The 57,056-nt window shown below is 59.0% G+C and carries 50 protein-coding genes, 5 tRNA genes and 5 pseudogenes (2 of these 60 only partly in view); 21 read left to right on the forward strand and 39 right to left on the reverse strand.

Translation table 11 applies throughout. The annotated features are described in order from the left end of the window. From ACA060_RS19045 to leuC, 7 genes are all read right to left on the reverse strand, one after another. A protein-coding gene (locus tag ACA060_RS19045; RefSeq protein WP_497312491.1) for a FimV/HubP family polar landmark protein crosses the window boundary here: on the reverse strand, positions 1–2,352 show its 5' portion. 285 nt of this gene lie to the left of the window's left edge; the window shows 2,352 of its 2,637 coding nt (coding positions 1–2,352); its start codon is at positions 2,350–2,352; the stop codon falls past the left edge of the window. 208 nt (positions 2,353–2,560) lie between these two features. Next, on the reverse strand, positions 2,561–3,571 hold the full coding sequence (locus tag ACA060_RS19050) for an aspartate-semialdehyde dehydrogenase (protein ID WP_497312493.1): 1,011 nt from the start codon (positions 3,569–3,571) through the stop codon (positions 2,561–2,563). A gap of 282 nt (positions 3,572–3,853) precedes the next feature. Continuing rightward, positions 3,854–4,966, reverse strand: a complete 1,113-nt coding sequence (gene asd, locus ACA060_RS19055; RefSeq protein WP_109633208.1) for an aspartate-semialdehyde dehydrogenase — start codon at positions 4,964–4,966, stop codon at positions 3,854–3,856. A 66-nt stretch (positions 4,967–5,032) separates the two neighbouring features. Then, positions 5,033–6,115, reverse strand: coding sequence for a 3-isopropylmalate dehydrogenase (gene leuB / locus ACA060_RS19060; protein WP_497312496.1), 1,083 nt, complete (start codon positions 6,113–6,115; stop codon positions 5,033–5,035). Between the two features lie 65 nt (positions 6,116–6,180). Further along, a complete protein-coding gene (locus tag ACA060_RS19065) occupies positions 6,181–6,948 on the reverse strand; it encodes a class I SAM-dependent methyltransferase (RefSeq protein ID WP_109633211.1) in 768 nt (255 codons plus the stop codon). A 147-nt stretch (positions 6,949–7,095) separates the two neighbouring features. Continuing rightward, positions 7,096–7,740, reverse strand: a complete 645-nt coding sequence (gene leuD / locus ACA060_RS19070) for a 3-isopropylmalate dehydratase small subunit (protein WP_497312498.1) — start codon at positions 7,738–7,740, stop codon at positions 7,096–7,098. Positions 7,741–7,750: 10 nt separating this feature from the next. Continuing rightward, positions 7,751–9,169 carry a 3-isopropylmalate dehydratase large subunit gene (leuC, locus tag ACA060_RS19075; protein ID WP_497312500.1) on the reverse strand — a complete coding sequence of 473 codons (1,419 nt, stop codon included), beginning with the start codon at positions 9,167–9,169 and terminating at the stop codon, positions 7,751–7,753. 148 nt (positions 9,170–9,317) lie between these two features. On the opposite strand from leuC, the gene ACA060_RS19080 reads away from it, so the two are divergent. Next, the gene (locus tag ACA060_RS19080) at positions 9,318–10,208 is read left to right on the forward strand and encodes a LysR family transcriptional regulator (protein ID WP_109633217.1); all 891 of its coding nucleotides are present in this window, start codon (positions 9,318–9,320) and stop codon (positions 10,206–10,208) included. Positions 10,209–10,274: 66 nt separating this feature from the next. Continuing rightward, complete coding sequence (locus ACA060_RS19085) at positions 10,275–13,553, forward strand: PAS domain S-box protein (protein ID WP_497312502.1); 3,279 nt, start codon at positions 10,275–10,277, stop codon at positions 13,551–13,553. A gap of 224 nt (positions 13,554–13,777) precedes the next feature. On the opposite strand, the gene ACA060_RS19090 is transcribed toward ACA060_RS19085, so the two are convergent. The 10 genes from ACA060_RS19090 to gltX all read right to left on the reverse strand — a co-directional run bounded on the left by ACA060_RS19090 (position 13,778) and on the right by gltX (position 19,746). Continuing rightward, on the reverse strand, positions 13,778–14,221 hold the full coding sequence (locus ACA060_RS19090) for an Hsp20 family protein (RefSeq protein ID WP_461980763.1): 444 nt from the start codon (positions 14,219–14,221) through the stop codon (positions 13,778–13,780). 132 nt (positions 14,222–14,353) lie between these two features. Continuing rightward, positions 14,354–15,313, reverse strand: a complete 960-nt coding sequence (locus ACA060_RS19095; RefSeq protein WP_497312504.1) for a tRNA dihydrouridine synthase — start codon at positions 15,311–15,313, stop codon at positions 14,354–14,356. Between the two features lie 172 nt (positions 15,314–15,485). Continuing rightward, positions 15,486–15,923 (reverse strand): acyl-CoA thioesterase, encoded by a 438-nt coding sequence (locus ACA060_RS19100; protein WP_109633224.1) that lies wholly within the window; start codon positions 15,921–15,923, stop codon positions 15,486–15,488. A 48-nt stretch (positions 15,924–15,971) separates the two neighbouring features. Further along, on the reverse strand, positions 15,972–16,805 hold the full coding sequence (locus ACA060_RS19105; protein ID WP_497312506.1) for an alpha/beta fold hydrolase: 834 nt from the start codon (positions 16,803–16,805) through the stop codon (positions 15,972–15,974). Between the two features lie 31 nt (positions 16,806–16,836). Beyond that, the gene (locus tag ACA060_RS19110; RefSeq protein ID WP_214382064.1) at positions 16,837–17,376 is read right to left on the reverse strand and encodes a TetR/AcrR family transcriptional regulator; all 540 of its coding nucleotides are present in this window, start codon (positions 17,374–17,376) and stop codon (positions 16,837–16,839) included. A 183-nt stretch (positions 17,377–17,559) separates the two neighbouring features. After that, positions 17,560–17,635, reverse strand: a tRNA-Glu gene (locus tag ACA060_RS19115). Positions 17,636–17,715: 80 nt separating this feature from the next. Next, positions 17,716–17,791: transfer RNA gene (locus ACA060_RS19120), tRNA-Ala, on the reverse strand. Between the two features lie 53 nt (positions 17,792–17,844). After that, positions 17,845–17,920, reverse strand: a tRNA-Glu gene (locus ACA060_RS19125). Positions 17,921–17,999: 79 nt separating this feature from the next. Beyond that, positions 18,000–18,075, reverse strand: a tRNA-Ala gene (locus ACA060_RS19130). Positions 18,076–18,264: 189 nt separating this feature from the next. Further along, positions 18,265–19,746 carry a glutamate--tRNA ligase gene (gltX, locus tag ACA060_RS19135; protein ID WP_109633228.1) on the reverse strand — a complete coding sequence of 494 codons (1,482 nt, stop codon included), beginning with the start codon at positions 19,744–19,746 and terminating at the stop codon, positions 18,265–18,267. 220 nt (positions 19,747–19,966) lie between these two features. Between gltX and ACA060_RS19140 the strand changes: the two genes are divergently transcribed. Continuing rightward, positions 19,967–21,016, forward strand: coding sequence for an HlyD family secretion protein (locus ACA060_RS19140; protein ID WP_497312509.1), 1,050 nt, complete (start codon positions 19,967–19,969; stop codon positions 21,014–21,016). Further along, positions 21,006–22,556 carry an MDR family MFS transporter gene (locus ACA060_RS19145; RefSeq protein WP_497312511.1) on the forward strand — a complete coding sequence of 517 codons (1,551 nt, stop codon included), beginning with the start codon at positions 21,006–21,008 and terminating at the stop codon, positions 22,554–22,556. The genes ACA060_RS19140 and ACA060_RS19145 overlap by 11 nt, the downstream gene beginning before the upstream one ends. 130 nt (positions 22,557–22,686) lie before the next feature. On the opposite strand, the gene uvrB is transcribed toward ACA060_RS19145, so the two are convergent. Next, positions 22,687–24,702 (reverse strand): excinuclease ABC subunit UvrB, encoded by a 2,016-nt coding sequence (uvrB, locus tag ACA060_RS19150; protein ID WP_109633233.1) that lies wholly within the window; start codon positions 24,700–24,702, stop codon positions 22,687–22,689. 351 nt (positions 24,703–25,053) lie between these two features. Between uvrB and ACA060_RS19155 the strand changes: the two genes are divergently transcribed. Together ACA060_RS19155 and ACA060_RS19160 are read left to right on the forward strand one after the other, a co-directional pair. Further along, positions 25,054–26,250 (forward strand): amino acid aminotransferase, encoded by a 1,197-nt coding sequence (locus ACA060_RS19155; RefSeq protein WP_109633237.1) that lies wholly within the window; start codon positions 25,054–25,056, stop codon positions 26,248–26,250. A 236-nt stretch (positions 26,251–26,486) separates the two neighbouring features. Continuing rightward, complete coding sequence (locus tag ACA060_RS19160) at positions 26,487–26,696, forward strand: hypothetical protein (protein WP_109633239.1); 210 nt, start codon at positions 26,487–26,489, stop codon at positions 26,694–26,696. Here ACA060_RS19160 and ACA060_RS19165 read toward each other — a convergent pair. Further along, complete coding sequence (locus tag ACA060_RS19165; RefSeq protein ID WP_497312514.1) at positions 26,693–26,923, reverse strand: hypothetical protein; 231 nt, start codon at positions 26,921–26,923, stop codon at positions 26,693–26,695. The two genes, ACA060_RS19160 and ACA060_RS19165, sit on opposite strands and share 4 nt — an antisense overlap. 227 nt (positions 26,924–27,150) lie before the next feature. On the opposite strand from ACA060_RS19165, the gene ACA060_RS19170 reads away from it, so the two are divergent. The 8 genes and pseudogenes from ACA060_RS19170 to ACA060_RS19205 form a co-directional block, all read left to right on the forward strand. Next, positions 27,151–27,226, forward strand: a tRNA-Asn gene (locus ACA060_RS19170). Between the two features lie 163 nt (positions 27,227–27,389). Then, positions 27,390–28,711 (forward strand): annotated as a pseudogene (locus ACA060_RS19175) (tyrosine-type recombinase/integrase). Between the two features lie 914 nt (positions 28,712–29,625). Continuing rightward, positions 29,626–29,968, forward strand: a pseudogene (locus ACA060_RS19180) (integrase domain-containing protein); the annotation flags it as partial. 218 nt (positions 29,969–30,186) lie between these two features. Continuing rightward, positions 30,187–30,519, forward strand: a complete 333-nt coding sequence (locus tag ACA060_RS19185; RefSeq protein WP_014860758.1) for a carboxymuconolactone decarboxylase family protein — start codon at positions 30,187–30,189, stop codon at positions 30,517–30,519. A 44-nt stretch (positions 30,520–30,563) separates the two neighbouring features. Beyond that, the gene (locus ACA060_RS19190) at positions 30,564–31,670 is read left to right on the forward strand and encodes an alkene reductase (protein WP_457290496.1); all 1,107 of its coding nucleotides are present in this window, start codon (positions 30,564–30,566) and stop codon (positions 31,668–31,670) included. 48 nt (positions 31,671–31,718) lie between these two features. Beyond that, positions 31,719–31,937, forward strand: coding sequence for a tautomerase family protein (locus ACA060_RS19195; protein ID WP_071550870.1), 219 nt, complete (start codon positions 31,719–31,721; stop codon positions 31,935–31,937). Between the two features lie 166 nt (positions 31,938–32,103). After that, positions 32,104–32,506, forward strand: a pseudogene (locus ACA060_RS19200) (NAD(P)H-dependent oxidoreductase); the annotation flags it as partial. Between the two features lie 13 nt (positions 32,507–32,519). After that, positions 32,520–32,804, forward strand: a pseudogene (locus tag ACA060_RS19205) (glutathione-regulated potassium-efflux system protein KefC); the annotation flags it as partial. 14 nt (positions 32,805–32,818) lie between these two features. On the opposite strand, the gene ACA060_RS19210 reads toward ACA060_RS19205, so the two are convergent. The 9 genes from ACA060_RS19210 to ACA060_RS19250 form a co-directional block, all read right to left on the reverse strand. Continuing rightward, positions 32,819–33,148 (reverse strand): thioredoxin family protein, encoded by a 330-nt coding sequence (locus ACA060_RS19210; protein WP_497312517.1) that lies wholly within the window; start codon positions 33,146–33,148, stop codon positions 32,819–32,821. A 63-nt stretch (positions 33,149–33,211) separates the two neighbouring features. Continuing rightward, entirely contained in the window at positions 33,212–33,910 is a 699-nt protein-coding gene (locus tag ACA060_RS19215) for a DsbA family oxidoreductase (RefSeq protein ID WP_497312519.1), read from the reverse strand. Between the two features lie 23 nt (positions 33,911–33,933). Continuing rightward, entirely contained in the window at positions 33,934–34,506 is a 573-nt protein-coding gene (locus tag ACA060_RS19220) for a TetR/AcrR family transcriptional regulator (RefSeq protein ID WP_497312521.1), read from the reverse strand. A 105-nt stretch (positions 34,507–34,611) separates the two neighbouring features. Continuing rightward, positions 34,612–35,385, reverse strand: coding sequence for an SDR family NAD(P)-dependent oxidoreductase (locus ACA060_RS19225; protein ID WP_071550874.1), 774 nt, complete (start codon positions 35,383–35,385; stop codon positions 34,612–34,614). Positions 35,386–35,483: 98 nt separating this feature from the next. Further along, positions 35,484–36,038 (reverse strand): OsmC family protein, encoded by a 555-nt coding sequence (locus tag ACA060_RS19230; protein WP_104910643.1) that lies wholly within the window; start codon positions 36,036–36,038, stop codon positions 35,484–35,486. A gap of 396 nt (positions 36,039–36,434) precedes the next feature. Continuing rightward, the gene (locus tag ACA060_RS19235; protein WP_497312524.1) at positions 36,435–37,010 is read right to left on the reverse strand and encodes a TetR/AcrR family transcriptional regulator; all 576 of its coding nucleotides are present in this window, start codon (positions 37,008–37,010) and stop codon (positions 36,435–36,437) included. A gap of 323 nt (positions 37,011–37,333) precedes the next feature. Then, positions 37,334–40,420, reverse strand: a complete 3,087-nt coding sequence (locus ACA060_RS19240) for an efflux RND transporter permease subunit (protein ID WP_497312526.1) — start codon at positions 40,418–40,420, stop codon at positions 37,334–37,336. Further along, entirely contained in the window at positions 40,417–41,538 is a 1,122-nt protein-coding gene (locus ACA060_RS19245; RefSeq protein ID WP_497312528.1) for an efflux RND transporter periplasmic adaptor subunit, read from the reverse strand. The genes ACA060_RS19240 and ACA060_RS19245 overlap by 4 nt, the downstream gene beginning before the upstream one ends. 177 nt (positions 41,539–41,715) lie before the next feature. Further along, entirely contained in the window at positions 41,716–42,336 is a 621-nt protein-coding gene (locus ACA060_RS19250; RefSeq protein WP_109633246.1) for a TetR/AcrR family transcriptional regulator, read from the reverse strand. A gap of 87 nt (positions 42,337–42,423) precedes the next feature. Here ACA060_RS19250 and ACA060_RS19255 point away from each other — a divergent pair, with 87 nt between their 5' ends. Further along, on the forward strand, positions 42,424–43,941 hold the full coding sequence (locus tag ACA060_RS19255) for an efflux transporter outer membrane subunit (RefSeq protein WP_497312530.1): 1,518 nt from the start codon (positions 42,424–42,426) through the stop codon (positions 43,939–43,941). A 32-nt stretch (positions 43,942–43,973) separates the two neighbouring features. Beyond that, on the forward strand, positions 43,974–44,162 hold the full coding sequence (locus ACA060_RS19260) for a hypothetical protein (RefSeq protein ID WP_497312532.1): 189 nt from the start codon (positions 43,974–43,976) through the stop codon (positions 44,160–44,162). Between the two features lie 5 nt (positions 44,163–44,167). On the opposite strand, the gene ACA060_RS19265 is transcribed toward ACA060_RS19260, so the two are convergent. Next, entirely contained in the window at positions 44,168–45,685 is a 1,518-nt protein-coding gene (locus tag ACA060_RS19265; RefSeq protein ID WP_497312534.1) for a nucleobase:cation symporter-2 family protein, read from the reverse strand. 228 nt (positions 45,686–45,913) lie between these two features. Here ACA060_RS19265 and ACA060_RS19270 point away from each other — a divergent pair, with 228 nt between their 5' ends. Continuing rightward, the gene (locus ACA060_RS19270) at positions 45,914–46,225 is read left to right on the forward strand and encodes a BrnA antitoxin family protein (protein ID WP_497312536.1); all 312 of its coding nucleotides are present in this window, start codon (positions 45,914–45,916) and stop codon (positions 46,223–46,225) included. Positions 46,226–46,328: 103 nt separating this feature from the next. Continuing rightward, complete coding sequence (locus tag ACA060_RS19275) at positions 46,329–46,787, forward strand: hypothetical protein (RefSeq protein ID WP_497312537.1); 459 nt, start codon at positions 46,329–46,331, stop codon at positions 46,785–46,787. 68 nt (positions 46,788–46,855) lie between these two features. On the opposite strand, the gene ACA060_RS19280 is transcribed toward ACA060_RS19275, so the two are convergent. The 3 genes from ACA060_RS19280 to ACA060_RS19290 all read right to left on the reverse strand — a co-directional run bounded on the left by ACA060_RS19280 (position 46,856) and on the right by ACA060_RS19290 (position 51,260). Next, positions 46,856–47,683 (reverse strand): arylamine N-acetyltransferase family protein, encoded by an 828-nt coding sequence (locus tag ACA060_RS19280; protein WP_497312539.1) that lies wholly within the window; start codon positions 47,681–47,683, stop codon positions 46,856–46,858. Between the two features lie 112 nt (positions 47,684–47,795). Continuing rightward, positions 47,796–48,590 carry an exodeoxyribonuclease III gene (locus ACA060_RS19285; RefSeq protein WP_497312541.1) on the reverse strand — a complete coding sequence of 265 codons (795 nt, stop codon included), beginning with the start codon at positions 48,588–48,590 and terminating at the stop codon, positions 47,796–47,798. A gap of 99 nt (positions 48,591–48,689) precedes the next feature. After that, a complete protein-coding gene (locus tag ACA060_RS19290) occupies positions 48,690–51,260 on the reverse strand; it encodes a bifunctional diguanylate cyclase/phosphodiesterase (protein WP_497312543.1) in 2,571 nt (856 codons plus the stop codon). Between the two features lie 155 nt (positions 51,261–51,415). On the opposite strand from ACA060_RS19290, the pseudogene ACA060_RS19295 reads away from it, so the two are divergent. Beyond that, a pseudogene (locus ACA060_RS19295) lies at positions 51,416–51,736 on the forward strand (GNAT family N-acetyltransferase); the annotation flags it as partial. Between the two features lie 62 nt (positions 51,737–51,798). Here ACA060_RS19295 and ACA060_RS19300 read toward each other — a convergent pair. From ACA060_RS19300 to ACA060_RS19310, 3 genes are all read right to left on the reverse strand, one after another. After that, complete coding sequence (locus ACA060_RS19300; RefSeq protein ID WP_497312545.1) at positions 51,799–52,755, reverse strand: quinone oxidoreductase family protein; 957 nt, start codon at positions 52,753–52,755, stop codon at positions 51,799–51,801. Positions 52,756–52,785: 30 nt separating this feature from the next. Then, positions 52,786–52,959, reverse strand: a complete 174-nt coding sequence (locus ACA060_RS19305) for a DUF1427 family protein (RefSeq protein WP_497312547.1) — start codon at positions 52,957–52,959, stop codon at positions 52,786–52,788. A 159-nt stretch (positions 52,960–53,118) separates the two neighbouring features. Further along, the gene (locus ACA060_RS19310; protein ID WP_497312549.1) at positions 53,119–53,904 is read right to left on the reverse strand and encodes an AraC family transcriptional regulator; all 786 of its coding nucleotides are present in this window, start codon (positions 53,902–53,904) and stop codon (positions 53,119–53,121) included. A gap of 145 nt (positions 53,905–54,049) precedes the next feature. Between ACA060_RS19310 and ACA060_RS19315 the strand changes: the two genes are divergently transcribed. Continuing rightward, positions 54,050–54,277: a DUF6555 family protein gene (locus ACA060_RS19315; protein ID WP_010458578.1), complete on the forward strand. Its 228-nt coding sequence runs from the start codon at positions 54,050–54,052 to the stop codon at positions 54,275–54,277. Positions 54,278–54,345: 68 nt separating this feature from the next. Here the strand turns inward: ACA060_RS19315 and ACA060_RS19320 are convergent, their stop codons facing one another. The 3 genes from ACA060_RS19320 to ACA060_RS19330 form a co-directional block, all read right to left on the reverse strand. Next, positions 54,346–54,513, reverse strand: coding sequence for a metallothionein (locus ACA060_RS19320; RefSeq protein ID WP_109633268.1), 168 nt, complete (start codon positions 54,511–54,513; stop codon positions 54,346–54,348). An 82-nt stretch (positions 54,514–54,595) separates the two neighbouring features. After that, positions 54,596–55,051, reverse strand: a complete 456-nt coding sequence (locus ACA060_RS19325; RefSeq protein WP_497312551.1) for a DMT family transporter — start codon at positions 55,049–55,051, stop codon at positions 54,596–54,598. Then, complete coding sequence (locus ACA060_RS19330) at positions 55,051–55,536, reverse strand: DMT family transporter (protein WP_497312553.1); 486 nt, start codon at positions 55,534–55,536, stop codon at positions 55,051–55,053. The genes ACA060_RS19325 and ACA060_RS19330 overlap by 1 nt, the downstream gene beginning before the upstream one ends. Positions 55,537–55,671: 135 nt before the next feature. On the opposite strand from ACA060_RS19330, the gene ACA060_RS19335 reads away from it, so the two are divergent. Further along, positions 55,672–56,607: a LysR family transcriptional regulator gene (locus ACA060_RS19335; RefSeq protein WP_497312555.1), complete on the forward strand. Its 936-nt coding sequence runs from the start codon at positions 55,672–55,674 to the stop codon at positions 56,605–56,607. A 58-nt stretch (positions 56,608–56,665) separates the two neighbouring features. Here ACA060_RS19335 and ctpM read toward each other — a convergent pair whose 3' ends face one another. Continuing rightward, positions 56,666–57,056 carry the final stretch of a methyl-accepting chemotaxis protein CtpM gene (gene ctpM, locus ACA060_RS19340; protein WP_497312557.1) on the reverse strand. Its footprint extends 1,292 nt past the window's final position, so only the last 391 of its 1,683 coding nucleotides appear in the window; its start codon lies beyond the right edge, outside the window; it ends in the stop codon at positions 56,666–56,668.

Genomic DNA, 57,056 nt, shown 5'->3' on the forward strand with positions numbered 1-57,056 from the left:
AGCGTCCGGTTCGGCCGGAGTGTCTGCGGCGCTGTCCATTTCATCGGCCAGCGACAAGTCGAAATCGGCTGGCAACTCCAGATCATCCTGCGGAACTTCAGTTTTCACAGGCTCAACAGGCAGGTCCTTCACGCCCTCGTCCAGATCCAGCAGGAAGTCGTCTTCCGCAAGCATCGCCGGCGACGGGTCTGCCCCCAGATCCATGTCCAGATCGAAGTCCGACAGGTCGTCGAGGTTTTCCTTGATTTCGGTCTGTTCCTTCAATACCGATTCAAAGCTCAGGTCATCGTCCAGCGGAAACTCGTCAAGGTCAGCCGCAGCTTCCGGCTCTGGCGTGACCACTGCTGGTGACGCGGCTTCCAGGTCATCCAGGCTCAGGTCGAAGGCACTGTCCAGGTCATCGGCCGGTGCTTGCGGCTCGTCCAGCAGCAGGTCCTTGACGTACTGCGCGTCCAGCTCGGCAGCGATGGCGGCGGCAGCAAGACCACCGGCAGCCGCGATAGCCATTGCCGGGAAGCGGCTTTTAAGCTGCTCGACCTGGGCGAAGTTGTCACCGTTGGCGACCAACTGACGCTCCTGGGCAACAAATGCATCGCGATCGCCCTGCTGACCGTAGACTTCCATCAGTTTCAGACGCAGGTCGCTGCGCTGTGGCTCTTGCTTGATGCCGTCTTCGAGCAACGCAGCGGCCTGGTTCAAACGACCGGCGGCAATGTGCGACTGGGCCTTGGTCAGCACGTCGTCATCGCGCTCGGCTGCTGGCGATACCAGTGGCGCGGCGATCGGCGTGGTCATTACGTCTGGGACTGGCGCTGGGGTTGGAGCTGGCGCAGGTGGTGGCGTTGGTATCGGCGCGGGAGCGAGCGTCACACTCGGCGGCGGAACTTCCAAACCTTCGAAGCTGCTTTCCGGCAGTTCCTGTTCGACAGAGAATTCCTTCTCTTCTTCCAGGGCACGCGCCATGCGCAGGTGTTTCTCGGCTTCTTGCTGGGCTTTGCGGCGACGTGCCAGCAACAGCAGCAAAAGCAATAGAACCACTGCACCGCCGCCCACCAGACCCAGCAGGACCGGATTGGTCAGCAGCTCGTTGAATTTCTGGTCATCGGAGGCCACTGGCGTCGGCTCGACTGCCGGTTCAGCAGGCACTGGCGCCGGAGCAGCTTCAGGTGCCGCCGCCTCTGGAGCAGGTGCAGCCGGAGCAGGAGCCACTTCCATCGGCGCTGCCGCAGGATCAGCGGCCAACTCGGCAGACATCGCTGGAGCGGTCGCCGCTGCAGCCGGCGCATCAGCAGCGCCTTCAGCCTGCAACTTGGCCAGTTGATTGTTCTTCAGTTCGATCAGGCGTTGCAGCTTGTCCAGCTGACTTTGCAGATCGGCCATGCGGCTTTTCAGTTCGGCGTTGTCACGACGGGTGGTGTCGAGGCTTTCCTGGGTCACCGCCAGTTTGTTGCCCAAGGCCTTGGCATCGCCTGCCGGACCTTTGCCACGGCCTTTGCCAGTTTCGGCAGAGACCAGGCTCAGGTTGTCTTTCGCCGCTTGCGACGGAGCAGCATCAGCGCGGCCACGCTTGGTGGCATCGAGTTGCTGCTGCCCGGTGCCGGGCTTCGCGACATAACGACGCCCCTGGCGCCATGCGGTGTTCTGTGCAGCGACTTCAGCGATTGCCTTGGATTGCGGCAGACTGGTGCTTTGCGCCTGATCGGGCATGCGCAGCACCTGGCCGATTTTCAACCGGTTGATGTTGCCGTCGATGAAGGCATCCGGGTTCAGCGCCTGGATGGCCAACATGGTTTGCTGGACCGACCCGCCATTACGCGCCTTCTCGGCGATCTCCCAGAGGGTATCGCGCGCCGTGGTGGTGTATTGGGTCGGCTGGGTTGCACCGGTCACCGGCGCAGTGACTGCTTGGGTCGGCGCAGGCTGCGCAGCCGCTTCAGCGGTCTGCGGGGAGAATTTCGACGGGTCGAGCAACACGCTGTAATCGCGCAGCAGACGACCGTTGGGCCACATCACCTGAACCAGGAATTTCACCATCGGTTCGGACAGGGGCTTGCTGGACGTTACACGCAGGATGCTTTTACCGCTGGCGTTGAGCACGGGGGTGAACGTCAGGTCGTTGAGAAACGCCTGGCGATCGACACCGGCCTTGGCGAAATCTTCCGGCGAAGCGAGGCTCGGCACCACTTCCGCGGCGGTGAGTTCCTTGACGTCGAGCAGCTCGATTTCCGCCACCAGAGGTTGGTTCAGCGTCGACTTCAGGGTCAATTCCCCGAGCCCGAGGGCATGCGCCATACCGGAGGACAGCGCCGAGGCGGCCGCTATTGCTAACACCAGTTTGCGAACTTGAACCATAGCCTCATCCTTTGTTTGAACATTCCTCGGCCAGCGAGAAGGTGTTGATAGCCGCTGCCGTAAGGCATTGCGCGCGACGACGAAGGGTCGTCACGCGCGATCGTTTCATTAATGCCCCGGAAAGCCCCACAGGGTGGCTCGCCATCAGCGATCCGGCCAAGCATAGCGCTCGGCAGGACTCATTCGAAAAATTGTTGCCAAGTATCTTTTACAGCAGGTCTTTTATCAACAATTCAGCCACCTGCACAGCATTGAGCGCGGCGCCTTTGCGTACGTTATCTGACGTCAGCCACAAATTAAGTTCCGACGGGTCGTCGATTCCCGCGCGAACCCGACCGACGTAGACCACGTCCTGCCCTACCGCATCGCCCACCGCTGTCGGGTAATCGCCGGCTTCCACCAGTTCGATACCCGGCGCGTCTTCCAGCGCCGCGTTGACTTTCGCCAGGTCCACAGCGCTCGCTGACTGCAAGGTCACGCTAAAGCTATCGCCAAAAAACACCGGGGCTTGAATGCAAGTGACGGAAATCTTTAATAAAGGCAGCGCCATGACCTGACGCAGCTCACGCACCAGGCGTTTTTCCAGCAACGTATGGCCTTGCTCATCGGGCTTGCCGACCTGGGCCAACAGGTTAAAGGCCATTTGCCGATCGAAAAAAGTGGGCTCCAGCGGACGCACGTTGAGCAGCTCGGCGGTTTGCCGGGCCAGCTCGGTCACGGCTTCGCGGCCCTGGGCGGAGACGGCCAGGCTGGCGGTCAGGTTGATGCGTTGCAGGTCAAGCAAACCGAGCAACGGCGCCATCACCACGGCCAGCGTAGTGGCCGACGGGCTTGGGCTGCTGACCTGGAACGGTTTTTTCAAACCGGCGAGTACTTGGGCGTTGGCTTCCGGCACGATTTGCGGCGCCTCATCCGCCGGCAACGCGCCGGACAGGTCGATCAGCGAGCAACCGGCTGCACGGGCGCGCGAGGCGAAACTCAGGGTGACCGCCGGGCCGGCGGCGAAGAATACGAGCTGGACTTTGCTGAAATCGAATTCGTCGACTTCGCGCACCCGCACGTTCTTGCCGCGAAACGGCACCGAATGCCCGGCGGATTCGCTGCTGGCCAGCAGGTGCAGGTTGCCGACCGGGAAGTCGCGTTCTTCGAGAATCTGCACGAGCGTTTCGCCGACAGTACCGGTGGCGCCGATCACGGCAATATCAAAGGACTGGCTCATGGTTCTACCTCTGGCGAAACGGGGGGAGCGGCACTTTACCGGGTGGTGGGCATGCAGGCAATTCGGTCAAGGATTTGCGGTGGCTGTTCTGGCCTCTTCGCGGGCAAGCCCGCTCCCACAGTGGTTGGTGTCATACACAAGATTTGTGTACACCACTGAAACCTGTGGGAGCGGGCTTGCCCGCGAAGAGGCCAGAACAGGCAACAGATCAACATCAGCCTGCCGGGAATAAAAAAACCCGCACCTCTTTCAAGGCACGGGTTCTTTGTTTACTTCAGTCGATCAACGCTCAAGCAGGATCCGCAGCATGCGGCGCAGCGGTTCGGCCGCGCCCCACAGCAGTTGGTCGCCGACGGTGAACGCGCCGACGTACTGCGTGCCCATGTTCAGCTTGCGCAGACGGCCAACCGGTACGTTCAGGGTGCCGGTGACTTTCGTCGGGCTCAGTTCCTGGATGCTGGCTTCGCGGTTGTTCGGCACCAGTTTGACCCAAGGGTTGTGCTGGCTGATCAGCCCTTCGATGTCGGCGATCGGCACGTCTTTGTTCAGCTTGATGGTCAGCGCCTGGCTGTGGCAGCGCATGGCGCCGATGCGTACGCAGATGCCATCGACCGGGATCGGGCTCTTGAAGCGACCGAGGATCTTGTTGGTCTCGGCCTGGGCCTTCCACTCTTCGCGGCTCTGACCGTTCGGCAGTTCCTTGTCGATCCACGGGATCAGGCTGCCGGCGAGCGGTACGCCGAAGTTTTCGGTCGGGTACGCGTCGCTACGCATGGCTTCGGCGACACGGCGGTCGATGTCGAGGATGGCGCTGGCCGGGTCGGCCAGTTGATCGGCGACAGCGGCGTGGGTCGCGCCCATTTGCTTGATCAGTTCACGCATGTTCTGCGCGCCGGCACCGGAGGCCGCCTGATAAGTCATGGCGCTCATCCACTCGACCAGACCGGCTTCAAACAGACCGCCCAGGCCCATCAACATCAGGCTGACGGTGCAGTTGCCGCCGATGTAGTTCTTGGTGCCCGCGTCGAGCTGCTGGTCGATGACCTTGCGGTTCACCGGGTCCAGCACGATCACCGCGTCATCCTGCATGCGCAGGCTGGAAGCGGCGTCGATCCAGTAACCCTGCCAACCGGCTTCGCGCAATTTCGGGAAGACTTCGCTGGTGTAGTCGCCACCCTGGCAGGTCAGAATCACGTCGAGGGTTTTCAGCTCATCAATGCTGTAAGCGTCCTTGAGCGGAGCAATGTCCTTGCCCACGGACGGGCCTTGGCCACCGACATTGGAAGTGGTGAAAAACACCGGCTCAATAAGATCGAAATCCTGCTCTTCCAGCATCCGCTGCATGAGCACGGAACCGACCATACCGCGCCAACCGATCAGACCTACACGTTTCATCGCAACTACACCTTCTTTAAAAAGTGGGCCGCTGCTTTCAAGAGTGAAAGCAGCGGGCCCGAGAGATTACAGATTCCGCAGCGCGGCGACTACTGCGTCACCCATTTCCTGCGTACCGACTTTAGTGCAACCGGCCGACCAGATGTCGCCCGTGCGCAGGCCCTGGTCCAGAACCAGACTGACGGCTTTCTCGATCGCGTCCGCCGCGCCCGACTGGTTGAAGCTGTAACGCAACATCATCGACACCGACAAAATGGTCGCCAACGGGTTGGCAATGCCCTTGCCGGCGATGTCCGGTGCCGAACCGTGGCAAGGCTCGTACATGCCCTTGTTGTGGGTATCCAGCGACGCTGACGGCAGCATGCCGATGGAACCGGTGAGCATCGATGCCTGGTCGGACAGGATGTCGCCAAACAGGTTGTCGGTGACGATCACGTCGAATTGCTTCGGCGCACGCACCAGCTGCATGGCGGCGTTGTCGACGTACATGTGGCTCAGTTCGACTTCAGGGTAATCCTTGGCCACTTGCTCGACGATTTCACGCCACAGCTGGCTGGACGCCAATACGTTGGCCTTGTCCACCGAGCACAGCTTCTTGCCGCGCACCATGGCCATGTCGAAACCGACGCGGGCGATGCGGCGGATTTCGCTTTCGCTGTACGGCAGCGTGTCGTAGGCCTGGCGCTCACCGTTTTCCAGGGTGCGGGTGCCGCGTGGCGCGCCGAAGTAGATGCCGCCGGTCAGTTCACGGACGATCAGGATATCCAGGCCCGAAACGATTTCCGGCTTCAGGCTCGACGCCTCGGCCAGTTGCGGGTAGAGGATCGCCGGGCGCAGGTTGCCGAACAGGCCCAGTTGCGCACGAATTTTCAGCAGGCCGCGCTCAGGGCGGATGTCACGCTCGATGGTGTCCCATTTCGGGCCGCCCACGGCGCCCAGCAGCACAGCGTCGGCTGCGCGCGCACGGTCCAGGGTTTCGTCGGCCAGCGGCACGCCGTGCTTGTCGATGGCGGCGCCGCCGATCACGTCGTGGCTCAGCTCGAAGCCCAGGCTGTACTTGTCATTGGCCAGTTCCAGCACCTTGACCGCTTCGGCCATGATTTCCGGACCAATACCGTCGCCCGGGAGAATCAGAATCTGCTTGCTCATGCTTTCCTCATGTCATCAGTCGGTGCGCCCAGGGGTGCACCCGGAAAAATTCTATCGTCCGGAGCCTATCGTTCTGCAATCAGCACCAGCACATCTGTACTGAACGAACCATCGGCCTCAATTTCAAAATATTCGCGTACTTCATTGCCCATCGACTGCTGCAGCTCGCGGATGGCCGCGCGCATGACTTGCGGCGTGCGCATGCGTTCGACCCAGCTGTTGTACTCCAGCCGCAACCGTTGACGCGTGGTGCTGCGGGTATGCAACCCCGCTTCGCTGACCTGACGCAACCACTCGCCAGCGGAATAATCGCGCACATGGCTGGTGTCGCGCAGTACTTCGACGCTCTGCAGGTAAGTGTCGAACAACGGACTGCCCGGTGACAACACGTCGACGAACGCCGCCACGCCGCCCGGCTTCAGCACCCGGCGCACTTCGCGCAGGGCCAGGCCGAGGTCGCTCCAATGGTGCGCCGAATAACGGCTGAACACGAAGTCAAACTCGCCGTCGGCAAACGGCAGGCGCTCAGCGGCACCGTTGACCGTGGTGACATTGCTCAAACCACGGTCGATGGCGGCTGCGGCGACCACGTCGAGCATCTGTTGGGACAGGTCGTAAGCGACCACTTCTTTCACCAGCGACGCCACGTGAAAACTCACGTGACCGGCGCCGCAACCCAGATCGAGCACCCGTGCATCGCCCTGCCCGGCCAGCTCGGCCTGTAGCAGCGCGAATTCAGTGCCTTGAGCGTGTACGGCGCTGCTCAGGTAGGCCGCGGCCTGTTCACCGAATTGCTTTTGGACTACCTGGCTGTGCTGGGCGGTGCGGGTCATGGGGACTTCCTTTTTTGGGGTGGAGTCTTGTGTTGCCTTCAAGGGCCTCATCGCGAGCAGGCTCGCTCCCACAGGGTTTTGTGAACGCCGCAAATCCAATGTGGGAGCCAGCCTGCTGGCGATGGCGTCATCACGCCTTACGCAAAATCAAGCGTCGCGAAACAACCAAGGCTGGCTCGCCCGGTGCTTGGCTTCAAACGTCGCAATCGCTTCATGGTCCATCAACGTCAGACCAATATCGTCCAGACCATTGAGCAGGCAATGCTTGCGGAACGCATCAATCTCAAAGCGCAGCACTTTGCCATCCGGACGGGTCACGGTCTGCGCTTGCAGATCAACCTGTAACTGGTAGCCAGGATTCGCTTCAACCTGCTCGAACAGCTCATCCACTTCAGCATCGCTCAAGATGATCGGCAGCAAGCCGTTCTTGAAGCTGTTGTTGAAGAAGATGTCGGCGTAGCTCGGCGCGATGATGCTGCGGAAACCGTATTCTTCCAGGGCCCACGGCGCGTGTTCACGGCTGGAGCCGCAACCGAAGTTCTCACGGGCCAGCAACACGCTGGCGCCTTGATAACGCTCGGCGTTGAGCACGAAGTCCTTGTTCAGCGGGCGCTTGGAGTTGTCCTGGTACGGCTGGCCGACATCCAGATAACGCCACTCATCGAACAGGTTCGGGCCGAAACCCGTGCGCTTGATCGACTTCAAGAACTGCTTCGGGATGATCTGGTCGGTGTCGACGTTGGCACGATCCAAAGGCGCGACAAGACCAGTGTGCTGGGTAAAAGCTTTCATGCTGCGCTCCTTAGATCAATTCACGGACGTCGACGAAACGACCGTTCACAGCGGCGGCGGCGGCCATCGCCGGGCTCACGAGGTGGGTTCGGCCACCGGCGCCCTGACGGCCTTCGAAGTTGCGGTTGGAGGTCGAGGCGCAATGCTCGCCCGACTCCAAGCGGTCCGGGTTCATCGCCAGGCACATCGAGCAACCCGGCTCACGCCATTCGAAACCGGCGTCGAGGAAAATCTTGTCCAGGCCTTCGGATTCGGCCTGTGCTTTCACCAGACCCGAGCCCGGCACCACGATGGCCTGCTTGATGGTCGAAGCGACTTTGCGGCCCTTGGCGATGACTGCCGCAGCGCGCAGGTCTTCGATCCGCGAGTTGGTGCAGGAACCGATGAACACGCGGTCCAGCTGGATATCGGTGATTGCCTGATTGGCGGTCAACCCCATGTATTTCAAGGCGCGCTCGATGGAGCCACGTTTAACCAGGTCCATTTCCTTCGCAGGGTCCGGCACGTTCTGATCCACGGCCAACACCATCTCGGGCGACGTGCCCCAGCTGACTTGCGGCTTGATTTGGGTCGCATCGAGCTCGACGATGGTGTCGAATTTGGCGTCTTTATCGGTCACCAGGTCTTTCCAGGCTTCGACAGCCAAGTCCCACTCCGCGCCTTTCGGGGCGAACGGACGGCCTTTCACGTAGGCCACGGTTTTTTCGTCAGCCGCCACCAGGCCTACGCGAGCGCCGGCCTCGATGGACATGTTGCAGATGGTCATGCGGCCTTCGACCGACAGATCGCGAATCGCGCTGCCGGCGAACTCGATGGCATGGCCGTTACCGCCGGCGGTGCCGATCTTGCCGATCACGGCGAGGACGATATCCTTGGCGGTCACGCCGAACGGCAATTTGCCTTCGACCGACACCAGCATATTCTTCATTTTTTTGGCGACCAGGCACTGGGTGGCGAGCACGTGCTCGACTTCGGAGGTGCCGATACCGTGAGCCAAAGCGCCAAACGCGCCGTGGGTCGAGGTGTGGGAGTCGCCGCAGACCACGGTCATGCCCGGCAAGGTCGCGCCCTGCTCCGGGCCGATCACGTGAACGATGCCTTGACGCACATCATTCATCTTGAATTCGACAATGCCATATTCATCGCAGTTGTCGTCGAGGGTCTGAACCTGCAAACGCGAGACCTGGTCGGCAATCGCTTCGATGCCGCCCTTGCGCTCCGGGGTGGTCGGTACGTTGTGGTCCGGGGTCGCGATGTTGGCATCGATGCGCCAAGGCTTGCGCCCGGCCAGACGCAGGCCTTCAAAGGCTTGCGGCGACGTCACTTCGTGAATGATGTGACGATCGATGTAGATCAGCGCAGAGCCATCGTCGCGCTGCTTGACCAAGTGCGAATCCCAGAGCTTGTCGTAGAGCGTTTTGCCGGCCATCAGACGTTTTCCTCATCAGCTTGTTTCTATGCCCTGGGTCTTGAGTGATTCAATAACCCTTTGGCTTGTGAGGTCGATCCTAGGGGGTTACATTAAATAACTCAAATTCATATTTTTTATGCTTTGGATAACCAACTGGAATACCGCAATGGACCTGGCCAACCTTAATGCCTTTATCGCGATTGCCGAGACTGGAAGCTTCTCCGGTGCAGGCGAACGGCTGCACCTGACGCAACCGGCAATCAGCAAGCGTATCGCCGGACTGGAGCAGCAATTGAAGGTGCGGTTGTTCGATCGACTGGGCCGTGAAGTCGGCCTGACCGAGGCCGGTCGCGCCCTGTTGCCGCGGGCCTATCAGATTCTCAACGTGCTGGACGACACCCGCCGCGCCCTGACCAACCTGACCGGCGAAGTGACCGGGCGCCTGACGCTGGCCACCAGTCACCACATTGGCCTGCACCGTTTACCGCCCTTATTAAGGGAGTTCACCCGACGCTACCCACAAGTGGCGCTGGATATTCAGTTCCTCGATTCGGAGGTGGCCTACGAAGAAATACTCCATGGCCGCGCGGAACTGGCAGTAATCACCCTGGCCCCGGAACCTCATACCTTGGTCAAAGCGACGCCAGTGTGGGACGACCCGCTGGACTTCGTGGTCGCCCCGGAGCATTCGCTGGTCAGCAACGGAGCGGTCAGCCTGGCGGACATCGCCCTGCATCCGGCGGTGTTTCCCGGCGGCAACACCTTTACTCACCACATCGTCCATCGACTGTTCGAGGCTCAGGGACTGACGCCGAACATCGCCATGAGCACGAATTATCTGGAAACCATCAAGATGATGGTCTCGATCGGCCTGGCCTGGAGCGTGTTGCCGCGCACGATGCTCGATGATCAAGTTGCGCGAATACCTTTGCCGGGCATACAACTCACTCGCCAGCTAGGCTATATCTTGCACACCGAACGGACGCTGTCGAACGCGGCACGGGCCTTCATGGCCTTGCTGGATGCACAAATCGATCTGCCAGGGACTCAAGGCTAACGTGCGCTACTGCCATCGAGCCGCGAACTCCTGTGCCTAACGCCCAATTCAGCCCAAGGCCTGCCAATGCCGAAATCTGTTGACCGTATTCCGCCGATGCCCCGTATTCAGGCGCTTGACCCGAAACGGTCCGAGCAGAGCTGGGAAAGTGCGCCGCAGTTGCTGGCAGCTCTCAACGGCGCGCGCCTGGGCGCTTGGTATTGGGACATCGAACGCGGTCAGATCAGTTGGTCGCGGGGCACCCAGGCGTTGTTCGGCTTCGATCCCCGGCAACCGTTGCCGGCCGATCTGGAATACCTCGACTTACTGCCTCCGGAGGATCGGGCCAAAACCATCCGTGCCTTTCATGCCGTGATTGCCGGCGCCCCGCTGGAACAAGCGATGCACCACCGCATCCGCTGGCCCGACGGCAGCCTGCACTGGCTGGAGATCAACGGCAGCCTGCTGCCGGACAAACACGGCCGGCCACGGATGATCGGGGTCATTCGCGAAATCACCCACCAGCGCCAGCGCGAACAGGCGCTGAGCAGCTCGGAAAAACGCTTCGCCACGCTGTTTCACCTGTGCCCGAACATGGTGCTGCTGACCCGCCAGGAAGATGGCCTGATCACCGAAGCCAACCAGTATTTCGAAAGCCTGTTCGGCTGGCCGGTGCAGGACGCCATTGGCCGAACGACCGTCGAACTGGGCCTCTGGGTACACCCGGAGCAACGGGACGTGCTGGTCAAGGCGACCAAGGCCAAGGGCGAACTGACCAGCATGGAGGTGCAGTTTCGCGCCAGCAACGGCCAGATCCATGACGGCATCCTCAGCGCACAGAAAGTCGAACTCGAAGGCCAGCCGTACCTGCTGAGCACCTTCCTCGACACCACGGAACGCAAAGCCGCCGAACACGCGCTGAAAGACAGCCAGGAACGCCTCGACCTGGCCCTGGATTCGGCGCAACTCGGCACCTGGGACTGGCACATTCCCAGCGGCATGCTGTACGGCTCGGCACGGGCCGCGCAGTTGCACGGGCTGGAGGCCATACCCTTCCATGAGTCTTTCGACGCATTTTTCGAAGGCGTGCCCGACGAAGAACGGGGCTCCATGCGCGACGCTTATCGCAGCCTGCGCGAAGGACCGGCCGGCAATTATCAGCTGACCTATCGGGTGCAACTATCGGACGGCAGCTCCCGCTACCTGGAAAGCCGAGCCCGCCTCTACCGCGATGAAAACGGCGCGCCGCTGCGCATGGCCGGCACCTTGCTGGACATCACCGACCAAGTGGAGCGTGAACAACGGCTGGTGGCTTCGGAAGAGAAATTCGCCACGCTGTTTCAAGTCAGCCCGGACCCGATCTGCGTTACGCGCCAGGACACCGGCCAGTTCATCGAGATCAACTCCAGCTTCACCCAGACCTTTGGCTGGAGCGCCGCCGAAGTGATTGGTCGCAGCGCCGACGAAATCGGCCTGTGGGACGCATCGGCGAAAAGCCTGCAACGGATCGAACAGGTCATCCGCGAACAGGGACTGAATAATGTCGCGATCGTCGCCCAGCACAAAGACGGGCAATCCCTGACCTGCGTGATTTCCAGCCGGCAGATCAGCGTGGGCGACCAGCCGTGCATCGTCACGACCCTGCGCGACATCACCCAGCAACAGCGTTCCGAAGCGGCACTCAAGGCGAGCGAAGAGAAGTTTGCCAAGGCGTTTCACTCAAGCCCGGACGCGATCACCATCACCGAGCGCGATACCGGGCGCTACCTGGAGGTCAACGATGGTTTCTGTCGCCTGACCGGTTACCGCGCCGACGAAGTGGTCGGCCGCACGGTGTATCAGGTCGGCATCTGGGCAGAAGAGAAACAGCGCTCGGCGCTGCTGGCCGAGTTGCAGCTCAAGGGCCGTGTGCATCATCAGGAAATGCTCGGCCGCAATAAGCGCGGCGAACTGCTGACCGTCGAAGTCTCGGTGGAGCCGATCACCCTCAACGAAACCGCGTGCCTGCTGCTGACTGCCCGAGACGTCAGCCTGCTGAAAAATGCCGAAGCGCAGATCCGTCACCTGGCCTACCACGACCCGCTGACCAACCTGCCGAACCGCGCGCTGTTGATGGATCGCCTGAGCCAGCAGATCGCGCTGCTCAAGCGCCACAACCTGCGCGGTGCGCTGTTGTTCCTCGACCTCGATCACTTCAAGCACATCAACGATTCCCTCGGTCACCCGGTGGGCGACACGGTGCTGAAAATCATCACGGCCCGGCTTGAGGCCAGCGTACGCATGGAAGACACCGTCGCGCGTCTGGGGGGCGATGAATTTGTGGTGCTCCTCAGCGGCCTCGAAGGCTCGCGCAACGAAGTCAGCGCCCAGGTCAGTGATCTGGCCGACACCTTGCGCGAATTGCTGTCGGAGCCGATGTTCCTCGATGGCCAGCGCCTGCAAGTGACGCCAAGCATCGGCATCGCACTGATTCCCGATCATGGCTCGACCCCGACCGACCTGCTCAAGCGTGCCGATATCGCGCTGTACCGCGCCAAAGACTCGGGCCGCAACACCGCGCAGATGTATCACAACACCATGCAGAAGGCCGCCAGCGAACGCCTGCGCATGGAAACCGATTTGCGCCTGGCCCTTTCCCGGGGCGAGTTTCAAGTGCATTACCAACCCCAGGTCGACGCCCGTGGCAACCGCATTGTCGGGGCCGAGGCGCTGGTGCGCTGGGACCACCCGGAACTCGGCCCGCAATCGCCCACCGAGTTCATCAAGGTACTGGAGGACAGCGGACTGATTCTGGAAGTCGGCACCTGGATCATCGACGAAGCCTGCGGGGCTTTCAAAAAGCTGGTCGCCAAAGGCCTGGTGAACCCGCTCAGCTTCAGCCTCTGCGTGAACATCAGCCCGAGGCAATTTCGTCAAAACGATTTTGTCGAACGCATCGAACACAGCCTCAGCAGCCACGGCCTGCCCTGCTCACTGCTGAAACTGGAAATCACCGAAGGCATCGTCATCCAGAACCTGGAAGACACCATCAACAAAATGCGTCGCCTGAAAAAACTCGGCGTGAGCTTCGCGATGGACGACTTCGGCACCGGTTATTCCTCGCTGACCTACCTCAAGCGCCTGCCGGTCGACACGTTGAAAATCGACCAGTCGTTCATCCGCGACGCCACCACCGACCCCAACGACGCCGAAATCATCCGCGCCATCGTGGCCATGGCCCGCAGTCTCGAACTGAAAGTGATCGCCGAAGGGGTGGAAACACCAGAGCAGCTGGAGTTCTTACAGGGGCTGGGGTGCCATTTTTATCAGGGGTATTTGCACAGTCGGCCGTTGCCGGTGGAGGAGTTTCAGAAGCTCCTCAAATAACGCGCCTCTTGTAGCAGCTGCCAAGCAGCGCGAGGCTGCGTTCGGCTGCGAAGCAGTCGTGTATCCAGGTGCCGCGGTGTTTCAGTTAAAACTCAACTGCAGGTTTTACGACTGCTTCGCAGCCGAACGCAGCCTCGCGCTGCTCGGCAGCTGCTACAAATCGGGCGAATGATTGCTGACAAAAAAAGGGCGCCAAATGGCGCCCTTCTCATTGCTCTGACTTGTTATTGCAGAGCGGGTTTTTGCGTCCCGTTGATCGGAATGCGTTTGGCTTTCGCCTCTTCCGGAATCACCCGCAACAGGTCGATGCTCAACAAACCGTTGCTCAGGCCGGCGGCCTTGATTTCGATATGGTCCGCCAGACGGAAGGACAGTTTGAAGGCACGCTGTGCGATGCCTTGGTACAGATAGGTGACGTCTTCGTTCGCGTCACGCTTGCCGCCACTGATGGTCAGCACACCTTTTTCCACTTGCAGTTCCAGGTCTTCTTCCTGGAATCCGGCGGCCGCTATGACGATGCGGTATTGGTCATCGCCGTGTTTTTCAACGTTGTAAGGTGGGTAGGTGCTGCCTGGCTCGTTGCGCAGCGCGGTTTCGAACAAGTCGTTGAAACGGTCGAATCCCACCGAGGAACGGAACAGTGGGGCCATCGAAAATGCAGTACTCATGATTCAAATCTCCTGAAAACATATCAGCAAGTTTTTTTGTCTCCGCGACCCGAATTCGGCATCGCGTAATCCCTAGATAGGGATCGCAGATTGCTTTTCAAGAGGTTATTTTCAGATTTTTTTAGAATTTTCTTAGGCCGCTTCGGCCACCTGCAGACCCAGCAAACGCGAGACCTGGTCCAGTTCAGTTTCCCTACGCAGGACGGTGAACAGCTCGACGGCTTCGGGATAATTGCGGGTCAGCATCGCCAGCCACTGCTTCAAACGGCCCGGCGATTGGCGTGCGGTCATCTGCGCCTTGGCTTGTAGCCAGAAGTCCTGAACCAGTGGCAGCAACTCTGCCCAGGTCATCTCGACCACTTCTTCACCGGTCCGCGCGGCGGCGATTTGCCGGGCCAGGTCCGGGCGCGACACCAGGCCGCGACCGAGCATGATGTCCTCCACGCCGCTGATTTCGCGGCAACGGCGCCAGTCCTCGACGCTCCAGATGTCGCCATTGGCGAACACAGGCACCTTGACCACTTCCTGCACCCGCGGGATCCATTCCCAGTGTGCAGGCGGCTTATAACCGTCGGTTTTGGTCCGGGCGTGAACCACGATGTGCGCCGCACCGCCTTCGGCCAGCGCTGTTGCGCAGACCAGCGAACCGTCGGGGCTGTCGAAGCCCAGACGCATCTTGGCGGTGACCGGAATGTGTGCAGGCACAGCACGGCGGACATGCTCAACGATTTGGTTGAGCAGTTCGGGTTCTTTCAGCAGGACGGCGCCGCCACGGGACTTGTTGACGGTCTTGGCCGGGCAGCCGAAGTTCAGGTCGATGACCTCGGAACCCAGTTCGCAGGCCAGCGCGGCATTTTCAGCCAGGCACACCGGGTCGGAACCGAGCAACTGCACCCGCAGCGGTACGCCGGACGCGGTGCGGGCGCCGGTCAGCAATTCCGGACCGAACTTGTGGTAATAGGCAGGCGTGAGCAGTTGATCGTTGATCCGAATGAACTCGGTCACGCACCAATCAATGCCGCCCACACGGGTCAGCACGTCCCGCAGGATGTTGTCGACCAACCCCTCCATGGGCGCCAAAGCAATTTGCATGAAAAACACACTCGACGAAAAACGTGCGGCAGTTTACTGGATTCTCTGTCGAAAGACTTGCATCTGCCTCTGTGGCGAGGGAGCTTGCTCCCGTTAGAGTGCGTAGCACTCTCCATTGCAAGGGACCGCTTCGCGCTCCAGCGGGAGCAAGCTCCCTCGCCACAGGATGGCGTCAACTTGGAACTTGCAACGCCGGGCCGTAGCCTTCGATGAACTCGGCCGGCATGCGCTTGGGCTTGCCCGTGGACAGTTCGATGCAGACGAAGGTGGTTTGCGCCCGCAGCAACGTGGTGTTGTCGCTTGGGCGCTTCAACTGGAAGTGGCGGGTCATTTTCAGGCGTTGATCCCAATCGACAATCCAGGTTGCCAGTTGCAACTCGTCGCCCTCGTACGCCGCGGCCAGGTAATCGATCTCGTGCCGCACCACTGCCATTGCCCGGTCCAGTCGACGGTACTCGACCAGGTCCAGGCCCAGCCGCTGCGAGTGGCGCCAGGCGCAACGTTCGAGCCAGGTCACGTACACCGCGTTGTTCGCGTGCCCCAGCCCGTCGATGTCCTCGGCGCCGACGTGCAGATCAATGATAAATGGCGTTGCCCGATCCCAGCCCATGCCCCACTCCCGGTCAGATGATTTCGACCGGGGCAGTGTAACGGATGCTTATGCCGATTGGCGCGATTGCAGGCTGCGACCGGCCAGCAGTGATAGCACGCCATCAATCACCCGAGGATCCGCCAGCACCCGCTGATGACCGCCCTCTTCCAGGCGCAACAGCCGACTGTCGAACCAGGCCTCGTGGATCAACCGGGACTCCTTGACCGAGACGAAGTTGTCATCTTCGGCGTGGACGATCAGGCCGGGCATGTCGAGCTGATAGTGCGCAACATCCAGCGTCGCCGCGCGCATGCCGACGTCTTTCTCGACCTGACGGATGAACGCCGAACGCGCTTTGGGCGGCAGCCGAACATAGCGGGCAAAACCGCGCAACACACCGAGAATCCGCGCCGGAGCGGCGATAGTGACCAGAGTTTCAGTGCGCAAGCCCAGCTGTACGGCGAGCATCGCACTGGCGCCGCCCATCGAGTGACCGATGACGGCCTGCAACGGCGGCAACTCGGCGGCGGCCTCAAGCATGGCGCGGGCGAACAGCACGACATTCGCTTCGTTACCCGGCGAGCGACCGTGAGCCGGTCCGTCCAGGGCAACGACGGTATACCCGGCCTCAACCAGCGCCGTGATCAGGCTGGCAAACTGCGTCGGCCGGCCTTCCCAGCCGTGCATCAACAACACGGCCGGACCTTGCCCCCAACGCAGCGCCGAGAGCCCGAAGCGCAAGGTGATTCGTTCGGATTTGGCCAGGAGCGGCAACTCCCAATCACGCGGAGGAAAATCCCGCGGCGTCATGAACGCCAGTCGCATTTTGCTCGCGACCAGTTTCGGTGCGAACCAGCCCAAGGTGCCATTAACGCCACGAACCCACTTCAACGTGCTCATCGCTCTCACTCCTCAGGCCACTGCCTTCAGGTCATAGCACCGCCGACTTGGCGGCGCGCAGCAATCGATCGGACAACTCGCCTGGCCCCAGCGCCCGTGCCAGAGCCAGACCACCGACCATCAAGGCCATGTCGGCCAGGGCTTTGTCGGTGTCTTCCGGGCTGGCCGCCAACTGCGCGACCATCATTTCCACATGCTCATTCAACGCCACACGAAACGCGTCCGGCAGACGCCCCAGCTCACCGACAGACGCCGGGATCGGGCACGCTGACTCCGAGGAATCACGGTGTTTGCGTGACAGGTAAAACGCGGCAACCAAAGCGCGACGCTCTTCGCCGGTCAATTCGGTGTCCATGTCGGCGATCAGCCCACGGCGATGACCGAGCAGTTGCTTGAACGCTTCCAACATCATCGCGTCCTTGCTTTCGAAGTGCGCATAGAAGCCGCCAACCGTCAGGCCGGCTGCGCCCATCACTTCGCCCACGCTCGGTTCGGCCGGGCCGCGCTGAATCAGCGCTGCACTGGCGGCTTTGAGAATGCGTTCGCGGGTTTGAGCTTTTTTATCGTTCATCGTTGCCTCCGAATATTACGACTAGAATATTATTCTCATAATAATTTTCCGCAAGTCGTGGATGTGACCGCTGGTCTGAAGAACAGTTTGAAAGAAATGGGGGATTTGGCCAAACGCCAGACAAACAAAAGGGCCATTCAATAATTGAATGACCCTTATAAAATCCCGCAGAGCGGGTAATCGTGGCGTCCCCTAGGGGACTCGAACCCCTGTTACCGCCGTGAAAGGGCGGTGTCCTAGGCCACTAGACGAAGGGGACGCAAAACCTTCTATACAACTGATCAGTGCTGAGAACTGATCGATTCAAGACCGGTGTGGCCAGATCTTGAACTGTAAAATTGGTGGAGCTAAGCGGGATCGAACCGCTGACCTCCTGCATGCCATGCAGGCGCTCTCCCAGCTGAGCTATAGCCCCGGATTTTTCGCCTCGCGGCGGAGCGACATCTTGCAACGTCGCTTCTGTAAAACTGGCGTCCCCTAGGGGACTCGAACCCCTGTTACCGCCGTGAAAGGGCGGTGTCCTAGGCCACTAGACGAAGGGGACGCAAACCCTTCTATACAACAGATCAACGCTGAGTGTTGATCGCTTCAAGGCCGGTGTGGCCAGACCTTGAAGTGTAAATTGGTGGAGCTAGACGGGATCGAACCGTCGACCTCTTGCATGCCATGCAAGCGCTCTCCCAGCTGAGCTATAGCCCCTCATCGCTGAGGACGGGGCGAATCTTAATGGCGCTTCGGAAAGCTGTCAAACTTATTTTTAAAATATTTCAAAGTTTTTTGCCGACATAACAATCACTTACCGCCCTCCCCCCGGAAAAACGGGGGGAGCACCGAAGATCACGATCAAATGATCGCAACCTCCGGCAGGTCCTACAGGGTCAAACGTCCTCAGGCGATGTTGCCCAGGAGTTTTTCCCACTCCTTGTTTTCCTTCTTCGATACACCGCCCAACAGGTCGATGGCCTGGCGCAGACGGAAACGGGTCAGGTCCGGACCGAGGATTTCCATCGCATCGAGCACCGACACCGAACTGGCCTGGCCAGTGATCGCGGCGAACATCAGCGGCATGGCGTCACGCAGCTTCAGCTCGAGGGATTCGACCACCGCCTGAATCGTCGCGGTGATGCTGTCCTTCTCCCACTGACGCAGGCTTTCCAGCTTCCACAGAATCAGTTGCATCAGCTGACGCACCTGGTCGCCCGAGAGCTTCTTCGATTCGAACAGCTTGGCGTCCGGGTTCACGCCACCGGCGAAGAAGAAACCAGCCAGCGGTGCAACCTGGCTGAAGGTCTCGACGCGGCCTTGTACGTGCGGCGCGATCTTCATCATGTATTCAGGGTTAAGTGCCCAGGTTTGCAGGCGCGAAGCGAACTCTTCCACCGGCAAATCACGCAGCCATTGTCCGTTGAGCCACGACAGCTTCTCGATGTCGAAAATCGGCCCACCGAGGGACACACGGCTCAGGTCGAAGTGATCGACCATTTCCTGCAGCGAGAACTTCTCGCGCTCGTCCGGCATCGACCAGCCCATGCGGCCGAGGTAGTTGAGCATCGCTTCCGGCATGAAGCCCATGCGCTCGTAGAACGTCACCGAGGTCGGGTTCTTGCGCTTGGACAGCTTGCTCTTGTCCGGATTACGCAACAGCGGCATGTAGCACAGCTCCGGTTGTTCCCAGCCGAAGTACTCATAAAGCAGGATCAGTTTCGGTGCCGACGGCAGCCACTCTTCACCGCGCAGTACGTGGGTGATGCCCATCAAGTGGTCATCGACCACGTTGGCCAGGAAGTAGGTCGGCAGGCCATCGGTCTTCATCAACACTTGCATGTCCATGCGATCCCACGGGATCTCGACGTCGCCACGCAGCATGTCCGGCACCACGCAAACACCTTCGCTCGGCACTTTCATGCGGATTACGTGAGGTTCGCCGGCGGCCAGGCGGCGCGCGACTTCTTCTTTCGAGAGCAACAGCGCACGGCCGTCGTAACGCGGGGTTTCGCCACGGGCCATTTGCTCGGCGCGCATCTGATCCAGCTCTTCGGCGGTGCAGAAGCACGGGAAAGCGTGGCCCATTTCGACCAGTTGCTGGCAGTACTTCTGATAGATGTCGCCGCGCTCGCTTTGACGATACGGACCATGCGGGCCACCAACGTCCGGGCCTTCGCTCCAGTCGATGCCCAACCAGCGCAAGGCGTCGAAAATCTGCTGCTCGGACTCGCGGGTCGAGCGCAACTGATCGGTGTCTTCGATCCGCAGGATGAACTCACCGCCATGCTGCTTGGCAAAGCAATAGTTGAACAAAGCGATGTAAGCGGTACCTACGTGGGGGTCCCCGGTAGGCGATGGCGCGATGCGCGTGCGGACGGTGGTCATGGCAAGTCTCGAAATGAAGATAAAACAAAGGGCGAATGGTAACAGGCGATACCCGCCCGGCTCCAGTCAGCAGGGCATTTAAGCCAACGTTGCGTCTACAACGGGCCTGAGCCGCGATGAATGATCGATTATCAACCGATGGCATTTACCCACTATCGACTGTATGCCAGATTCAGCTGCTGATAACTTTCCTTACAATTTCTCGACTACAGCTTGCCCCATGCCTGCCCAACTCAAGCGTCGCCTGTTCATTTTCCTGCTGATCGTCCTGCTGATTGCCGGGGGCTTTTTTGCCCAGTGGTTCTTCAAGGGGCGGTTTTATGAGAGCACCGACAACGCCTACGTGCAGGGCGAGATCACCCGTGTCTCCAGCCAATTGGGCGCGCGCATCGATCAAGTGCTGGTGCAGGACAACCAGCACGTCGAAAAAGGCCAGTTGCTGATCAAGCTCGAAGGCGATGACTTCCAGCTCGCCGTCGACCGCGCCAACGCCACCCTCGCCACCCGCCAGGCTGAACGGCTGCAAGCCCAGAGCAAACTGACCCAGCAAGCCAGCCTGATTGCCGCCAGTGACGCGCAAGTCGCCTCTAGCCAGGCCAGCCTGGGGCGTTCACAAATCGACTTGTCCCGCGCGCAAACCCTGCGCAAACCCGGTTACGTGTCGGAAGAACGGGTGACCACCCTTTCCGCCGACAACCACATCGCCCGCTCGCAAGTGACCAAGGCCCAGGCCGACGCGCAAAGTCAGCGCCAGCAAGTCAATTCCTTGAGCGCCGAGATCAAGCGACTCGATGCCATGATCGCGAATGCCAAGACCGACCTCGCCCAGGCCGAACTGAACCTGACCCGCAGCGAAATCCACGCGCCCATCAGCGGTTTGATCGGCCAGCGCGCCGCTCGCGAAGGCCAATTCGTGCAGGCCGGCGCTTACCTGCTGTCGATCGTCCCGGATCAGGACATCTGGATTCAGGCCAACTTCAAGGAAACCCAGATCGGTCACATGCAGCCCGGCCAGAAAGCCAAATTGACCTTTGACGCCTACAGCGACACGCCAATCGATGCGCGGGTCGACAGCCTGTTCGCCGCCTCGGGCGCACAATTCAGCCTGTTGCCGCCGGACAATGCCACGGGCAACTTTACAAAAGTCGTACAACGGATTCCGGTGAAACTGACCTTCGCCGCGGACAACCCGCTGCACGGCAAGATTCGCCCGGGCATGTCGGTCACCGCCAAAGTGAACATCAAAGACGCCCCTGACGATGGCCGGTGACCAACTGATCCGCCCGGTCGGCGAGCCGACCCGGCGGGACTGGATTGCGGTGATGAGCGTGATGCTCGGCGCCTTCATGGCGGTGCTGGATATCCAGATCACCAACTCGTCGCTCAAGGACATTCAAGGCGCATTGTCGGCGACGCTGGAAGAAGGCTCGTGGATTTCCACCTCCTATCTGGTCGCGGAAATCATCATGATCCCGCTAACCGCGTGGCTGGTGCAGCTGCTGTCGGCGCGACGCCTGGCGGTCTGGGTTTCATTGGGATTTCTCGCCGCCTCCCTGCTTTGCTCCATGGCCTGGAGCCTGGAGAGCATGATCATCTTTCGGGCGCTGCAGGGCTTCACCGGCGGCGCGCTGATCCCGCTGGCGTTCACCCTCACCCTGATCAAACTCCCGGAACACCACCGCGCCAAAGGCATGGCGATGTTTGCCATGACCGCGACGTTCGCGCCCTCCATCGGCCCGACGCTGGGCGGCTGGCTGACGGAAAACTGGGGCTGGGAATACATTTTCTACATCAACATACCGCCGGGCCTGATCATGATCGCCGGCCTGATGTACGGCCTGGAGAAGAAAGAAGCGCACTGGGAACTGCTCAAAAGCACCGACTACATGGGCATTCTCACGCTCGGCGTCGGTCTCGGTTGCTTGCAGGTGTTCCTGGAGGAAGGCCATCGCAAGGACTGGCTCGAGTCGAACCTGATCGTGACCCTGGGCAGCATCGCGCTGGTCAGCCTGATCACCTTTGTGATCGTGCAGTTTTCCAAGCTCAATCCGTTGATCAACCTCAGCATCCTGGGTAATCGCAACTTTGGTTTATCGAGTATTTCCAGCCTCGGGATGGGCGTCGGCTTGTACGGCTCGATCTTCCTGTTGCCGCTGTATCTGGCGCAGATCCAGAACTACAACGCTTTGCAGATCGGCGAAGTGATCATGTGGATGGGCGTGCCGCAGCTGTTTCTGATTCCGCTGATGCCGAAGCTGATGAAGTACGTGTCGCCGAAATGGCTATGCACGCTGGGCTTCGGCCTGTTCGGGTTGGCGAGTTTTTCGTCAGGGGTGCTGAACCCGGACTTTGCCGGGCCGCAGTTCAATCAGATCCAGATCATCCGGGCGCTTGGCCAGCCGTTGATCATGGTGACCATCTCGCTGATCGCCACCGCTTACATCCTGCCGCAGGATGCGGGGTCGGCGTCGAGCCTGTTCAACATCCTGCGCAACCTCGGCGGCGCGATTGGCATCGCCCTCCTCGCCTCATTGCTGGATGCGCGGACCAAGACCTATTTTGATTATCTGCGTGAATCCATCGTGCCGAGCAATCCGCAGGTGGCGGAGCGGATGGCGTTAATGACGGACCGGTTTGGCAGTGAGACGGCGGCGCTGGGCAAGCTGAGCGAGATTGCGCATCAGCAGGCGTCGATCATGGCGTACAACGATGCGTTTCACTTTGTCGGGATTGCATTGGGGATCAGCATGCTGGCGGTGTTGTTGACCAAGGCGTTGCCGGCGGGGCTCAAAGCTGGGGAGGCGCATTAAGACCGAGGCGTCCCAATCGCGAGCAGGCTCGCTCCCACAGGGTTCTCTGATGTTCACATAACAGTGAACACACAGAAGTCCAATGTGGGAGCGAGCCTGCTCGCGATGAGGCCAGCAAATTCAGCGGAAATCAGACAGTGATCAACCGATCCCGCAACTTGCCAATCTCATCGCGCATCTGCGCCGCCGCCTCAAACTCCAGATCCCGCGCCAACGCGTACATCTTCTCTTCCAGGGCTTTAATGCGCTTGGCGATCTCGCCCGGTGAGCGCAATTCGGCCTCGTACTTGGCGCTCTCTTCGGCGGCCTTGGCCATGCCTTTGCGCTTCTTGCTGCGCGAACCCGGTACGGTGGCGCCTTCCATGATGTCGGCCACGTCCTTGAACACCCCTTTGGGCGTGATGCCATTGGCCAGGTTGAAGGCGATCTGCTTGTCGCGACGACGCTCGGTTTCGCCGATCGCCCGCTCCATGGAACCGGTGATGCGATCCGCATAGAGAATCGCCCGGCCATTGAGGTTTCGCGCCGCCCGGCCGATGGTCTGGATCAGCGAACGCTCGGAACGCAGGAAGCCTTCCTTGTCCGCATCGAGGATCGCCACCAGCGAGACTTCCGGCATGTCCAGGCCTTCGCGCAGCAGGTTGATCCCCACCAGCACATCGAAGGTGCCCAGACGCAAATCGCGGATGATTTCGACTCGTTCCACGGTGTCGATGTCCGAGTGCAAGTAGCGCACGCGCACGCCGTGGTCGGCCAGGTAATCGGTCAAGTCTTCGGACATGCGCTTGGTCAGCGTGGTGACCAGCACCCGCTCCTCCAGGGCCACGCGCTTGCCGATTTCCGAGAGCAAATCGTCGACCTGGGTCAGCGCCGGGCGGATTTCGATCTGCGGGTCCACCAGGCCGGTTGGACGGACCAACTGCTCGACCACGCGACCGGCATGCTCCGCTTCGTAATTGCCCGGCGTGGCCGAGACGAAAATCGTCTGCGGGCTGATGCCTTCGAATTCGTCGAAACGCATCGGCCGGTTGTCCAGCGCTGACGGCAGGCGGAAGCCATATTCCACCAGCGTCTCTTTACGGGAACGGTCGCCTTTATACATGGCGCCGACCTGCGGGACGCTGACGTGGGATTCGTCGATCACCAGCAAGGCGTCGGCCGGCAGGTAGTCGAACAACGTCGGTGGCGCCTGGCCGGACTCACGGCCCGACAGGTAGCGCGAGTAGTTTTCGATGCCGTTGCAGTAACCCAGCTCGAGGATCATCTCCAGGTCGAAACGGGTGCGCTGTTCCAGGCGCTGGGCTTCAACGAGTTTATTGTTGGAACGCAGGTAATCCAGGCGCTCCTGCAATTCGACTTTAATTCCTTCGACGGCTCCCAGCAGGGTTTCCCGTGGCGTCACGTAGTGGCTTTTCGGATAGAAGGTGAACCGCGGCAGCTTTCGGATCACTTCGCCGGTCAGCGGATCGAAGGCCGACAGGCTCTCGACTTCGTCATCGAACAACTCGATGCGGATCGCTTCGAAATCGGATTCCGCCGGGTGGATATCGATCACATCGCCGCGCACCCGGAAGGTCGCCCGGGCGAACTCCATGTCGTTGCGGGTGTATTGCAGATCTGCGAGACGGCGCAGCAACGCGCGCTGATCGAGCTTGTCGCCGCGATCCACGTGCAACACCATCTTCAGATAGGTTTCCGGGCTGCCCAGGCCGTAGATGCACGACACCGTGGTGACGATGATCGCGTCCTTGCGCTCCAGCAGCGCTTTGGTCGCGGACAGTCGCATCTGTTCGATGTGGTCGTTGATCGAGGCGTCTTTCTCGATGAAGGTGTCCGATGACGGCACGTACGCTTCGGGCTGGTAGTAGTCGTAGTAGGAAACGAAGTATTCGACGGCGTTGTTCGGGAAGAACGCCTTGAACTCGCCATACAACTGCGCAGCCAGAGTCTTGTTCGGCGCCAGCACCAGGGTCGGACGCTGCACTTGGGCGATCACGTTGGCGATGCTGAAGGTCTTGCCCGAGCCGGTCACACCGAGCAACGTCTGGTGCGCCAGCCCGGCTTCGATGCCCTCGACCATCAGGCGGATGGCTTCCGGCTGATCGCCGGCGGGCTCGAAGCGGGTGACTAGCTGGAATTCAGACATGCATACCTCTCGATTCTCGAAGCAGGGTATCGCGCCAGCGCGGTCAAACCGGCAGCAACGAGATAGGCCGCAAACGACTCACGTCGCCCGAGGAAAAAACTGGATTGTGCTCAATGTGGTGCCGATTGCCTGCGCTTTCAAGGCAAACGTCCTACATCCCTTGAAGTCTTTGATGCCGACATTCGACTAACGGTCGAAAAATAATCGAAAAAACTTAACCTAAAAGCCGAATCGTCTGTCGCCTTCAATCGCAGATGGCCTCTATACTAGCTCCCCGTTTGTGCACCGCTCTAGTGCATTCGGCTGGAGCGCGACACGTCCCTCCACTCTTCATTCAGAGCCGCCGCAAAAATGAGCCTGTTCTCCGCTGTCGAAATGGCACCACGCGATCCAATCCTGGGCCTCAACGAAGCATTCAACGCCGATACACGTACCACCAAGGTCAACCTGGGGGTCGGTGTTTACTGCAACGAGGAGGGGCGAATTCCACTCCTGCGCGCCGTTGTCGAAGCCGAGACGATTCGCGTCGCTCAACACGCGTCCCGTGGCTATTTGCCAATCGACGGCATCGCCGCCTACGACCAGGCTGTGCAGAAACTGCTGTTCGGCAATGACTCGCCACTGATCGCCGCTGGCCGCGTCATCACCACCCAGGCCGTCGGTGGCACGGGCGCCCTGAAAATCGGCGCGGACTTCCTCAAGCAACTGCTGCCGAACGCCGTCGTGGCGATCAGCGACCCGAGCTGGGAAAACCACCGAGCCCTGTTCGAAACCGCCGGTTTCCCGGTGCAGAACTATCGCTACTACGACGCCGCGACCCACGACGTCAACCGTGCCGGCCTGCTCGAAGACCTGAACGCCCTGCCGTCCGGCTCGATCGTTGTGCTGCACGCCTGCTGCCACAACCCGACCGGCGTGGACCTGAGCCCGGCGGACTGGAAAAACGTCCTGGATGTGGTGAAAGCCAAAGGTCACGTGCCGTTCCTCGACATGGCCTACCAGGGTTTTGGCGATGGCATCGACGAAGACGCCGCGGCCGTGCGCCTGTTCGCTGAGTCGGGTCTGACCTTCTTCGTTTCCAGCTCGTTCTCCAAATCCTTCTCGCTGTACGGCGAGCGCGTTGGCGCCTTGTCGATCGTCAGCGAATCGAAAGAAGAAAGCGCACGCGTGCTGTCGCAAGTCAAACGTGTGATCCGCACCAACTACTCCAACCCGCCGACCCACGGTGCAAGCATCGTCGCCGCTGTGTTGAACAGCCCGGAACTGCGCGCCCAGTGGGAAGAAGAACTGGCGGAAATGCGCCTGCGGATTCGCGGCATGCGCACCCAGATGGTCGACCTGCTGGCGAAAAACGCACCACAGCGTGATTTCAGCTTCGTCGGTCGTCAGCGCGGCATGTTCTCCTACTCCGGCCTGACGGTTGAGCAAGTCACCCGTCTGCGCAGCGAGTTCGGCATCTACGCCCTGGACACCGGCCGCATCTGCGTGGCGGCGCTGAACCAGAGCAACATTGATGCGGTGACCAAGGCCATCGTTGCGGTGATCTGAGTCGTTGCGTGATACGAAAAACGGGAAGCCATTTGGCTTCCCGTTTTTTTTGATTGCAGATAATTCTCAAAGCAACGACTGACCGCTCTAGACTGCACACATATCAAATGTGGGAGCGGGCTTGCTCGCGAAGGCGGCGGTACATTCAGTACTTATTCAAGCTGACCCACCGCATTCGCGAGCAAGCCCGCTCCCACAGGTTTTGTGAACACCCGAGAATTCTGACGAGAACCCACATGAAAAACGATGACCTGCGCGCCGAGCGCGATGACCTGGACGACTTGAATGACTTCACTCCCCGCGTCCCGGCCAAACGCAGCAATAACCTGGTACTGCAAGTGGCCGCTGGCGTATTTCTCGGCGGCCTGGCCTTGTGGCTGGTGCAACTGGCCGCCACGATGCTGTATGCCAAGCTGATGCTCGCCACGGTGACCTTCGGCGGTTAAGCCAGTTCGGTCGCACGCTGACTGGCGGCGTCGTCATAGGCGACGTAGAGCGATTCGGCGACCTGACTCTTGATCGCTTTTGCGCTTTCCAGACCGAGGACGAAGCCTTCAGCCTTGCCGCCCGCGCGGTTCAGCTCGTCGGCGGTGCCGGCCTGAGTGATCGCGTCAAACAGCTTCTCGGCATGCGGACCGACACCTTTGGGCAGGCTGATCTGAGCGATGCTCATGCGAACACCCCGTTGTCTTGAGGGGTGAGGATTGGGTGATTCATGGCGCGTACCTTTTCGGCGAATGGCCGGCAGCGCGTGTAACCACTTCCGGGCGGACATGGTAGACCCCTGAGGCGATTCTGGTAACCGTCCAAGGTCGATAAACCACCGTCCGTCTCGATGAATCCATCAAGTTGTTAACAGATGCTTGACTTCTCTTTTTGAATCAGTAACATACACGCCATTCCGCGATAGCTCAGTTGGTAGAGCAAGTGACTGTTAATCACTGGGTCCCTGGTTCGAGTCCAGGTCGTGGAGCCATACAAGGCTCCAGAGAAGGCTTTCAAAATCTCTGAAGCAACCGAAAAAACCCGCCTTTTTGGCGGGTTTTTTCGTTTTGGCGTTCTGTCGGGTTCCGGTAAGTACCAGCCATTTCAAGGGTGAGTTTGGGATAAAGATCAGTTCGATAAAAGGGAGTACCCTTATGTCGCGCACCACTGATCCACTCTCCGACGCCGCTTGCCGTTCGGCCAAGCCCGCAGACCGCGCCTACAAGCTTTTCGACGGCGACGGCCTTTACCTTCTAGTCCAACTCAATGGCCGCAAAGGCTGGCGTCTTAGATACGTCAAACCTGATGGCCGGGAAGGACTGACCTCATTCGGCAACTACCCCATCGTTGGCCTCGCCGATGCGCGCCGTAAGCGCTTGGAGGTCAAGCGAATGCTGGCGGATGGCATTGACCCCATAGGAGCCAAGACCCAAGCCAAGACGGACGCTCTGATCAAAGGCCGCACCTTTGAAAGCGTTGCTCTCGGCTGGCACACGGAAATGTCAGCCAAGTGGGCACCGGACTATTCCAAGACAGTGATGAGTCGCCTCAAAACTCACCTCTTCCCACTGATCGGCGCCCGCGCAATTGTCGACCTAGATACCCACGACCTTATGCGCCCCCTGGAAGCGATCAAAAAGCGCGGAACGATAGACATTGCATAAGGGTACATAACTACCTGCAGAGCATCATGCGCGAGGCAAAGCGCCTCCGGCTTATCACTGTAAACCCTGCTTACGACCTCGTAGGCTCGATCAAAGCCTTGCGAGTTGTCCACCGCCCCGTCTTATCCTTATCGCGCTTGCCTGAATTGCAGGAACGGATCGACACCTATAAAGGGCGCGCACTTACCCGGCTGACGGTCTTGCTGTCGCTGCACGTGTTTGTACGCTCCAGCGAGCTGCGCTTCGCCCGCTGGAGCGAGTTCGACCTCAAACGTGGCGTCTGGGAAATACCCGACATGCGACCAGCGTTGGAAGGCGTACCCTTTTCCACAAGGGGCACGAAGATGGCAGGCGATATCCATCTTGTACCCTTATCGCCGCAAGCGGTCGCCCTGCTCAAGCAGATCCACACCCTCACCGGCAAATTTGACTTAGTGTTCGCAGGCGATACCAAGTCTTGGAAACCGATATCCGAAAACACGGTGAACAGCGCGCTTCGGAAGATGGGGTACGACACCAAAACCGAGATCTGCGGCCATGGCGTTCGTTCGATGGCCTGCAGCGCACTGATCGAGTCGGGTTTGTGGACGGACACAGCCATCGAGCGGCAGATGAGCCACAAGGAACGCAACAACGTCCGCGCCGCTTATATCCACAAGGCCGAGTTCATCGAGGAGCGCAGGCTGATCATGAACTGGTGGAGTCGCTACCTTGAGGCTAATCAGCAGAAGCATGTCAGCCCACGCGAATTCGCCAATCAGACGGGGGCGAATGTCACTCGACTAAAAGCAAAACGTGGCGCAACTGAGTAAGCGCTCGGTTCTCATACTTCAGTGATCCGCTTGTCCACGCGGGCCCATCCAAACAGGGCTGCAAAGCCGCCCTGCTTGGATGGACCTCACTTGAAAAATCTAAAAATCGGCGCAACCGTCTTATGGAAACCAATGATTTCCATGGACAGCTGATGTCATTCTCAGCCGCAGAATTCTCGAAAAATCGAGCCTTGACCCTAATTATCCACAGGCGTAGAAAAGATCGTGCAAACGCTGTCGTTGACAGCAACCCAGGTAGCCAGAACCTTTAAGGCTACGCCACACCGTGGTGGTTCTCCCAAAGTGCGATTAGCGTCCGGCGGCTCGCACGATCACAGCGATGTGATGGATGCCTACTTCTACCAGTGTGCCCACTGCAGCAACTCATCCCCCTTTCATAGCTGCCCTGCAGCAACCTATCCGCTTGGCCATTTTATTGCGCCAACCTGCGCCCGTCTCTTTCTCCCGGAAAGAGACGGGCGCTCCTACCGCTGCTGCAGCCCAACTTGTACAAGGCTTTGCGGCAATCCCCCGCGTGACAATCGGCGTGACAAACACCGAAAAGTCACCAGCAACAGCGATGCAGATGATGGTGCCGCAGCCCAAGGAATGGACTGCACCTGACTGACAGTCAGGCACGCCCCGGTCATCGCATCACTGCCTTCACCTGACTCAGGATCTCGCGGCGCCGGTCTCGTCAGCCAGCGCAGCCTCCGCCCGCCCACGTCTTCGGAAGTGTTCAGGAGGCCAGATCATGAGATGCCCAAGCTCCCGGTCGTAAAGAGCCGCCAGTCCCGCGTTAGTGGACAACCCTCACAGGTCGCAGGGGCCTTGATCCCTGATAACACTCAACATCCGTGGCGGGATGACGTGGGGAAAGCTTCAAGGATTTTGGCTTCGAGAGGAGTTGGAGCATGGCATTGGTCGGCAGACGGGATGGGCGCAATTTTGGCTATGGGCGACAACTGAGTTATGCCGGTCCGCAGGCATTGCGGGATCTGTTTGGCGGCGGGCATTACGGGACGGTCAAAGCACACAGTGATCGCTGGCAGGCGTTTGTGCGGTGGTGTCGGTCGGAGGATGGTCCCGGGTTTAACGATGCGCGGCAGATTGATCGACAGACCTTGCTGGACTACGCCGGACATCTGCGTCAGCAAGTTGAATAAGTGCGATATCGGCATCGCCACCGCGCAAAACCGGTTGTCCAGTGTGAATCGAACCATGACGGCGCTCCGCGACGATCAGTATGTGAGCGTCTCGACGATGCCTGACAGCAAGCGGTGCTGACAATCAACAGTCCAGTAATCGTCATCCCCATGAAGCGATTTTCTATTGTTCTGGACCAAACTATCAATACCTTCGATTGCGTTAATAGTGAAAATTATCACGAACACATTGTATGCCTACCAACTGAATGGTAGTTTTTTAGCAAGTTTTTAGATAACTGTAATTAACACCATCCCTGTGAGAATCCCATGCAAGATTGGAAGCAAACCCGCAAAGACATCAATACTCGTTTGGTAGAACTAAACGGCCTGTCTCCGGAAACAATGAAAGGCATGGCGGCGCTCGGCGCTGCCGGCGGCAAGACCAATCACCTGGACGCGAAGACCCGCGAACTGATTTCCCTCGCCGTGGCCGTGACCACCCGCTGCGACGGTTGCATCGCCTTCCACGCCGCCGAAGCCAAGAAACTTGGCGTCACCAGTGAAGAAGTCGCCGAAGCACTGGGCGTGGCAATCAACATGAACGCCGGTGCCGCGTTGGTGTACAGCACACATGTGCTGGACGCATTCGATAAGTCGTAAATCAAACGCTAACTTTCAACCTGTTAACGACTTCGAGACTAATCATGAATAAGCTGTTCACCCCTTACGATCTGTCCGGTACTGCGCTAAAAAACCGGGTCGTTATGGCCCCCATGACCCGCACCCGGACACTAGACAACATCCCTAACGAGTTCACCGCGCTGTATTACGCACAGCGTGCTTCTGCTGGTCTGCTGATCACCGAAGGCCTGCCGATTTCCGACGAAGCCCGTGGCTACCTGTACACCCCTGGTATTTATGCCGACGAACACTTGCCAGGCTGGCGTCAGGTCACCGACGCGGTGCATGCCAAGGGCGGGAAGATCTTCGCGCAGTTATGGCACGTTGGCCGTATGTCCCATATTTCGGTGCATGGCATGGTTCCGGTTTCTTCGGGTACTCAGCCGGCGGTCGATACCACGGTGTATGCCTGGATCGAGCCTGGTGAATCCGGCGCTGTGCAACCCAGCGTGCCCCGTTCGCTGGAAACGGAAGAAGTGAAACGTGTCATCGCTGACTTTGTGAAGTCTGCGCGTATGGCGATGGAGGCCGGTTTTGACGGTATCGAAATCATGGCTGCCAACGGGTTCCTGTTCGATCAGTTCCTCAGCAGCGCCTTGAACACCCGTACCGACCAGTACGGTGGCTCGATCGCCAATCGCCAGCGCTTTCTGCTGGAAACCATTGACGCGATTTCTGCCGAAATCGGCGGCTCGAAGATTGGCGTACGGTTCTCGCCGTTTGGCCGCCTGTATGACTTTGGTGTGTACGAAGGTGAAGCAGAAACCTGGATGAGCATGGCGGCAGCGCTTAATGAACGCGAACTGGCCTACGTCCACCTGAACTACCAACCGACCATCGTCGCCGCTGAAACGCCGCCGGGGTTCGGCGCCGCGTTCCGTGAAGTCTACAAGGGTACCTTGATGGCCGCCGGTGGGTTTAACCAAGCCCTCGCTGAGTCGGAACTGGTTAAAGGTGAACTCGACTTGATCGCCTTCGGTACGGCCTACATCGCCAACCCCGATTTGGTGGAGCGCATGCAGAACGGCTGGCCACTGGCAGAGGGTGATCGCGCGACTTACTACGGTGTCAGCGATCGCATTGCCAAGGGTTACACCGACTACCCGGAATACGTTGCAGCCAAAGCCTGATTATTCGCTGTTTCATCACTGTCCACTTCAGACGTTAAGGAGCACACCATGCCTCTCGTTACCATCAAAGGCATTGAAGGCGTTTTTACCGACAAGCAGAAAGCCGAAGTCATCCAGAAAGTGACGGACGCCATGGTGTCTGTAGAAGGTGAAAACATGCGCGCCCTCACCTGGGTCATCTTCGAAGAGGTCAAAAGCGGAGATTGGGGAATCGCTGGCGAACCCGTGACTGCGCAGGACATATTGAAACTGCAAGTAGGTAAATAAGGGTTCCATCCCCAAGAAGCGACTCTCTGGTCGGTGGGCATCTTTATGCCCAACGACCAGAGAGTTTTTTCGTTCTGAATGAACTCGCGATTTGTCGTGGAATGCTCACAATGATTCTGATCATTACGCTCACCCTTACCCCGACAAATCCAAGGTTAGCGAGGTGATGCTCAGGCAAGCCTCCAATAACCCGGATGTGTTCATACGCTCCCTTTATGACCTGTACCCGGACTTCAACATCGAGGTCCAAGCCGAACAGCAATCCCTAGAACAGGCAGAGCTTCTGATCCTGCAACATCCGCTGTACTGGTACAGCTGCCCGCCGCTGCTGAAATTGTGGATCGATAAAGTCTTCACCCAAGGGTGGGCCTATGGCAAAGGCGCCACAGCACTCAAAGGTAAGAGCTTGTTGTGGGCCGTGACCACCGGCGGCGAGCACGACCAGTTCGACATGGGTGACCACCCCCGAGTTTTCGGTGCTTACCCAACCCCTGCATGCGACCGCGACCTACTGCCAGATGCGCAGGCTGACGCCTGTGGCTGTCCACGGTGCTTTCAACGCTGCCCCTCGACCCTGCTTTCGCATTGTCCTTGGGCCGCAGGGCATTGGAGCAACTGGGCATTGGTCGCTACAAAGCCCGCGAACGAGCGGATCGATTCCGTCGCCTGAACCTGGAGATGCTGGAAGAAATGGCCGCGCAGCCTGTGGATGATACCGAGTTCAAGTATGACGCCTACAAACGGGCCAACGCGCTGTTAACGGAAATCTTCAACGAAGACCGCGCTCATCCCATCGATAACTGGTCCGGGGCAAATCCACACCCGAGGGATGAAAAAGAACGCCAGGCTGATCAGCCTGACCGCTGATGGAGGAGGTTCGGTTAAATCGCCTCTTCCAACTCCGCAAGAATGGCTTTTTTCATTGCTCCAACTGAACGGGATCCGGGCATGACCCGCAGCAGCCGCCCCTCATGGAACACCGCCAAGGATGGCACCGCCCGGATACCGTACATTTGCGCGATCGTCGGAGACACCGCCACATCAATCTTTGCAAAAGCCGCCAGGGAGTGAAGCTTTTCTTCCAAAGCATGAAAGACCGGCTTCATCTCCTGACAAGGCTTGCACCAGGACGCTGAAAACAGTACGACGCTGCTGCCTTTGGCCACAAAGCGGGCGAACTGCTGAGCACTCAACTCAACGATACGGCTCATTTGGATCTCGCTCTCAATATGGATGAAGGGCGGCACAACCCAGTGCCGCACCGCTTCTGCTGATCAAATTTTGCAGCCATCTATGCCGCAGACTTGACTGTTGAATGCGTCATCTTCGACTTTCGACTTCTCCTGCATCTTGTTCAGCGCTTCAAGAAAAGCAGCCTCAGGCTGAGCACCGGACAATGAGAAGGCATTATCGAATACAAACAAAGGCACGCCCGAACCTAGTTGCGCGGCGATATGTTCGTCTTCCTCCATCTCTTCGCGCAATTCAACGGATGACCACGCCCGTTGGATTAACACGTCCGAAACACCTACGGCCTTGGCTATGGCCTCCAGGCTGCCGCGATCAAACAGCGACTGACCATGGGAGGTGCTTTGCTCATATAGCGCCTCGACCAGGCGTTTTTTAACAGCTTCGTCCGCAACCGCCTTGACCAGTACATGGGCATCGGCAGTATCGCCAAACAGCATGCTGTCAAAGCGGTAATCAAGCCCATCGGCCTGGCCATATTTACTGACGGTGTTCATCATTGCGACAGCGGAATCCGGATTGCCGAGCTTGCGTTTAAGGGCAGCGATCATAGGCTCTGGCGCTTGATTCGCCGCCAGACGATAGGCCCTGACGTTGACTTGTACATTGTCTTTTTCAGCAAATTTATCGAGCGCCCGCTCGAATCGACGCTTGGCTACCCAGCACCAAGGGCAAACAAAATCAGACCAGATATCCACTGCATATTTTTTCGAAGAAGTTTGCATGACTCGTCCTGTACTCAAAGAAATCAAGACCGCGTTACCAGCGTTTCAAGCAAATGATCGAAGCCTGCCAACGGGTCGGTTGATCGGCCCAATGTCCAATCGATAAGGCTCGCGCCCTCCAGGCTGCTCAGCAGCATGAACGCGTAGGTCTCAACGGGTTTGTCCGGCGACCAGTTGCGCTGCCGGACCCCTGCATTGAGGGTGGCCTGAAGCCAATCGAGCTGGGTTTCAAAGAACGCCCGAGTGAGCCCTTGCAGCGACAGCGGCAGTGCCGCCATTTCTGCCGCCAGGGCACCACACAAGGGCAGCAGCCCCTCGTTGGCGCTGATGATGAAAAGCCGGGCAAAACCACGAAGCCGCAGCAGCGGATCGACATGCGTTTCTTCGATCGAACTGAGGGTCGCATCGAAGCGTTTGATGTAGTCCTTGATCAACTCCGCGCCCAGGCTTTCCTTGGTCGGGAAGTGATGGTGAATACTGGCTTTTCTAATGCCGATCTGCGCCGCAAGATCGGCATAACTGAACGCGGAATAGCCCTTGGAGCGCATTTGGGTTTCCGCGACTCTCAACAGCGCTGCTTTTGTCGTGATCGACATTGAAGACTCCTGCGGCCAGCATTCAGCCTTCTTTCACTTGAACTGAGTGAAGGCGTGAAAGCTCCCGCGATGGGAGCTCTCATCAGACCGCGCTCGCCACTGTGGTCAGGCCCGAACAGCCATAATTCCAGCATCCACGTCCCAGATTGCGCCGGTCACCCAGGACGTCTTGTCCGACAGCAGGAACAGGATGGTGTTGGCGACGTCTTCGGGAACGCCGACTCGTCCCAACGGGTGGAAATCGTTCAGCGACTTCATCGCTTCCGGGATCGCCTCTTTGTCCATGAACCCTTCATAGATCGAGGTGTGAACGATCCCTGGCGAGACAGCGTTGACCCGAATACCCGAGTGAGCCAATTCGATTGCCAGGTTGCGTGTCAGCGCATGCAGACCTGCCTTTGCCATGGAGTAGGCAGAGGCCGGTGAACCTGCTAATGCGGCCTGCGCACCGATGGAGCCAACATTGACAATTGCCCCTTCGCGCTTGGCAGCCAGCATGTTCTTGACCACGGCCTGAGTGATGAAGAAGGTCGCGCGATTCAGAGACAGGTACATGTCGTACTCGGCCTCATCGTGCTCGGTGAACGGCTTGGGAATAAAGATCCCGGCGGAGTTCACCATCAGGCTGATATCGCTATGGTTGGCATTGATTTCCTTGCGAACAAAATTCATGCCTTCTTCAGTCATCAGGTTGGCGACGATCACCGACACAGGGCCCAGCGGGCTCAGCTCGTTACGCACCGCATCGGCCTTGTCTTGCTTGCTGCCGGTGAGCACCACGCTGCCGCCTGCCTTGAGCACCATGCGGGCCGTTTCCAAGCCCATGCCACTGGTGCCACCGACAACTAGCAGTTTTTTACCTTTGAAAAAATCATTCATTGCAGACTCCGGTTATCCAGATTTCGTAAGGGTCGGCACCAGGGCAGCTAGCCGCCTACCGGTGCACGCTAGGTTTGAATCTGTTTGAAACAGGCGAATCAGCCCTCACGCACTTCGAGGGTCGGCACCATACGGATAGCTTTCGAAAAGTTGGCGTAGTTGACAGAGGTTTTGAGCACCACGTTGTGCAGCTCTTCAACACGCTCACGGGAGGCGTCGGTATGCAGGCGAATCACTACACTCACTTCGTCGTAGCCCGGGTTGACGCTTTCGTCGATGCCCAGAAAGCCACGCAGGTCGAGGGTGCCGTCCGTTTCGATTTCCAGGCTGTGAATCTTGATACCCATCATCGCGGCGTTGGCGGCATAACCGACCGACATGCAGGCGTTGAGAGCGGCCATCAGCAGCTCTTGAGGGTTAGGCGCAGTGTTTTGGCCCAGCAATTCATTAGGCTCATCGGCGACGATTTCGAAATCCCGCGAATAGGTTTCACCGGCCAGACTGTAGCGATTGACTTTGGCCACAGAGCGAGTCTGGCCTTTCCACTGAGTCTTGACGTTGAAGCTCGCGTGGCGCTTGGTCGCATCCTCAGCAACGCCTTGGGCAAACTGCTGGAGTGCGGCGACATCGATACCATTCAGGTTGTTGCTCATGTGTTCGTTCCTCTTCGGATGGACCGGGCGTTTGGCCCGGAAGAGAAACAAGCCTACCAACTAGTAGGTTGTCGATCAATAAATTATTCTTCTTATAACCAATCGCCAAAAAAACCAGCTTCGACAGAGTTTTCCTGAATAGGGATAACTCCGATAACAATGCAGTAATTTCTACTTAATCTTGTACTTCTGATCACACACCGAAAGTGTAGACATGGGTAGGTATCCGCAACCAAAATGCGAGACTAGACGTACGCTCGTCAGATTGAGTGCGCGCAAAAAGAATTCAGAGAGTGTGAGCTAAGCGGCTGAAACCACTTACGAGGAGGGAAAACGGACCGAGCCAGCGGGGGCAGAATCGGTCGATTTATGACGCAGAATAAAGCTGATCGAACCTCAGTGATGTGTTTCGGTAACCCGAAGTCCATCTAAAATGAAATCAAATCCAGAAGACTGTTCGTAATTGTCGCTCAGCGCCCAAGATACAAAGCTGCCACCTTCCAACGTATTCAAGATGAACCTGGCAACCTTCACGCCGTCCAGCTCAGCTTTGAGTTCCCCTGCCGCTTGGCCCAGTGCGATATTGGCCTGAAGCCAATTGAGATGGATTTCGAAAAAATCCCGCGTCAATTCCTTTAGGCTTTCAGGCAAAGCCAGCAATTCCGCCGCCAAGGCACCGCAGAGCGGAAGCATCGCGTTTTTACTGCTTTGCGCGAACATCAAGGCGAATGCATTGAGCCGATCGATAATGCCGGTATTTTCATCATTGATGCATTCCAGCTGATTCTTGAACCGGAACAGATAACTCTCAACGATGGCAATCGCCAGAATTTCTTTGGTGGGAAAGTGGTGGTGAATACTCGCCTTCTTGATACCGATGTCTTCCGCCAGATCGGCATAGCTGAACGCTGCGTAACCCTTGGTACGCAACAGAATCTCAGCGCTGCTCAGGAGGTCGGAACGTGTACTCATGATGCCGTTTCCAAATTTATCAATGCGGCATCATAAATTAGTACTTCTTCATAAGACAGCGTTCAGGTTGCGCACCTATGAACCACCCACTGGAATCGTCCTATAAATGAGACCTGCGCGGACTTGAATGACGGTAAATCCGGCCATGCCTCAAGCAACACCGTCTGCAATGACAGGGCTGCAGATAGCCCGCAAAACACCGCTCTTCCCTGAAGCCAGTTGGCCGGAGCCACGAAGGGCGCAGCGGGATCAAACTGCTGAGAAATCCGGGCCAACGAGCTCATATCGATTTTCCTTTTTGAGACGATCCAGGCACGCAGGTATCAAGCAACATGAGTGCTCGCTGCAAGCTCATGCGCGGGCTCGGGCTTGATCTTGAACCAGAGGGCGTACATCGCTGGCAGGAACACCAGGGTCAGCACGGTGCCGGCAAACGTACCGCCAATCAGGGTGTAGGCCAGCGTTCCCCAGAACACCGAATGGGTCAGCGGAATGAACGCCAGCATCGCCGCCAACGCCGTGAGAATCACTGGCCGTGCACGCTGCACAGTGGCTTCGACCACTGCGTCATAAGGCGACAGACCGGCTTGCTTATTAGAGTGAATCTGGCCAATGAGGATCAGCGTGTTGCGCATCAGAATCCCTGACAAGGCAATCAATCCCACCAAGGCGTTGATCCCGAACGGCTGCTGGAACAGCAGCAGAATTGGCACCACACCAATCAGACCCAAAGGCGCGGTGGCGAACACCATCATCATTGCCGACATTGAGCGCACCTGAATAATGATGGTCAGCAACATCAGCGCGATCATGATCGGGAACAACGGTAGCAATGCCTTGTTCGCTTTACCCGACTCCTCGATCGCGCCGGCAAACTCAATCCGGTAGCCCGCCGGCAGTTTTTCGATGATGGGCTGCAACTGCGTTATCAAGGCGTTGGAGACATCGGGAGGCTGAAGACCTTCAGCCACGTCACCGCGCACGGTTATCGTCGGCGTACGATCACGACGTCGCAGAATGGGCTCCTCCATGCGCACATCCACCGCCCCTACCTGGGACAGCGACACGCGCTGGCCTTGGACGCCGGTCAGCGTGAAGGCGGCAATTTTCGACGGATCCAGACGCGTCTCTCCCGCCGAGCGAGCGATCACCTGAACCGAACGAATGTCCTCACGCACCTCGGTGACAGGCACCCCCGTGAGCAGGAATTGCAGCTGTTGCGCGACATCGGTCGAGGTCAAGCCGAATGCTTGCAGGCGATCCTGATCCAGCGTGAGATGAAGTGCCGGCGCACGCTCACCCAAGTCGGTGTTGACGGTCCTCATCATGGGGCTGGCGGTCATGACCTCACGCACCTGCGCGGTGATATCCCGCAACACCGCGGGGTCGGCGCCCATCACCCGAAAGGCCACCGGATACGGTGAATAAGGACCAAATACCAACTGCGTCACCCGCACCCGAGCTTCAGGCGTCAAGCCATCGGCCGCCGCTTGTCTGAGGCGGAGCTTGAGCGCCTCACGCTCTTGCTGATTCGCCGTCAGGACGACGATTTTTGCGAAGGATGGATCGGGTAGCTCAGGGGCCATCGCCAAATAGAAGCGCGGCGCGCCTTGGCCAATGTAAGCGGTGACGATCTTGGCCTCCGGCTGCTGAGCCAACCACGCCTCGACTTTGGCCGCTGCCATATCAGTCTGTTCGATAGACGTGCCGTAAGGCATCTGCACCTCAACCAGCACCTCAGGCCGGTCGGACGTTGGAAAGAACTGCTTCTTGACCACGCCCATGCCCAAAATCGCAACAACAAACAAGCCCACGACGGATGTCGCCACCAGGCCTTTGCGGCGGATCACACTGCCCAGCAGGCGCCTGAAACGCTGGTAGTTCGGTGTACCGTAAATCGCCGTATGCCCGCCTTCAGGCACCTTGATCTGCGGCAGCAGTTTGACGCCCAGGTAAGGTGTAAACACCACGGCCACCACCCAGGAAGTGATCAGCGCGATGCCAACGATCCAGAACATGTTCGCGGTGTACTCACCAGCGGTCGACTTGGCAAAACCGTTGGGCATAAAGCCGATCGCCGTCACCAACGTTCCCGACAACATCGGCGCGGCCGTGTGGCTCCAGGCATAAGCGGAGGCCTTGATACGGTCGTAGCCCTCCTCCATCTTCACCACCATCATTTCAATGGCAATGATTGCATCGTCCACCAGCAGTCCCAGCGCCAGAATCAACGAGCCCAAGGTAATTCGATCAAAGTCTTTGCCCGTGGCCGCCATGACAATGAACACGGCTGCCAGGGTCAGCGGCACCGCCGCGGCAACCACAACGCCGACACGCCAGCCCATGCTGAGAAAACACACCAGCAGCACCACGCCCAAGGCAGCAAAAAACTTCACCATGAACTCGTTGACGGAGGCGCCAATATTCACCGCCTGATCCGTGACCTTGGTCAGGCTCATGCCCAAAGGCATCTGCTCGTTGATCGCTGTGGCCTCAGCGTCCAGCGACCTCCCCAAATCCAGGCCGTTCCAGCCGTCGCGCATGACCACGCCGAGCAACAGTGCCGGCTCGCCGTTGTTGCGTACCAGGAACGTCGCGGGGTCCTCATAACCACGCTTGACCTCAGCCACATCGGACAACTTGAGGGTTCTGCCTTGCACCGTCAGTGGGGTATTACGAATCTTCTGCAGGTCATCAAACGCGCCATCCAGGCGGATGAAAACCTGTGGGCCCTTCGCTTCTACCGAACCTGCCGGGGTTATCATGTTTTGCGTGTTCAACGCACTGAAGATGTCTCGTGCGGAAATGCCCAGTGTCGCCAAACGCTCGTAGGACAGCTCGACAAAAATGCGCTCGGCCTGTTCACCGATGATGTTGACCTTCTTCACACCCGCCACATGCAGCAGACGCTGGCGCAAGCTCTCGGCTTCGCGCACCAACAGACGTTGGGGCTCGCCCTTGGCCTTGAGCGCATAGAGCGCGAAGGTGACATCGGAATACTCATCATTGACCATCGGGCCGATCACCCCAGACGGCAACCCCTTCTGCTCATCCAGGATTTTCTTGCGCGCCTGGTAAAACTCCTCCTGGACGGCTGAGGGCGGCGTGCTGTCGAGCAGGTACACCGTAGTGAATGCCAAGCCGGGCCGGGTAAAGGTCTCGGTCCGATCGTACCAACGCAGTTCCTGCATGCGTTTTTCCAGCTTTTCTACCACCTGGTCTTGCATCTCCTGGGCTGTCGCCCCAGGCCAGGCGGTGACCACCGTCATTTGTTTAATGGTGAATGCGGGATCTTCCGCACGCCCCAGTTTGAAGAAGGCGTACAACCCACCCACAGAAATCAGCAGGATCAAAAACAGGGTGATTGAGCGCTCGCGTACGGCCAGCGCCGAAAGATTGAAGCCGCTCATCGACTTACCTCAACCACTGAATTTTGCGGAGCATCGGCGAGTTCAGTCCTGACCTTCTCTCCCTCGCTCAGCAAGTGAGCACCCAATGCGACAACTCGATCACCCACCTGCAGATCCCCCATCACGCGCACGCTGGCCTCATTATTCAGGCCGCGAACCTTGATCGGGCGCCATGCCACCTGCTCAGTTTCCCCGCCCACCACCCAGACCCCCGGGCCTTTACCGGCGTCGTAGAGTGCCCCCATGGGCACCTGTAATTCCTTGGCATCAGCAACATCCATGTCAGCGATAACCACTGATATCGTCGAACCCAGGGTGGCGTTGGAGAGTGCCCCCTCCAGCACATAACGCGCTTCAAACGTTCGGGTCTGTCGGTCGGCAGAGTCGGACAACTGGCGTAAACGCGCTTTACCTGCAGTCTGGTGCTGGCCGTATAGCTCAACCGTCGCCGCCGAGCCCAGCGCAGGACGTAGCGTCTCGGGTAACTGGATCACGGCCTCGCGCTGCCCTGAATGGGCAACGCGTACCACCACCTGCCCTGCGCCAACTACCTGCCCCGGCTCCGCCAAGGTATCCACTACCACCCCGTCAGCATCCGCCAGCAACGTCGAATAACCGGTCGCGTTTATCGCCACATCAGCCTGGGCCTGGGCAGCGTTGAGTTGGGCTTTCGCCGAGTCGGCAGCTGCTTTGAACCCTGCGTAAGCTGAAGCAGATACCGCTCCGACGGACACCAGATCACGGTAGCGAAGCTCGTCATCGGAGGCCTGCCGAGCTCGGGCCATGGCGGCCAGTACCGCTTCCTGCTGTGCCCGCGCGGTCAGCGTCAGGTCGTTGGCATCGATTCGCATAAGTGGCTGCCCGCGCTTGACACTCTGTCCAGCATCCACCAAACGCTCCAAGACCTTCCCAGGCACCCGAAAACCGAGATCGCTCTGAACTCGGGCCGCGACGATACCGGTGAATACCCGTGCCGCAGGCGCGGAGGGTTGAACCACGCCGATGCGCACCAAGGGCACTTGAAGGCGAGGATCGGCAGGCGTGGCCTCGTTGCAGGCCGCTAGGGCAAACGGCAACAAGACAATGAAAATGAATGACAGGTGGTGGCGCTGGATCATAGAGACCTCTCAGTAGCGGGTGCCCCATGCTTATTCAAGTGACCATTTATGCCAATAGTCACTACCGAGACGAATGAACATCGCCCACTTGATCAGAGCAGAGCAAAGAGGCTCGATATCTAGTTTTTTCAGGTGCACGCGCTAATACGGATGCGCAGCGCATCCGTCAGCAGAGGTTTAAGGCATCAGGCTGCGCAGAACAAGATTGGAGATGAGAGAAGGGGCTTCTTCAACAAAATCGAGGTTGTACTGCAATAGCAGAGGATTGATGAAGGGCCGCAGAGCGAGATGAATCGCCTCTACCGTCTCGTCCAGCGGAGTCTTGCGTTCAAACTCGCCGAGTTCTCGCCCCTCACGCACGATTTGCAACACAAAGTTCTTGATCTGAGCGTCATAGACTTGCGAGCTCGGCCAGCGCTCCGACGCGGAGAATGCTGCGATATCATAGAGTTTGCGGTCGTTAAAAAACAGGCTCACACCTGTAGCGATTAGGGTTTTGACCAATCGCCGAAAACGCTCAGTCGGCGAGATGCCGTCTGCATTGATAGCCTGCTCCACAGCTGCAACGATTTCCGTCAGGCAATTTGTACAGATAGCGTTACCAATCGCCTGCTTGGATTCAAAGAACTTGTAGATGTAAGCCTTGGAAAAACCGATGGCCTTGGCAAGGTCAGAAACCGTTGTTTTGCCGTAACCGTACTGACTGAAATGCTCGTTGGCCGCCGCGACAATCTGGTCTCGGATGTCGTGATCGGCTGGGCCACGGGCGCTGGGCGAAGAAACGGATGGCTGATTCATGCGAGCAGCTTACTCATCCCAAAGGTGGTTGACAACTTGTGACCAAATTGTAACATCGTCACAACCTAACCCTTTCGCAGGTATCGCATGCACCCTCCTCCTCGTTTCGCCGTCTTACTGTGTTTGGGTATGGTTGCAGGTTGTGCAGTGGGCCCCGACTACTCAGAACCCAGTGTGGAATTGCCCGAGAATTTCTCGGCGCAAACGTCCAAAGCACGACAAGTGCCCCCCGCAAATGCCGATCTCGCCGCTTGGTGGAACGCATTTAATGACCCGGTACTCAGTCAGCTGATAAATCGAGCACTTGAACAGAACCTCGATTTAGCCCAGGCAAGCGCAAGGATCGAGCAGGCTCGCGCCGGTTTGGGCGCAGCTAACGCAGCCCTCCTGCCGTCGGCTACCGTCAATGGTCAGGCGGCCCGAGCCCGTCAGTCGTTAGAGACGCCGTTGGGCCAAGTGCTGAATTCAGACCCTTCCTATAATCGTTACGGCAGTGCCTATGAGGCAAACTTGAATGCCGGCTGGGAGCTGGATGTGTTTGGCGGGCTACGCCGCAGCAAAGAGGCGGCCTCCGCCGATTATCAGGCCTCACAAGCCGGGGCGATTGCCACACGCCTGGCAGTGGTCGCGCAAACAGCCGACCTTTACATCAGCATCCGTGGCCTGCAAGCACGCCTGGAAATTGCCCGGCAGCAAGTAGACACACGACAACAACTGCTCACCACCATCGAACATCTCTACGCAAAAGGCCTGGCGGCTGAACTGCAGTTGAACCAGACCCAAGGCGCGCTGAACCAAGCGCAAGCCACCGTTCCGGTACTGCAAGCAGGCATTGACGCGGCAATGAATGCGCTGGATGTCATGTTGGGCAAGGCGCCCGGCACTTACAGCGCGCAGTTGACTAAGCCGGCGCCCATCCCTGATGTGCCAGGCCTCTCGGACATGGGCGCTCCGGCCGACCTGCTGCGTCGGCGTCCAGACTTGATCGTCGCGGAGCGCCGTCTTGCGGCATCCAGCGCGCGCATCGGCGAAGCCATTTCCGAGTACTACCCCAAACTGTCTGTGGCTGCTCTGCTCGGCAGTGCTACCTCGGTATCAAGCGCAAACCTATTCAGCAACAGCGCCAGTCAGGCTTCGGCGGCACTGGGTATACGCTGGAGGCTCTTCGATTTTGGCCGCATCAACGCTCAAATTGATTTGGCGAAGGGCCAAGAAGCCGAAGCCTTAGCCGCTTACCGCCAGTCCGTCCTGCGGGCCTGCGAAGATGTTGAAAGCGCTTTTTCGGCGCTGATCAACCGCGAGCAACAATCGACACAACTCGCCCAAGGCGAGTCGGCGTATGCGAAAGCCCGAGCGACGTCGTTTGTCGCTTATGAAAAAGGCGTGGTCAGCCTGATCGAAGTACTGGATGCCGATGAACACCTTTTAGCGGCATCTGATGGCAGAGCTCAGGCACAAACTGAATCGGCTCGCGCTGCAGTGGCCACGTTCAAAGCATTGGGAGGTGGCTGGCAGCGAGACGACTCAGATGCTCGCGTTGTCTCAAAAAGAGCGGGAACTCGAATGTTTTTTCCTGATCCAGGGATATCGAAAGAACTCCAATAAAATACGGGCTGGATTAGGATAATCGTAGGGATATGAATACCAAAAAACAGAATAATTTCATTGTAAAACAAATGCTTATTTTTTCTGCTCGAGTCCAGGTCGTTGCCAGACAGCAATATCGAAAAGCCCCTGAATCGAAAGGTTCAGGGGCTTTTTTGTGGATCCTGGAAAAGCAAAAGGCCGATCTGTCTATTCAACAGATCGGCCTTTTTAGCAGGTGATGCCGTTAGACATGCTCACTGCTTTTCGCGTGAGCCGCACGATGCTCGCTCGAATCATGGGCTGCTTCCACCACCGGAATCTCATTCCCGTCGCAGTCACGCAGTTTGCCTTCGCTGAAGTAATCCCCTTCACGCAACGCCGCCAGGTCCTGGTAACGCAGCACCCGTTCCGTACCGGCGGCAAACACCGATTGCTGATCCGAGTTACCGGCGGTGAGGTGGTTGAAGGCCAGGTTCAGCACGATGGCCATGATCGCCGAGGAGCTGATGCCCGAGTGGAAGATGGTCGCGAACCAGCTTGGGAAGTGGTCGTAGAAATTCGGCGCGGCGATCGGGATCATGCCGAAGCCGATGGAGGTGGCGACGATGATCAGGTTGACGTTGTTGCGGTAATCAACCTTGGACAGCGTGCGAATGCCACTGGCCGCCACGGTGCCGAACAGCACGATGCCAGCGCCGCCGAGTACCGAGGTCGGTACTGCGGCGATGACCCGGCCCATGAACGGCAGCAGACCGAGAATCACCAGGAACAAGCCGCCGGTGGCGACCACGAAACGACTCTTGATGCCGGTCACGGCCACCAGCCCGACGTTCTGGGCGAAGGCGCTTTGGGTGAAGGAGCCGAAGATCGGCGCGATCATGCTCGACAGCATGTCGGCGCGCAGGCCGTTGCCCAGGCGTTTGGAGTCGACCTTGGTGTCGATGATTTCACCGACGGCGAGGATGTCCGCCGAGGTTTCCACCAGAGTCACCATGACCACGATGCACATCGACAGGATCGCGGCTAAATGGAAGGTCGGCATGCCGAAGTGGAACGGGGTCGGAAAGCCGAACATCGGGCCTTGCGTGACCGACGAGAAGTCCGCCATGCCGAGGAACACCGCGAGGATCGTGCCGATGACCATCGCCAGCAGGATCGACAAACGGGAGATGGTCGCGCTACCGATCTTGCTCAGCAGCAGCACCAACACCAGCGTCACCGCCGCCAGACCGATGTTGGCCATGCTGCCGAAGTCCGGGGCATGGCTATTGCCGCCCATGGCCCAGCGTGCAGCCACTGGCATCAGCGTCAGGCCGATGGTGGTGATCACGATGCCCGTCACCAGCGGCGGGAAGAACTTGGTGATTCGTGAGAAAACCGGCGTGATCAGTAACCCGATCAACGACGCGGCGATCACCGCCCCGAGAATCGACTGAAAGCCGCCCTCCCCGCCGCTGCTGACAATCGCCACCATCGTTGCGACGCCCGAGAACGACACGCCCTGTACCAGCGGCAACTGACACCCGAAAAACGGTAAACCGAGGGTCTGCAGCAATGTCGCCAAGCCCCCCGCAAACAATGAAGCAGCAATCAACAAACCGATGTCCGCCGGCGAAAGCCCGGCCGCCTGGCCGATGATCAAAGGCACCGCGACGATGCCGCCGTACATGGTCAGAACATGTTGCAGGCCGTAAGCCATATTCGCGCCGACCCCGAGGTTTTCGTCCTCAGGCCGTTGGTGTGAAACATGGGGCGTTTTCATGGTTGGGGGGTTCCCTGGTTTTTTGTTATGCGCACACTGTATGCAAGACCCAGGACAAATGTCTATAGAGTTGTATACAACTAATCAGTCAGATAATGGACATATGTCCATGCTGCCCTTTTGCCGCGCGGGTTCCCCTCCAAAAAATCTTGAAATACATCTCCTCTCTATATGCATATTAAATATGCATAAATGCGCCTTTCGACATCTTGTCTCGAGGCCGTACCAATGAAAGACCAATACGATTTCAGCACCTCCGAACGTGGAGTGGTTGCCTCCAGCAAAGGCAAAACCCGGATTACCATCATGTTAGATGATGCCGTTATTGAGGCGGCTCGATCGCTGGCAGAAAGCGAGGGATACGGTTATCAGACGGTGATCAATAACGCCCTGCGTCAAACACTTCTAAGCCATAAAGGCTGTGTGGTGAGTGTCGGAAAAATCAAAAAAGGGATTCCAGCCTCCGAGCTGAAAACGCTGGAGGACAAACTGCTCGAAGTCGCCAGCGATATCCACCGCATGATGGAACCTGAAATTTGACCCTGGCAACTTCGATATCCCTGACAGAGTCGCTCTGCACGGCACCTGATAGACTGCGCCGAGCCGGCCACTCTGTCGGTGTCGGACATGGATGCCTACCCCCTTGATCAGCGAATCGACACTCAGCCACCTTTGGCAGACCTTCATCCTGGCGTACCGCGCATTTCGCAATGTCGTGGCCGTGCAAGCATTCATCATTGCGTTGTATTTTGTTTGGGGTATGCCTGAGCTGACGGTAGCGCTCTGGCTCTGGCTCTGGCTCGGTGTTTTTGCATGTTTTATCGTCGGCGGAGTCTGGTTCGGAGCGTTGCCATTGGTCTTGGGCTTCACGCCTCTGTACGCCTGGATCAGCGCAAAGGGATATGCGAACTGGATTACCGGTCTATTGGCAGGATTGGCGATTGCCGGGGTCGTCTGTCTTCACCCAAAGCTGCGACTGCTCTGGTATTTCTGGATGGTCGATGGGGCGCTGGTCGGACTGCTTACTCACTGGGCCTGGCGGACAAACGCAATAGCGCAAACTGACGAACTCAGCCTGCGCCAGACATCATCACCGCCCTGAAAACAATCGAACAACTCAAGCTTTTGCCCAGCATCGACGGCAAGACGCCGACACGGGCATTTCAGGTTTCAGTCTGGTTCAATCAACCGCCCTAGCACCTGCCGCAACCCCGCATGCTCCGGCACGCGAATCCCGAACTCCCCCTCCAGCAACCCGATCAACTCCTCCACATCTGCCACCTGCCGTCGTTCGCTCTCGGCGCCCACCCGATGAATCGCAAAACTGCCATTGTTCAACGTGCGCCTCCAGCCATCCCCGGTACGCGCGACCATCAGTTGCTTGGCAAACGATGATTCCGGATGGGTCGAGACATACCAGTTGCCGACGGCGTAATCGATGTCTTCCTGGCGCTGCAGATCGAAGATGTACATCGGCCGCCACTCGCCGCCGACGTTGGCGCGCAGAGTGTAGCCGTCTGCATGGCGCTCGATGCGATACGGTTCGTGGGGCGTGAGTTGTGCCGCATCGGTGTCGAGCAGGAGCGGTGCGGTCGGCACCATGCCGCCGAAGCCGACGTCGGTGATGTAGCGCACGCCGTCCAGAGTGACCAGGCTCAAGCGGTGCGTGCGGGCAGTCCACGCACCTTCGGGCTGGCCCATCACCACCCGACCGGTGATGCCATGGGCGTCGAAGCCCAGCTCCTGAAGCAACATCAGAAACGCGTAGTTGAGTTCGTAGCAGTACCCGCCGCGCCCCTCGTGCAGGATTTTCTGTTCGATGGAGGGCAGGTCGATGCGTACCGGCTCGCCGGACAGCGTGGTGAGGTTTTCGAACGGGAAGGCCCCGGTATGGCGCAGCTGAAGTTGGCGCAGGGTGTCCAGGGTTGGCGCCGGGGGCGCGTCGAAACCCAGGCGTTGCAGGTATGACGCTCGGTTCGTCAGGCGTGGCTCGCTCATTGCTAGGTCCTTATGCATGGGGCCGCGGATCTCTCCGCCGATGGGCGCCATGTATAAGGGATAAAGCGGTTCGACTGACAATTGATTTAGCCAATCGCCCGCCACCCAAAGATCAACGCCGCTTGCGCGAACTCAAGCGAATCCACGTCGGCGCGTGATCGCTGGCGTGCGGTTCGTTGCGCACCCAGGCATCGACCCCGGCCTCATGCAGATAAGGACTCAGGCCTGAGTTGAGTAACAGATGATCGATGCGCAACCCCGAGTTTTTCTGCCAGTGCTGCCGGAAATAATCCCAGAAGGTGTAGAGCCGATCCTCCGGGTACAGATGACGCAGGGAATCGGTCCAGCCCTGATCCAGCAAGCGCTGGTAGCACTCGCGACTTTCCGGTTGCAGCAAGGCGTCCTTGAGCCACGAGCGCGGGTTGTAGATGTCGAGGTCGGTGGGTACCACGTTGTAGTCGCCGGCCAGCACCACCGGGTGTTCGCTGTTTTGCAGGTCCTTGGCATAAGCAATCAACCGCTCGAACCACGCCAGTTTGTAGTCGAACTTCGGCCCCGGTTGCGGATTTCCGTTGGGCAAATACAGGCAGCCCACCAGAATTCCGTGCACCGCAGCCTCCAGGTAGCGGCTATGGGTGTCGGCGTCATCACCCGGCAGCCCGCGCCGACTCTCCAAAGGTTGCGCATCACGGGCCAGAATCGCCACCCCGTTCCACGACGATTGACCTTGCCAGATGGCACCGTAGCCAATGGCCTCTAGCTCGGTGGCCGGAAACGCGCTGTCCACCGACTTGAGCTCCTGCAAGCAGGCAATGTCCGGCTTTTCGCGCTCAAGCCAGGCCAGCAGATTCGGCAGCCGGGCACGTATGCCGTTGACGTTGAAGGTGGCGATTTTCAGGTTTTTCATGGGCCGAGGCTCGCAACGGATGGACGGTATCCAGTTGTGACCGGGGTGCGTGATGGCAGTTGCCACGACAAACGAAACAGGCGACTAAAGGTCCCCCCATTACACCGGATGCTCGTCATGCGATGCCTTGAGCAACGGCAACAGCGCCTGATTTTCCATCGGTCGGCTGAGGTAAAAACCTTGCACTTCATGACACTCGTCTGAGATCAGGAAGTCCAGTTGCTCCAGCGTCTCGACGCCCTCTGCGGTCACGGTCAGTCCCATGGCCTTGCCCAGGTTGATGATCGCCTGCACCACCGCACGGTCGTTGCCGGTGCCGCTCATGGACGAGATGAAACGCTTGTCGATCTTGATCCCGTCGAACGGATAGGTGCGCAGGTAACCCAGCGACGAATAACCGGTGCCGAAGTCGTCCATGTTCAGCCGCACACCCAGCTCCTTCAGCGAGTTCATGGTCGCGAGAGCGCCGTCGACGTCGTTGAGCATCACGTTTTCGGTGATTTCCAGCTCCAGTCGACTGGCCGGCAAACGGCTTTGGATCAATGCTTCTCTGACATCCTCCACCACATCACTGCGCATGAACTGCACGGGCGACAGGTTGACCGACACCATCAGCTCACCCGGCCAGGTCAGCGCCGTCTCGCACGCTTCGCGCAGCACCCAGCGCCCCAAGGGCACGATCAGATCGGTCTGCTCGGCCAAAGGAATGAACGAGTCAGGGCTCAGCAATCCCTGCACCGGATGCTGCCAGCGCAGCAACGCTTCGACCGAGACGATCTGTTTGCCATCGACGTGATAACGCGGCTGATAGTGCATCACGAACTCGTTGTTCTTGATCGCGTGGCGCAAGTCGTTTTCCAGTTTGCGACGGTGCTGGATCTGATCATTCATGTGCGGCTCAAAGTAGCACCAGGTTTTCTTGCCATCGGATTTGGCCTGATACAGCGCGATGTCGGCACAGCGGATCAGTTCCTCCGGCATATGCCCCTGACGCCGACTCAAGGCGATGCCGATGCTGGCGCCGATGTGCAGCGTGTGATGGTCATAATGAATCGGCTGCTGCAGGCTTTCGAGGATACGCTCGCAAATCCGGTCGATTTCCGTGTGGATGTCCATGCCATTGAGCACCAGCACAAACTCGTCACCGCCCAGGCGGGCGACCAGGTCAATGTCCCGCGTGCACTCACGCAAGCGGGTGGCCACTTCCAGCAACACCGCATCACCGGCCGGGTGGCCGAGGGAATCATTGATCGGCTTGAAGTTGTCCAGGTCGATCATCAACAACGTCAGCGGTGCCGAATGCTCCTTCAGCACCAACGCATCTTCGAGGTAACGCGCCAGTTTGTTGCGATTGGGCAGGCCGGTCAGCGCGTCGTGCAACGACAGATGCTGGATCTGCGCATGGGCGGCGACTTCATCGGTGATGTCACTGGCCGTTCCGCGATAACCCAGCACCGCGCCTTTGCTGTGGATCGGTCGTGCCGACACCCGACAGACACGTTGCTGTCCGGATTGATCGCGATAGGAACAGCGCAGGTGGCTGACGTTGTGTTCTTCGTTGAGCTTGTCCAGCCACAGTGACAACGGCGTGGTATCGCAATACAACAGCTGCTCGATGTCCTGCCCCAGCCATTGCTGATCGGAAAAACCGGTGACTGCGCCGAAGCGCCCTGACAGATACGTGATTCGGTGTTTGTCGTCGATTTCCCAGATCCAGTCGGAAGCAGCCTCGGCCACTGCACGAAAACGCTCTTCACTGGCCTCCAGCGCCTGATTCGACAGATCCAGATTGATGTAACTGGCGTCCACGTGCCTTGAGGTGCGCAATACATAACGAAAGAACCACGCCGTCAGCAACGCCAGAATCAACAGCGCCCCGCCCAGTGGCGGCAGCAGTGACCAAAGCAATTGATGGCCTGGCTGCTCGAGCCGCGAGACCAGGCTGTAACCGGTACCCGTGAGTGCAACCGCAGGCTGACCGGGAGCCAGGGTGTTGTCGAGCGCGAGGCTCAAGTCATGTAAACCGTAATCGGCACTCAAGGCGCTGAGCTTTTCCGGACTCAATTGATCGACGAACATCAGCACCGAGGTGCTTTGGGGATCGACCGCAGGCCTTTCGTCATTGGGCACGATCGCCGCAGCCGTCAACAGCGCGGGCTGGCCCTCGAACAGCGTGAATCGGCTGATGGGGACGAGCAGGCTTTCCTGCCCCTGAACCTCTTCGATCAATGTCGGCATCGATATCGAAAGGAGAGCCGCCGCGTCATCCTGCACCTGAAGGCCGCGCACCGTGGCGTATTTGGTCCCCTGGTGATCGACCACGAAGACACCGTCGTAATGGTCCATGGTGAACAAGGTTTTACCCATGTTTTGCTCGACGTAAGCCCACGTTACATCGACCTCACCGTTGAGATGGTCGTAGGCAGTCGTCCAGGTCGCATAACTGGCGACGTAGTTTTTCGAGGCTGAAGTGCGGTTTTCCAGCGCGCGCTGGGTGTAGAACGTGGTCTTGGCCAGGTCCTGGGTATCAAGCCGGCCGGCAATGCTGAACAAGGCAACGAGGGCGATCAGCACCCCTAATACAAATACCAGTCCGACGGACCAGACCAGGTTCCGTGTGATCGGTGTATGGCGCCCGGGGGCGGTGGTGGTCGTAGCGGTCAATTCCATGCATGGGATCCTGTCAATCGATTGCCTGATCGGGTGGATGACAGGCAAGCGTCCCATTGACCATAGCAGTCATGGTCCTTCATGGCCCCACACTATTGCCAATCGACAGCCGCTACCCTGTAATGGCATGCATCACCCGCAACCTTTTTATGTCGAGAACCGAAATCGGCAGCAGCTGGATCTCTGCGCGCTGGCAGAAAACCTTCGTCAACACCGAGGCCAAATACCTGATGCTGCGTTACGCCTTCGAGGTGCTGGACTGCGTGCGAGTGCAATTCACCACCGACGAAAACAACCAGAAGTCGCGCAACTCGATCTTGCGACTTGGCGCACAACAGGAAGGCATCGTGCGCCATGAACGGATCATGCCGGATGGACGCAAGCGTAACTCGGTACGGTTCAGCATCATTGATGAGGAGTGGCCGTTGGTGCGGGAAAATCTCAAGAAAAAACTGACACGATACAACCTTCGCTGACGCCTCGAACGATTGTGCGAGCCTGCTCGCGAAGAGGCCAGACCACCCACCATCAATGCCGGTTACGGCAACAAAATCACCTTGTCGCCAGCCCCTTGATTCACCTCGGCATACCGCTCCCCCCCCTGCGCCAACGGTGATTCAAACAACCCTTCCGGCAACGGCAACAGCCCCAGATCAAAGAACTTGCCGAACTGATCCAGCATCGCCGCACACGCCTGCACGCCGTACAACAACGAATTGATCCCCACCACCGAACCACCCTTGCGATACAACGCCAGCGCCGGCAATTGCACCATCCCGTCCACCGGCGCGGCAATGATCGCGATGCGACCGAAAGTGGCCAAAGCCGGGACCGAGGCCGGCAGCCAGAAACCGGTGGTGTCGAAAATCACATCAGCGCCGCCGGCATACACGGCATTCACCTGCGCACCCAGCTCGTCCGGTTTATCCAGTTGCAACGTCTGATAGCCCTGCTCCTGCAGATCCTTGACCAGCTCGGGCCGGCGCGCCGCCGCCAGTACCTGAGCGCCACGCACCTTGGCCAGCGCCAGCGCGGCACTGCCCACCGCTCCGCCGCCGATCACCAGCAGCCGCGTTCCGGTCGTCACCAGACTGCGTTCCAGCGCATCCCACGCCGTGGTGTACGGCACACCGAGGCTGGCGGCCTGGGCGAAGCTCAAATGGGTGGGTTTGAGCGCTACGCCATTGGCCGGCAGTTTGACGAATTGCGCATGGGAGCCGTCGGCAAAAAAGCCCAGTTCACGACCGGTGCCCCAGACGTCCTGACCGATCAGTGCCTGTGGCCCTTCAACCACCACTCCGGCGAAATCCCGACCGGGAATCCGCGGCAAGGTGGTGTAGGGAAAACGCCCCAGCACGTTCTTCACATCGCTGGGGTTGAGGCCGGCCGCCTTGATCTGGACCAGCACTTCATCGGCACCGGGAACGGGGGTTGGCACATCAACGTAGCGCAGGGCCGAGAGGTCACCGGTCTGGTCGAATTGCAGTGCTTTCATGAGAGTTTCCATCGCAAAAAGGAAGGGGTTTCAGGAGACCCAGCCAGCCACCAGCTGCCGGCCCATGGGCCACAACTTTTCGCCGGCGAGCATGCCCAGCAGGCCCACCAGGGCAATGACCGGTGGGGCGGGAGAGCGAAAATCCAGTGCGCCGTAGAGCAGACCGACGCCCAGACCGATGACCAGCGAGATGAGGTAGCTCATGGCAGACTCCGTGGGCAAACAAGGTAGGTCTGAAGTCTAGAGAGCGGTGGCGAAGGGCATCGGCCAAGTGCTTCTGAATATCGGCCAAGGCGCCAATACAGGTTGCAATGCAAACTGGGTAGTAACCCACAGGGATTCGCCAGTGGCTACAAGTCTGCGTTATGGCTGGACGTCGCGTTGGCCCGTCGAAAATTGCGAAGGCGCGACACCCAGTTCCCGGCGGAACATGTCGCTGAAGCTGCTCGGCGAATAGCCCAGTTCCCGGGCAATCGTGCTGACCGGTACGCCCTGAATCAACTCCGCCGCAGCAGTCGTCAGTTGCACTTGGCGTCGCCATTCGGCGAAACCCATGCCCAAGCCGTCCTTGAACAGCCGGGCCAGAGTGCGCACGCTGGCACCGGCGTTTTCCGCGTGCTGTTCGAAGGGGATATCCAGCGAGGGTGCGGCCATGACCGCCTGACACAGGTTCATCAGGCGCCGGTCGGAATCATCCGGCAACGGGATTTTCAACAGCGATCGCCTGGCTCGCCTAAGCTCCAACAGCGCCAGGCCGACCAGCGCTTCGTAGTACTCGGGCGTGCCATTGTCGCCCTGCTCCACCAACCCGACGATCAGCTCACGCAGCAACCCGCCGACTTCGATCACCTGAACACGGTCGTCCAGCGTGGCCGCCAACGAGGGCCGCAAGTAGATGTTGCGCATCTGCAGATCCGAGACCACGCGAATGCCATGCGGCACGCCTGGCGGCAGCCACACCGCCCGTTGTGGCGGCACCACCAGCGCCTCATGAGGCGTTTCGACCCACATCACCCCGCTCATCGCGTACAGCAATTGGCCCCAGACATGCTCGTGCGGCTCGATATACAAGCCGCGCGGGTACGTGCGTGCCAGCGGTTGCACGGGCACATCGGTATCACTCAGGTCTGGCGGGGCGGCAAGGGCCATGGGCAATGATCATTGGGGTTTTCAGGTCTTGCATGGTAACGGGGCAGCGACCTTGTCGCTACGGGCGGCAACCGTCTGACAATCCAACTGAATTTTCCGTAGCCCAGACGATCCTTGTATTACCACAGGGAGGAATACGGGCTTTATGAACAACGCAAAACTTTTCGTCATTGAATACACCCTTCATGGCGCGCCAAAGTCTTTCATTATCCGCCTGGACAAAATGGACAACGCGGAGGCTTGGCACTGGGCCAGTTGTGATGCAGGGGTCGGACGAATCCCCCGCTTTGGCCGAGAGAAGGTGCAAAAAACCAGCAAGCCGCTGGCGGAGAAATTCGGCATCGAAAATGTGACGTGGCGACCGGCTGGCTGAGGATCACGAGGGGAGGAAACCAGACATAAAAAAGTGGAGCCCGAGTGGCTCCACTTCCTGTTGATGAGCTATTTGGCGTGCGCGCACTTGCAGCCCTTGCTCGCACACTCCTCGCCATGTTCGTGGTGCTTGGCGCACGCTTCACAGCAATAGTGCTTGCCGTGACGCGCTATCGGGTGTTCGCCCAGTTTGCAGGAACATTTGGGGCAGTCGCATTTACTGTCACTGCTGATCATGAGTCTGACTCCATTGATGTGGTCGTCGCGTGCGGCAAATGCGCACCTCAGTCATCAGTGTAGGAGCTACAAAATGGCTCGGTTACTCGCTTCGCGTGCTGCTGCGATACATGAACAGCAACGCCAGCGCCAGGCACACCATCGCCAGCATCCGGCTGCTCGACAACTCGATTGCCGGGTTACCCAGCCAGCCGAAGTTGTCGATCAACATCCCCATGCCCAACTGCCCGACGATCACGGCCACGGTCGCCACTGCCGTGCCGACCCGCGGCACCGCGCCGACCATGACCATCATGTAGACCACGCCGAACAAGGCGCCGCTGAGCTGCCATTTCGGCACATCCAGCAGGGTCACGGCATGGGCCGGTTCGAAAAACAGGATCAGCAAACCGGTGACCACCGCGCCCACCGCGAAGGTCAGCAGACTGCTGCGCAACACGCCGACGGTTTCCCCCAGGCGTCCGTTGATCGCCGCCTGAATACTCAACGCCGCACCGGCGGCCACGACCACGGCCAACAAAATAATCAGATTCATCATCAACCCCGAGCAATCAGAACAAGTGCCGCGACAATCAGCAGCAACGCCAGCCAACGTTCACCGTTGACCTTTTTGCGGGTGGCACCGAACCAGCCGAAGTGGTCGATCAGCACGCTTTTGCCGACCTGCCCGGAGAGGATCGCGATCATCGTCATCGCGATCCCGATGTGCGGCGTGGCCAGGGTGAGCACCACCACGTAGATCGGCCCGAGGAAACCGCCGATCAACTGCCAGCGTGGCAAGGTGTTGAACGCTGGGCCTTGTTGCTTGCCGCTGAACAACAACAGCAAAAACAAAATCGCCGAGCCGACGCCGAAGATGCTCAACGTCGCCCACAAGTGCCCGACCTGAATCCCGAGCGGCCCGAGCAAACCGGCCTCCACGGAAAGGCCCATGCCGGCGAGGATGACCAGAGGCAGCAGCAACAGCCGCAGCCCTGGCTTGGTCGCTGGCGTTGAAGCGATGTCGATTGAAGAAGATTGCATAAGGGAGACCTACCAGTCAGATGAACACGCTCCCACAGGGAGCTGTTGTGGCGCGCATTATCGGCTGGCGCTGCTTTGCGATAAATGGGAGCATCCTGACAACACTTTTGCGTAACTCGCACAGCAGGACTCATCATGCACGGCCTCAACGAGCTGGGATTCAAGGCACTTCGGCTGTTTGTCGCGGTACTCGACCATGGCAGTTTTTCCGAAGTCGCCCGCCGCGAGGGCCTGGCGCCCTCTTCGATTTCCCGGCAGATCCAGTTGATGGAACAAGCCCTGAACCAGCAATTGCTCTACCGCCACACGCGCGCCGTCACGCCCACCGAAGCGGGACGCATGCTCGGCCATCACGCGCGGCTGGTGCTGGTGCAACTGGAGGAAGCCGAACAGGCCTTGCAGGAACAGCAAAGCGAACCCAGCGGACTGGTGCGAATCAACGCGCCTGTGGTCTTCGGGCAACGGCATCTGACGCCTTGGCTGGGGCAGTTGTGCGCGCGCTATCCGAATCTGCAGCTGGATATCCAGCAAACCGACAGCTACATCGACCCGTTGCAGGAAGGTGCCGACCTGCTGTTCCGCATCGGCCCATTGCACGATTCGAGCATGCAGGCACGGATCCTGGCGCCCCATCGCTTTCAAGTCGCTGCCAGCCCGGCCTACCTCGAACGCCATGGCACTCCGCAAGCCCCCGAAGAGCTGGCGGGGCATCAGTGCCTGGCCTACAAAGGCGTGGCCGGTCAGCAACGCTGGTTTTTCCGCAAAGAGCAACAGGACTGGACGCCCTACTCGGTGAAAGGGCCGATCACCGGCAACCACGCCGACACGCTCACGCAAGCCGCCGAACAGGGTTTGGGGCTGGTGATGTTTCCGTCGTGGCTGATTGGTGAGGCGGTGCGCAATGGCACGCTAGTGCCGGTGCTGGGGGAATATCAGGTGTCCAACAGCCTTGAGCCGCAGCAGATTGCAGTACTGTGGCCGGGCAGCCGACGGTTGTCGGTGAAGGTCAGGACGGTGATTGATTTTTTTGTGGAATGCTTTGGAACGGTGCCTTACTGGGACCGACCCTGACAACACATAACCCTGTGGAAGCGGGCTTGCTCGCTCCCACAGGATCTTTGCTAGCCGGTCAGATTCGGAACTGTCCGACCAGTTTGCCCAGGCGCTGACCGAGGTCGGCGAGGCTGCGTGAGGTCTGGGCGCCGAGTTGGGTTTCGTCGGCGACGTTGTCCACCGCCACGGCGATCTGATGCACGCTGCGGTTGATTTCTTCAGCCACGGCAGTCTGCTCTTCAGCGGCGCTGGCGATTTGCGCGTTCATTGAGTTGATGGTGCCGATCAACTGAGCCATGGTGTCCAGCGATGCACCGGCCTCATTGGCCTGTGCCGAGGTGCCATCGCCCGCCTCGCTGGAACGACGCATCGCTTCCACCGCCGATTGGGTCCCGGCCTGCAAGCGGTCGATCATGCCCTGGATTTCCTGGGTGCTGATCTGCGTGCGACTGGCCAGCGCCCGCACT

It is taken from the genome of Pseudomonas sp. LBUM1671 (assembly GCF_059695685.1).

Coding starts and splice junctions, on each gene's coding strand:
- ACA060_RS19050 (WP_497312493.1), bottom strand. CDS start 3,571: ATGAGCCAGTCCTTTGATATTGCCGTGATCGGCGCCACCGGTACTGTC.
- asd (WP_109633208.1), bottom strand. CDS start 4,966: ATGAAACGTGTAGGTCTGATCGGTTGGCGCGGTATGGTCGGTTCCGTG.
- leuB (WP_497312496.1), bottom strand. CDS start 6,115: ATGAGCAAGCAGATTCTGATTCTCCCGGGCGACGGTATTGGTCCGGAA.
- ACA060_RS19065 (WP_109633211.1), bottom strand. CDS start 6,948: ATGACCCGCACCGCCCAGCACAGCCAGGTAGTCCAAAAGCAATTCGGT.
- leuD (WP_497312498.1), bottom strand. CDS start 7,740: ATGAAAGCTTTTACCCAGCACACTGGTCTTGTCGCGCCTTTGGATCGT.
- leuC (WP_497312500.1), bottom strand. CDS start 9,169: ATGGCCGGCAAAACGCTCTACGACAAGCTCTGGGATTCGCACTTGGTC.
- ACA060_RS19080 (WP_109633217.1), top strand. CDS start 9,318: ATGGACCTGGCCAACCTTAATGCCTTTATCGCGATTGCCGAGACTGGA.
- ACA060_RS19085 (WP_497312502.1), top strand. CDS start 10,275: ATGCCGAAATCTGTTGACCGTATTCCGCCGATGCCCCGTATTCAGGCG.
- ACA060_RS19090 (WP_461980763.1), bottom strand. CDS start 14,221: ATGAGTACTGCATTTTCGATGGCCCCACTGTTCCGTTCCTCGGTGGGA.
- ACA060_RS19095 (WP_497312504.1), bottom strand. CDS start 15,313: ATGCAAATTGCTTTGGCGCCCATGGAGGGGTTGGTCGACAACATCCTG.
- ACA060_RS19100 (WP_109633224.1), bottom strand. CDS start 15,923: ATGGGCTGGGATCGGGCAACGCCATTTATCATTGATCTGCACGTCGGC.
- ACA060_RS19105 (WP_497312506.1), bottom strand. CDS start 16,805: ATGAGCACGTTGAAGTGGGTTCGTGGCGTTAATGGCACCTTGGGCTGG.
- ACA060_RS19110 (WP_214382064.1), bottom strand. CDS start 17,376: ATGAACGATAAAAAAGCTCAAACCCGCGAACGCATTCTCAAAGCCGCC.
- gltX (WP_109633228.1), bottom strand. CDS start 19,746: ATGACCACCGTCCGCACGCGCATCGCGCCATCGCCTACCGGGGACCCC.
- ACA060_RS19140 (WP_497312509.1), top strand. CDS start 19,967: ATGCCTGCCCAACTCAAGCGTCGCCTGTTCATTTTCCTGCTGATCGTC.
- ACA060_RS19145 (WP_497312511.1), top strand. CDS start 21,006: ATGGCCGGTGACCAACTGATCCGCCCGGTCGGCGAGCCGACCCGGCGG.
- uvrB (WP_109633233.1), bottom strand. CDS start 24,702: ATGTCTGAATTCCAGCTAGTCACCCGCTTCGAGCCCGCCGGCGATCAG.
- ACA060_RS19155 (WP_109633237.1), top strand. CDS start 25,054: ATGAGCCTGTTCTCCGCTGTCGAAATGGCACCACGCGATCCAATCCTG.
- ACA060_RS19160 (WP_109633239.1), top strand. CDS start 26,487: ATGAAAAACGATGACCTGCGCGCCGAGCGCGATGACCTGGACGACTTG.
- ACA060_RS19165 (WP_497312514.1), bottom strand. CDS start 26,923: ATGAGCATCGCTCAGATCAGCCTGCCCAAAGGTGTCGGTCCGCATGCC.
- ACA060_RS19185 (WP_014860758.1), top strand. CDS start 30,187: ATGCAAGATTGGAAGCAAACCCGCAAAGACATCAATACTCGTTTGGTA.
- ACA060_RS19190 (WP_457290496.1), top strand. CDS start 30,564: ATGAATAAGCTGTTCACCCCTTACGATCTGTCCGGTACTGCGCTAAAA.
- ACA060_RS19195 (WP_071550870.1), top strand. CDS start 31,719: ATGCCTCTCGTTACCATCAAAGGCATTGAAGGCGTTTTTACCGACAAG.
- ACA060_RS19210 (WP_497312517.1), bottom strand. CDS start 33,148: ATGAGCCGTATCGTTGAGTTGAGTGCTCAGCAGTTCGCCCGCTTTGTG.
- ACA060_RS19215 (WP_497312519.1), bottom strand. CDS start 33,910: ATGCAAACTTCTTCGAAAAAATATGCAGTGGATATCTGGTCTGATTTT.
- ACA060_RS19220 (WP_497312521.1), bottom strand. CDS start 34,506: ATGTCGATCACGACAAAAGCAGCGCTGTTGAGAGTCGCGGAAACCCAA.
- ACA060_RS19225 (WP_071550874.1), bottom strand. CDS start 35,385: ATGAATGATTTTTTCAAAGGTAAAAAACTGCTAGTTGTCGGTGGCACC.
- ACA060_RS19230 (WP_104910643.1), bottom strand. CDS start 36,038: ATGAGCAACAACCTGAATGGTATCGATGTCGCCGCACTCCAGCAGTTT.
- ACA060_RS19235 (WP_497312524.1), bottom strand. CDS start 37,010: ATGAGTACACGTTCCGACCTCCTGAGCAGCGCTGAGATTCTGTTGCGT.
- ACA060_RS19240 (WP_497312526.1), bottom strand. CDS start 40,420: ATGAGCGGCTTCAATCTTTCGGCGCTGGCCGTACGCGAGCGCTCAATC.
- ACA060_RS19245 (WP_497312528.1), bottom strand. CDS start 41,538: ATGATCCAGCGCCACCACCTGTCATTCATTTTCATTGTCTTGTTGCCG.
- ACA060_RS19250 (WP_109633246.1), bottom strand. CDS start 42,336: ATGAATCAGCCATCCGTTTCTTCGCCCAGCGCCCGTGGCCCAGCCGAT.
- ACA060_RS19255 (WP_497312530.1), top strand. CDS start 42,424: ATGCACCCTCCTCCTCGTTTCGCCGTCTTACTGTGTTTGGGTATGGTT.
- ACA060_RS19260 (WP_497312532.1), top strand. CDS start 43,974: ATGAATACCAAAAAACAGAATAATTTCATTGTAAAACAAATGCTTATT.
- ACA060_RS19265 (WP_497312534.1), bottom strand. CDS start 45,685: ATGAAAACGCCCCATGTTTCACACCAACGGCCTGAGGACGAAAACCTC.
- ACA060_RS19270 (WP_497312536.1), top strand. CDS start 45,914: ATGAAAGACCAATACGATTTCAGCACCTCCGAACGTGGAGTGGTTGCC.
- ACA060_RS19280 (WP_497312539.1), bottom strand. CDS start 47,683: ATGAGCGAGCCACGCCTGACGAACCGAGCGTCATACCTGCAACGCCTG.
- ACA060_RS19285 (WP_497312541.1), bottom strand. CDS start 48,590: ATGAAAAACCTGAAAATCGCCACCTTCAACGTCAACGGCATACGTGCC.
- ACA060_RS19290 (WP_497312543.1), bottom strand. CDS start 51,260: ATGGAATTGACCGCTACGACCACCACCGCCCCCGGGCGCCATACACCG.
- ACA060_RS19300 (WP_497312545.1), bottom strand. CDS start 52,755: ATGAAAGCACTGCAATTCGACCAGACCGGTGACCTCTCGGCCCTGCGC.
- ACA060_RS19305 (WP_497312547.1), bottom strand. CDS start 52,959: ATGAGCTACCTCATCTCGCTGGTCATCGGTCTGGGCGTCGGTCTGCTC.
- ACA060_RS19310 (WP_497312549.1), bottom strand. CDS start 53,904: ATGGCCCTTGCCGCCCCGCCAGACCTGAGTGATACCGATGTGCCCGTG.
- ACA060_RS19315 (WP_010458578.1), top strand. CDS start 54,050: ATGAACAACGCAAAACTTTTCGTCATTGAATACACCCTTCATGGCGCG.
- ACA060_RS19320 (WP_109633268.1), bottom strand. CDS start 54,513: ATGATCAGCAGTGACAGTAAATGCGACTGCCCCAAATGTTCCTGCAAA.
- ACA060_RS19325 (WP_497312551.1), bottom strand. CDS start 55,051: ATGATGAATCTGATTATTTTGTTGGCCGTGGTCGTGGCCGCCGGTGCG.
- ACA060_RS19330 (WP_497312553.1), bottom strand. CDS start 55,536: ATGCAATCTTCTTCAATCGACATCGCTTCAACGCCAGCGACCAAGCCA.
- ACA060_RS19335 (WP_497312555.1), top strand. CDS start 55,672: ATGCACGGCCTCAACGAGCTGGGATTCAAGGCACTTCGGCTGTTTGTC.